This is a genomic window from Sulfitobacter sp. SH24 (assembly GCF_965641895.1).
GTDB classification, from domain to species: Bacteria; Pseudomonadota; Alphaproteobacteria; order Rhodobacterales; family Rhodobacteraceae; genus Sulfitobacter; species Sulfitobacter dubius.
The window spans coordinates 2,726,070-2,779,907 of sequence record NZ_OZ282575.1; the positions used below are offsets into that span (position 1 = coordinate 2,726,070).

Genomic DNA, 53,838 nt, shown 5'->3' on the forward strand with positions numbered 1-53,838 from the left:
GTTCAGACCGCCTATACCTTGGCGTGACGACCATGCAGATGCCCCTTGCACAACTTTCGGGGCTGCTCAGCTTTAGTAGACCAGCCATGCCGTTGGTGAGAAAGGGACAACAGCGATGTATCAAGCCGCCATCACCGGTACGGGCGTTTTCACGCCCCATCAAACCATCACCAATGCCGAACTGGTCGAAGCGTTTAACGCCTATGCGGACCTCTACAACGCCGAGAATGCCGAGGCGATTGAGGCTGGTAAAGTTGAGGCCAAAGCACATTCTTCGGAAGAGTTTATCGTCAAGGCCAGCGGGATCGAGCAGCGCTATGTGATGGACAAATCCGGCATTCTCGACCCCAATATCATGCACCCCCTCTTGCGGCAGCGCCGGGACGAGGAACCCTCGTTGATGGCTGAAATGGCCATTGATGCCGCGCAGAAGGCGCTTGCCGCTGCGGGCAAAACCGCCGCCGATGTAGATGCAGTAATCTGTGCCGCCTCTAATCTAGAGCGCGCCTATCCCGCCGTGGCGATCGAAATTCAGGACCTGCTTGGGGTCAAGGGCTTTGCTTTTGACATGAACGTTGCCTGCTCTTCGGCCACCTTCGGCATCCAAGCTGCGGCGGATATGATCCGCTCCGGCTCCATCCGCTCCGCCTTGGTAGTGAACCCTGAGATTTGCTCAGCCCACCTCGAATGGCGCGACCGGGATTGCCACTTCATCTTTGGCGATGTCGCCACTGCCACTTTGCTGGAACGCGCCGAGGATACCGATGGCCCCTGTTTCGATGTCATCTCAACCCGCTGCGCCACCGAGTATTCCAACAACATCCGCAACAACAACGGCTTCCTCCGTCGGTCCCGTCCCGATGGGCTGAGCGACAGGCGCGATATGCAGTTCATGCAGAATGGGCGCAAAGTGTTTAAGGAGGTGTTGCCCATGGTGGCTGATCATATCGGCGGGCATATGGCCGACAACGGGTTGGAATCCTCAGATTTGAAACGCATTTGGCTGCATCAAGCGAACAAATCGATGAACGACTTCATTGGCCGCAAGGTGCTGGGCCGGGAACCAGAAACGGGTGAGCAGCCCAACATTCTGCAGGACTACGCCAATACCTCCTCCGCCGGGTCAATCATCGCTTTTGCTAAGAATTCTGACGATCTGAAGGATGGCGACACCGGGCTAATCTGCTCTTTCGGCGCGGGCTACTCCGTGGGTTCCGTCATCGTCAAAAAGCGCGGTTAACGCGCCCAACCTAGCCCATGAGATCGGGCGGGGTTTCTGTCTTGATCCGCTGTCATGGGCGGCGTAACACCCTGCCCATGGCAAAGCTTTACTTCAATTACTCCACCATGAACGCTGGCAAATCCACGGTGCTGCTGCAGGCGGCACACAACTATGTGGAGCGCGGCATGGTGCCCTATCTGCTGACTGCGCAGTTCGACAACCGCGCGGGCGAAGGGCGCATCGCATCGCGCATCGGCATAGGCCAAGAGGCCGACACTTTCGGCCCCGGTGAGGACCTTCTGGCCAAGATCGAAAGCCGGTTAGAGCAAGGCCCCTGCGCCTGTATCTTCGTCGACGAGGCGCAGTTTCTGGAGGTTGAACAGGTCTGGCAACTGGCCCGCGCGGTGGATGATCTGGGCGTGCCGATCATGTGCTTTGGGCTGCGGGTCGATTTTCGCGGTGAGCTTTTCCCCGGCTCCGCCACCCTGCTGGCGCTGGCCGATGAGATGCGCGAAGTGCGCACCATCTGCCATTGCGGGAAAAAGGCCACGATGGTCGTGCGCCGCGATGCCGAAGGGCAGGCCATGCGCGACGGCGCGCAGGTGCAGATCGGCGGGAACGAGACCTATGTCTCGCTCTGCCGCAAACACTGGCGCGCCGCCGTGGGCGATGGCTAAACCCGGTTCGGCGGGGTGCTTCCGTCGACGAAGGCTTGTAGATTGGCCACCGCCATCAGCCCCATATCGACACGAACCTGATGCGCCGCCGTGCCGAGGTGCGGCAACAGCACAGCATTGTCGAGATCGCGCAGCGCCTGCGGCACTTGGGGCTCGAACTCATAGACATCCAGCCCCGCCCCGCCGATGCGCCCCGCTTGCAGAGCTTCGATCAAGGCGGCCTCCTGAACCACATCGCCGCGGGCGATGTTGATCAGATGGGCATTGGGCTGCATCGCGCCCAGAACGGTCTCATCGATCAAATGCCGTGTCTCGCCGCCGCCGGGGACGGCGACGACAAGCACATCAACAGCCTCGGCCAGCGCAGTCAGGCTTTCGACACGGGTGGCCGGGAAATCCAACTCCTTCGCGCTGCGGTTAAAATAACTGACCTGCATCTCGAATCCATAGTGACACCGCCGCGCGATGGCCTGCCCGATCCGGCCCATGCCGACGATGCCGACCCGCTTGCCGGTAAGGTGCAACCCCAGCATCTGAGTCGGGTGCCACCCTTCCCACGCGCCCGAGCGGACCAACCGCTCCCCTTCGGCGGCGCGGCGGGCGGACATCAGCATCAGCGTCATGGCGACATCCGCCGTGGCATCGGTGACGGCGCCGGGCGTGTTGGTCACCTCCACCCCCGCCGCGCGGGCCGCTGCCGCGTCGATGTGGTTATAGCCGACGCCGAAATTGGCGAGGATCTTGCAACGCGGCTCGGGCACATCGGCGAAAACCTCTGCTGAAAAGGCATCACCCAAAGTCGGCATCACCCCGTCATAGTCGCGCAGCGCGGCGCGCATTTCTTCGCCCGAAAGCGGCGCGGTTTCTTCGCGCACCGTCACTTCGCAGCCCTTTAAAGCTTCGGTGACTTCCTTGGGCAAAGGTCTGGCAATCAATATCTTTTTCAATGCATCCGCCCTCCTTCGGGCACGTTTTGATCTGGCGCCAACAGCACGATCTCACCGTCCTTATCCGGTAGGCCAAGCACCAGCACCTCGGACATGAAAGGCCCGATCTGGCGCGGCGGGAAATTGACCACGGCCACAACCTGCCGACCCACCAGCGCTTCAGGTGTGTAATGGGCGGTGATCTGAGCAGAAGTTTTGCGCTCGCCTATCTCACTGCCGAAATCGACCCAGAGTTTGATCGCCGGTTTGCGCGCTTCGGGAAAGGCCTCGGCCCGGGTGACCGTGCCAACGCGAATGTCAACTTTCATGAAATCGTCGAAAGTGATCTCAGCCATTTGCCAGCTCCCGCGATCTGTCTGCGGCGGCGGCCACGGCGCGTTTCAGCAAGGGCGGGAAGCCTTCAGCCTCATCCATCAAAACCTCAAGCGCCGCTTGGGTGGTGCCATTTGGGCTGGTCACATTGACGCGAAGCTGGCTCGGGTCTTCTTCGGCTTGCATCGCCAACGCCCCTGCCCCGGCCACGGTGGCCTTGGCCAATTGCATCGCCAACGCCTCGGGCAACCCTTGGGCCACCCCGGCGGCGGCCATACATTCGATCATGTGAAAGACATAGGCCGGGCCGGAACCGCTGACCCCAGTGACCGCGTCGATCTGCGCCTCTTCGGTAAGGCGGACGACTTCACCCACGGCGCTTAGGAGGGTCTCGGCCTCATCCAACGACCGGCTGCCCGCCTTGGCGTTGCCGACAATGGCGGTGATCCCTTGCGAAATGGCTGCAGGGGTGTTGGGCATGGCCCGCACAATCGGTGTATCGGCTCCGAGGACGCCTTCGAAATAGCCAATAGTGGTGCCCGCCGCGACGCTGACGAAAAGCGTCTCACCATTGCCCATCGCCTGAAGCGTCGGCAGCGCGTCCGCCATCATCTGGGGCTTAACTGCCACCAGCACCACCGCTAGCGCAGCAGGCAGATCGGCGTTCAGGTTCACGCCGGTGCCTTGCAGCCAATCGGAGGGCTTCGGGTCCACGACCCAAACCGAGCTTGCAGGCAGCCCCTTCGCCAGCCAGCCCTCCAACATGGCCGATCCCATTTTGCCGCAGCCCAGCAAAACTAGGCCATCACGTGCAACTCTGCCGTCTTTCATGGTCATCCCCCGAAGTTGTTCGGGGACTTTGTTACGCCCGGCCGTAAGCCTCTGCAATGGCGACATCCATCGCGGCCTTGGGGGTTTGATCGCCCCAGACCAGCAATTGCAACGCGGGATAGTAGCGTTCCGCACTCATGACGGCGGCACCGATCATCGTGTCGATCTGCTCTGGCCCCGCGACCTGACCGCCCGACAAGACCAACCCGTAACGGTAGACCATCAACTGCTGATCGGCCCAGAAGCTAAAGGCTCCAGCCCAGCATTGATCGTTGACGAGGTTTAACAATTCGTAAAGCTGAGGCAGTTTTTCGGCAGGCGGCTCCATCTCAAAGGTGCAAATTAGGCGCAGTGTTTCGTCATAGGCTGACCATGCCAACGTGATGGAATAGGTTCGCCACTGCCCCTCGACAGCCATGGCAATCTGATCATCCGCAACGCGGTCAAAATCCCAATCGTGATGGGCTGCGAGATTTTCAACGATATCAATGGGGTGAATGTCTTCTTCAAGGTAATGCTCGGACAGGGCCATTTCGCCACCTCTCAATCTGTTCCATGGGGAGGGCCGGGGCGCCACCAGCCATGGAAGCCTGCACAAATAGGCGTGTAGGTTTACCTCGCCTATACAATATATGGTGCTTCCAGCGGACCATTCTGGCAACCTTTTTCTTGGGGATAACCACAAATCATAGGGGATAACCGCAATAACTTGTGGGTAAGTCGCGGAAAACGTCTAGAATTTGGAAGGGTATGCTGCGCGCGGCCCAGATTTGGGTGTCTGGCTGGCGGAAGGATCACCGCCCCACGCAGGGGCAGCAGATCAATTTTTGGGGTGGTTGAGCGCTCAGCCCTTGGCTTCCAGCTTGTCGAGCCGGGTTTTAAGCACTTCGTTCTCTTCGCGGGCCTTCTGCGCCATGGCGCGCACAGCGTCAAATTCTTCACGGGTGACGAAATCGCGATCGGCCAACCACCGGTCAAGCATGCCTTTCATGGCAGTCTCGGCCTCGTCTTTAGCGCCTTGGGCCACGCCCATCGCGTTTGTCATCATCTGTGATACGTCGTCGAAAAACTTGTTACGGGTCTGCATGTCTGGCCTCCGGAGGTTTGTTAGCCTCTATATGGGGCGCGAAGCCCTTACTCGCAAGGTTGACTTCCCCGCGCGGCCTTGCTCAATCAGCGACATGATAGCCATGCTCCCCTTCCCCGATATCGCGCCGGAAATCTTTTCGGTTAACCTGTTTGGTGCCACCTTCGCGCTGCGGTGGTATGCGCTGGCCTATATCGTGGGCATTTTGCTGGGCTGGCGCGTGGCCACTGCGGCGGTCAAACGGCCGCAACTGTGGCGGAATGACATGCCCGTCATGAAGCCCGGTCAGGTCGAGGACCTGCTCTTTTGGGTCATCCTTGGCGTGATCCTCGGCGGGCGCTTGGGATATGTGCTGTTTTATCAACCAGCCTATTACCTGTCGAACCCCGCCGCGATCTTGCAGCTTTGGGAAGGCGGCATGTCTTTCCACGGCGGTGCGCTTGGGGTCATTCTGGCGGGGCTTTTTTATACATGGAAACACCGCATCCCCATAATTTCAACCGGGGATATGGTCTGCTTGGGGCTGGCACCGGGCCTGTTTCTGGGGCGGCTGGCGAATTTCATCAACGCCGAGCTTTGGGGGCGCCCGACCGACCTGCCTTGGGGCGTCGCCTTCCCCGGTGAGGCGGCGCAGTTCTGCCCCGACGTGGCGGGCATCTGCGCACGCCACCCCTCGCAACTTTACGAAGCATTGCTGGAAGGGTTGCTGCTAGGCGGTGTGCTGATCTGGATGGCATGGAAACGTGGCGCGCTGAAGATGCCCGGGCTGATCGGCGGCACCTTCCTTGCGGGCTATGGCGCGGCGCGCTTCGCGGTTGAGTTCCTGCGCCAACCGGATGCGCAATTCGTCACCCCCGGCAACCCGCTGGGGCTGGCGTGGCATATCGGCGGCTGGGGGCTGACCATGGGGCAAATCCTATCGCTGCCGATGATCGCCGTTGGTATCTTCGTGATTATCCGGGCGCGGCGGCAGGCATGAGCCTGAAGGATCATCTGCTGGCGCGGATCGCGCTGGAAGGGCCGATGAGGGTAGACGACTATATGCAGTCCTGCCTGCTGCACCCCGACTGGGGCTACTACACGACATGCGCACCCTTTGGCGCGCAGGGCGACTTTATAACCGCGCCTGAGATCAGCCAGATGTTTGGCGAGTTGATCGGCCTCTCCTTGGCGCAAAGCTGGCTGAATCAGGGTGCGCCTGCGCCCTTCACGCTGGCCGAACTTGGGCCGGGGCGCGGCACACTGATGGCCGATGTGCTGCGTGCCTGCGCGCAAGTCCCAGGGTTTCTGGCCGCCGCACAGGTAACATTGATTGAAGCCTCCCCCGCCTTGCGAGACGTGCAACGCGAGACATTGGTCGGCCATGAGGTCACGCACCTTGATACCGTGGCCGAACTGCCCGATGCGCCTCTCTTTCTTATCGCAAACGAATTCTTCGACGTGCTGCCAATCCGCCAATTCATCCGCCATGGCGCAGGCTGGGCAGAGCGGCGCATCGGGGCTACGGATGCTGAGCTTACATTTGGCCTTGCTCCGGTGGCGCCACAGCCAGCCCTCGCGCATCGGCTGGAGGATACCAAAGACGGTGATTTGGTCGAACTATGCGCCCCGGCAACGAAAGTCATGAATGAGGTCGGCCGCCGCATCGCAGGCCACGGCGGCGCGGGGCTGATCATCGATTATGGCGATTGGCGTGCGCTTGGCGACACGCTGCAAGCGTTAGAGAACCACGCCCCCGCCGAGCCGCTGGCCAACCCCGGCAAGGCAGACATTACCGCACATGTCGATTTCGAAGCGCTCGCGGGCGCATGTCCATGCCGCTATAGCCGCGTGGTGACCCAAGGAGTTTTCCTAGAGCGTTTGGGCATCACGGCCCGCGCGCAGAAATTAGCCGAACCGCTGAACGGAGAGGCGCTTAACAGCCACATTGCCGCACATCGACGGTTGACGCACCCGGCGGAAATGGGAAACCTGTTTAAAGTGATGGGGCTCTATCCGAAGGGGCAGACCCCGCCCCCTGGAACAGAAGCATGACACTCGAAATTCTCACCTCAGATGCGCTTGCCCCCCTGCGACATGGTTTTTTCACCCGACGCGGCGGTGCGTCATCTGGGGTCTTTGCCGGGTTGAATTGTGGTAGTGGCAGTTCTGACCAATCTGAGATCGTGCGCATCAACCGCGCCCGCGCCGCCGAAGCGATGGGTCTGCCTGCGGATCATCTGGTGGGGGTGCATCAGGTGCATTCCGCCAGCGTCGTTACGGTGACAGAACCTTATGATGATAAGCCCCGCGCTGATGCGTTGGTGACCAAGACGCCAGGCATCGCGCTCTCGATTCTGACCGCGGATTGCCAGCCAGTGCTCTTTGCCGATGCGCAAGCCGGTGTTGTCGGTGCGGCCCATGCTGGCTGGCGCGGCGCGCTTGATGGGATACTTGAGGCGACCGTTGACGCGATGGTCGATCTGGGTGCCAAGCGTGAAAAGATCACGGCCGTCATCGGCCCCTCCATTAGCCAACGCGCCTATGAGGTTGGGCCGGAGTTTCTAGACAGTTTCATGAACGCCGACCCCAAGTTCGCCCGCTATTTTGCGCAGGGCGAAGGCGACCGGCTGCATTTTGACCTGCCGGGCTTTGGCCTGAACCGTTTGCGCGCGGCAGGTGTCGGTCATGCAGAATGGACGCGGCACTGCACCTATGCCGATCCGGGGCGATTCTACTCATATCGTCGCACCACCCATGCAAAGGAAGCGGACTATGGCCGCTTGCTCGCGGCGATCACGCTCTGAACAGGGCGGGATTGGGGCAGAGCGCGTCAGTTTTACGCCCCATTAGCATCGAACCACTCGAAACAATCGCTGCATAACTGGCGAATTGTCGACGGGTATTTTTGTAAGCCGCTGAAATTGAATAGATTTCAAAATACGGCATGAGTGCCACACTGCCGCGCGCCCTATCTAAGATTTTCCGCAAGTTTCTCTTTCGCCGTCAAAAACCGGCCCGATTGCCCTGCGATAGTGAACTCAAGCAACGATGCCTGCGTGACCCGAGAGGAACAGAGCCATGAAAAAGAACCCGCGTTTCATCAAGTCCGTCGTCGAGACCGCCGCAAAGTCTGACACCGTCATGCCTTGGGCCCGGGGCGCGCGGCGTGCTGCCTTTATCGCCAAGCGCACAAGTGCCGAACCGGTTCGCAAAACCGCCTGATAGGTTTCTCCCCTGCATCGCCAGCGCCACGGCGCCCGGTGCGACTGATCGCCCCCTCGGTACGTTGATTCGTGCCGGGGGGCGTTTTCGTGTAAATGTGGCAAGCACGAACCGTGTTGGGAAACAGACTGTCGGTTTCAGCAGAAATTGGCGCAGAATGCCGCAGCAATGTTCTGGATACTTTGACAATGCATGGTGAACATGGCGCATTGATCTTAGGATCGCGTTAACTTGCACTGTGTTACGTCCGCGACATGGATGCGGGCAAAGCCAGGCGCGACGGACCGACAAGAGGTTTTGCATGACACCGACCGCCGCCAAAGACTCAGGCAACCCCACCGTCACAGCAACGCGCAACTACGAAGTTGCCGCACTGCGCGCCGATGGTTCGCTCTATATCGGTCAGGATAACGCGCCCGTCTTGCCCCTGTTCGAAGCCGCATTCGCAGCCTTTGCCCGGGGGACTTTGATTCAGACCGTGCATGGCGACATCGCCATCGAAGACCTTCAGCCCGGCGATATGATCAACACCTCTTCGGGTGAACCTGCGCAGTTGATTTGGATCGGGTCGAGTAATTTCGTCCCTGCTGACACCGGGCGGCGGTTGCCTCTTATCCGCATAATGCCCGACAGTTTCGGAGAAGGGCGGCCCAGTTCATTTCTCACCGTCGGCCCCGCAGCACGGGTGCTGCACACACCGCACCACCTTCGGGCGGAGGCGGGTGGTACTCGGCTTCTTGCGCCGGTACGCGCGTTCGTGGATGGGGTGAACGTGATCGAGGTAGCCCCCCCGACCCCGGTGCGCCTGTTCCATATCTGCCTGTCCCGCCATGCGGTGATCAAAGCGAGCGGTCTGGAGATGGAGACATTCCACCCCGGCGCGCAGGCGCTGCGAGACGCCCCGCACAGCCTGCGGGAACAGTTTCTATCAATGTTTCCGCAAATTGGTCATGGCACGGATTTCGGCCCGCTGGCCCATCCCCGTGCGCCCGGAAGGCCAGACGAAAGCACCATCGATTAAAGAGGCAGATGATTAAGAAGGCGGGATTAAGTTAAGGCGCCGTCGACAGCCGCGCTTCGAGCACGTCGAAGGGTACACCGGGATCATCCTTGGCACCACGGATCACGAGGCTGGTCTTAACGCTTTCCACATTGGGCGTGGTCAGCAATTGCCCGGTAAGGAAGCTTTGAAAGCTCGACAGGTCGGGGGCGACACATTTCAGGATGAAATCAACTTCGCCGTTAAGCATATGGCACTCGCGCACCAGCGGCCAACTGCGACATTTCTCTTCAAACGCGCTCAGATCGACCTCAGCCTGACTGGCAAGGCCGACCATGGCGAAAACCTGCACTTCAAACCCCAGTTCGCGCGCGTCAACATCGGCGTGATAGCCTTTGATATAGCCCTGCTCTTCCAACGTGCGGACCCGACGCAAACAGGGTGGCGCAGAGATGCCAACACGTTTGGCCAGTTCGACATTCGTCATCCGGCCATCCGATTGCAGTTCGGCCAAGATCATCCGGTCGATCGGATCTAGTCGTGTACCCGCCATATCATCCTCAGTGAATTTTCGATTCTTATAGCAGCCCACAGGCTGCACGCAATAAAGTTTCACACAAGCGCAATATTCTTTGCCGGGCACACCCGTCAGATCGGTCTCGCTGCTCATATAATCGTAATGTACGCAGACGACAGCAGGGGTTTAACGGCGCCCTCCCCATCGCTATATGAAGCGGGCAATATCAATGACAGCCCGGGGGCGCCAGATGGCCGATACACGTAAAACCAAGGTACTGATCATCGGCTCCGGCCCTGCGGGCTATACCGCTGGCGTCTACGCGAGCCGGGCCATGTTGGAGCCGATCCTCGTGCAAGGGATTGAGCCCGGCGGCCAGCTGACCACCACGACCGAGGTCGAAAACTGGCCGGGCGACAGCGAAGTTCAAGGCCCCGATCTGATGATCCGCATGCAGGAGCACGCCAAAGCGATGGGCACTGAGATCATCGGCGACATTATCACCGATCTTGACCTTTCCAGCCGCCCCTTTCACGCCAAAGGCGACAGCGGTACGACCTATGTGGCCGACGCGGTGATCCTTGCCACTGGCGCGCGGGCCAAATGGCTCGGGCTGGAGAGCGAGGAAAAGTTCAAAGGGTTCGGCGTCTCGGCCTGTGCCACTTGCGATGGGTTCTTCTATCGCGGCCAAGAGATTGTGGTTATCGGCGGCGGCAATACCGCCGTGGAAGAGGCGCTGTTCCTGACCAACTTTGCTTCTAAAGTGACCTTGATCCACCGTCGCGATGAACTGCGGGCCGAAAAGATTTTGATCGACCGCTTGATGAAGAACCCCAAGATCGAACCGCTGTGGTTCCACCAGCTCGACGAAGTTTATGGCACCGACAGCCCGCTGGGTGTCGAAGGTGTGAAGGTGAAACACGTCAAAACTGGCGAGATCACAGATATTCCCGCCAAAGGCGTCTTTGTGGCGATCGGTCATGCGCCGTCTAACGAGTTGGTTAAAGACACGCTTGAGACCCACATGGGCGGATATGTCGTGACCAAGCCCGACAGCACAGAAACCTCGATCCCCGGCGTCTTTGCCGCGGGCGATCTGACTGACCATAAATATCGTCAGGCTGTAACCAGCGCGGGCATGGGCTGCATGGCCGCCCTCGAAGCCGAGCGTTTCCTTGCCGAAGTGGGCGATGACGAAGGCAAAGATACCTCTCTTCCGCTTGGCTATGGGGCTGAGGTGAAGGAAGAGGTTTAACGCTTAAACCCGTGCGGCGGATATCATTCTGGATTCCGCCGCACGCTCCAAACCTGATGATGGCCAATCTCAATATTATGGGATTTTCGCCTTTAACGAACCATCAACGCCCGGTTCTGTAGACAATTATTGCACTTTAAAGCTATGGCAGACCAACTAAAGCCGCCTGCCACCTGATGAAAAGTGATAGATATAATGTCCAGTAATCTTGCTCCTATTCCAGAACTCTATGTCTCCTATGAGTCCGCACAAAAACTGAAGGTAGAAGCTGGCAATTTGGTCAGCCTTGACCTGACCCCGCGTCAAATTTGCGATCTTGAGCTGTTGATGAACGGCGGTTTCAACCCGCTCAAAGGCTTCCTGACCGAGGAAGATTACGATGGTGTCGTTGAAAACATGCGGCTGGCCGATGGCAGCCTCTGGCCGATGCCGATTAACCTCGATGTAGGCGATGCCTTTGCCGAAAGCCTCGAACTGGGTCAGGATATCGCCCTCCGCGACCAAGAGGGCGTGATCCTTGCGACCATGACCGTCACGGACCGCTGGACCCCTAACAAAGCACGCGAGGCCGAAAAGGTTTTCGGCGCCGATGACGATGCGCATCCGGCGGTGAACTACCTGCACAACCAAGCGGGCAACGTCTATCTTGGCGGCCCGGTGACCGGCATCCAGCAGCCTGTGCATTACGATTTCCGCGGCCGCCGCGACACCCCCAACGAGTTGCGCGCCTATTTCCGCAAGTTGGGCTGGCGCCGCGTCGTGGCCTTCCAAACCCGCAACCCGTTGCACCGCGCGCATCAGGAACTCACCTTCCGTGCCGCCCGTGAGGCACAGGCCAACCTGCTGATCCATCCCGTTGTCGGCATGACCAAACCCGGCGATGTCGATCACTTCACCCGCGTGCGCTGCTATGAAGCGGTGCTTGACAAATACCCTGCCGCCACCACCTCCATGTCGCTGCTGAACCTCGCCATGCGCATGGCCGGCCCGCGTGAGGCCGTTTGGCACGGGCTGATCCGCAAGAACCACGGCTGCACTCATTTCATCGTCGGCCGCGACCACGCTGGCCCCGGTAAGAACTCCAATGGCGAAGATTTCTATGGCCCCTATGACGCGCAGGACCTGTTCCGCGCGCATCAGGAGGAAATGGGCATCGAAATGGTCGATTTCAAACATATGGTCTGGGTGCAGGAACGCGCCCAATATGAGGCCATGGATGAGATTGAAGACAAAGATGACGTGACCATCCTGAACATCTCGGGTACCGAATTGCGCCGTCGTTTGCAGGAAGGTCTGGAAATCCCTGAGTGGTTCTCCTTCCCCGAAGTGGTCAAGGAACTGCGCCGCACCAAACCGCCGCGCAGCCAGCAGGGTTTCACCGTCTTCTTCACCGGCTTCTCCGGCTCTGGCAAATCCACAATTGCTAACGCATTGATGGTCAAGCTGATGGAGATGGGCGGCCGCCCTGTGACACTGCTGGATGGCGACATCGTCCGCAAAAACCTTTCATCTGAGCTGGGCTTCTCGAAAGAGCACCGCGATCTGAACATCCGCCGCATCGGCTATGTGGCATCTGAGATCACCAAGAATGGCGGCATCGCCATCTGCGCGCCGATCGCGCCCTATGCCGCCACCCGCCGCGCCGTGCGGGAAGATGTGGAAAGCTTTGGTGCCTTTGTCGAAGTGCATGTCGCGACCTCTATCGAGGAATGTGAACGCCGTGACCGCAAGGGGCTCTACAAACTGGCGCGTGAAGGCAAGATCAAAGAGTTCACCGGCATCTCCGATCCCTACGATGTACCGCAGAATGCCGAACTGGTGCTGGAGACCGAAAACGTCGACGTCGACAACTGCGCGCATCAGGTACTGCTCAAGCTTGAGAACATGGGGCTGATCACGGGATAAACCGCCCTGTCCTTTGAAACGACAACGCAGCCCTATGGGGCTGCGTTTTGCATTTCGGGGTCAGGTCATTTCAAAAATGAAAACTTGGCTTTTAAACAAATTACCCGTCCGGTGATAGGCCGCCATGACACCGCCAACCGATACGATAAAAGCATTCACTTGAGTCGAAATTAAATTTCATAAGCCCGCTCCCAGTAATAAAGGCCGCAGCGAACTGCGACCTTGCTTTGGGCTCTGACTATGGCCATGCCTTATGGCGTCAATGCACCATGACTGGCCGATAGTCATGTTCACGTGCCAAAGAGAACGCAAGCTTTTGATCGCCAACCAGCGCCAGCTGCTGCCCTTCGGCGTCGTGGACCGCATAAAGAAGCTCCAGCCCCTCTGCCTGATCGCGCACTTCGCGCGGCAGATCAGCGACAGCGATCGTTTTGACATAGACCATACGGTCATTCCCGTGGGTGATTGCGTTTTGCATGATATTACCCCTTCTTGATCTTGATGGTTTGAACCACTGTTTCAGGCTTGGCGCGGGTCAGGTCGACATGCAGCAGACCATTCTCCATAACGGCTTCGCCCACATCGACCCCATCGGCCAGTACGAACGAGCGCTGAAACTGTCGCGCAGCGATCCCACGGTGCAAGAACACCCGGTCTTCGCCATCGTCAGACTGACGCCCACGGATCACGAGCTGTCTATCCTCAACTGTTATCGACAGATCCTGTTCCGAAAAACCAGCCACGGCAAGTGTGATCCGATAGCTGTAGTCAGATGTTTGTTCGATATTGAACGGCGGATAACCTTCGTTTCCGGCCTTGGCGCTGCGTTCCAGCACCCGTTCCAATTGTTCAAACCCAAGCATATGCGGGTAAGAGGCAAGCGTTAATTTCGTCATGCGACACGTCCTTATCAGGTCAAGCGACAGTGTTTCACAGGCCCCGCAACCGGCAACCCGTTGCATTGAATATGGGGGGGCTTAAGCAGGGGCGCAAGGGCTATGCCAAATGATCTCAAGCGCTTATATTCAAGGTTCAGATGCCCAACGGAATCACCTACCCATGAATGCCCCTACAGATCTGTCGATGAAAACGGATGAAGTGCTGCGTGTTGAGCTTGAGGTCTTCCGACGGGAACATCGCGATCTGGATGACGCCATCCACGCTCTTGTTGAAAAAGGAACTGGCGATCAATTGACCCTGCAGCGGCTGAAAAAGCGCAAGCTGCGGCTCAAGGATCTTATCGCCCAGATCGAAGACCGCCTGACCCCCGACATTATCGCCTAACCCATTATCCCTATGGCCCACGGCAATCGCCGTTGCCACATGGGCCGGGATGGGTATAGTGCGCGCTCTGATCCACCAAGAGAAGGCCCTCAGCAATGACCACTCCCCCGGTTGGCATCATCATGGGGTCCCAGTCCGACTGGGCCACCATGCGCGAAGCAGCGACCCTGCTGGAAGAGCTTTACATCCCCTTTGAGGCGCGCATCGTGTCCGCCCATCGCACGCCGGACCGGCTGTGGGACTATGGCAAAACGGCAGTTGACCGGGGTTTGCAAGTGATCATCGCGGGCGCAGGCGGGGCGGCGCATTTGCCGGGCATGATGGCCTCAAAAACCCGCGTGCCGGTTATCGGCGTGCCGGTGCAGACCAAAGCGCTATCGGGGGTGGATTCGCTTTATTCCATCCTGCAAATGCCACGCGGCTTCCCGGTGGCAACCATGGCCATCGGATCGGCAGGTGCCGCCAATGCGGCCTTGATGGCGGCGGGCATCCTCGCCTTGCAGGACGCGGAACTGGCCAAGCGGTTGGACGATTGGCGCGACGCGCTGAGCGCCTCGATCCCCGAGGTGCCGCATGACTGAGCCACTGCAAACCGGCGCCACCATCGGCATTCTGGGCGGCGGCCAATTGGGCCGGATGCTCTCGGTCGCCGCAGCGCGGCTAGGCTTTCGGACCCATATCTTTGAGCCGGGTGCCAACCCGCCCGCTGCCGATGTGGCCCATGCGGTGACCACCGCAGGTTATGACGACCACAAAGCGCTGGAGGCTTTCGCCCGCGCCTGTGACATCGTGACCTTCGAGTTTGAGAACATCCCCACCGAGGCGCTGGACGTGGTTGAGGCAATCACCCCGATCCGCCCGGGCCGCGAAGCGCTGCGGATTTCGCAGGACCGACTGACCGAGAAAACCTTCCTCGGCGACCTCGGCCTGAAGGTGGCCCCCTTTGCCGATGTCACTGACGCTGCAACGTTGAAAGCCGCCGTGGCGCAGATCGGCACGCCCGCGATCCTCAAGACCCGCCGTTTCGGCTATGACGGCAAAGGCCAAGCACGGCTGAAAGACGATGCCGATCTTGACGCCGCATGGGCCGAAATGAACGGCGCGCCGTCCGTGCTCGAAGGGTTCGTTAACTTCAGCGTCGAAATCTCCGTTATCGCCGCGCGCAGCGCGACGGGCGAAGTGGCTTGTTTCGACCCCGGTGAGAACGTCCACCGGGATGGCATCCTGCACACGACCACCGTCCCCGCAAAGATCAGCAATGCACAGCGTACCGATGCGGTTCTGCTTGCCGGTCGGGTCTTGAACGCGCTTGATTATGTCGGCGTCATGGGGGTCGAATTGTTCGTCACCCCGCAGGGCCTGATCGTGAACGAGATCGCGCCGCGGGTGCATAACTCAGGCCATTGGACCCAGAACGGCTGCGCCATCGACCAGTTCGAGCAACACGTCCGCGCCGTGGCTGGGTGGCCTTTGGGTGACGGGGCGCGCCATTCGGATGTGGTGATGACCAACCTGATTGGCGACGATATGGATCAAGTGCCGGAGCTTGCCCGCGCGCGCGATACGGCGATCCACCTCTACGGAAAGGCCGAGGTTAAATCGGGCCGTAAAATGGGCCATGTCAACCGCATCACCCGCGACTGATCGATCAGGCGGCGAAACGCTCTGCGATCGCCCCTGACATATAGCTGACCCGCCCTGCCGCGAATGTCGCGGCGACGCGACCTGTGGCTTTGTCGAGGATCACAATATCGGCACGTTTGCCCGGCATTAGCGTGCCGCGATCTGTCAGCCCCAGCACCTGCGCGGGGCCAGAGGATACAAGTGCCCAAGCGCCTGCTAAATCCAAAAGCCCACTCTGCGCCAGCATAAGCGCCGCACGCCGCGGGGATGGGTAATGATAGTCTGAGGCCAGCGCATGGCACAGCCCCATACTGATCAAATCAAGCGCCGAAAGATTGCCGTTATGCGAGGCGCCGCGCACCACGTTCGGCGCGCCCATGATCACTGCATCCCCTGCCGCATGCGCCGCCTCTGCGGCTTCTTGCGTTTCGGGGAATTCGGCCAAGCTGACACCACGCGCACGCCATTCTGCCCGCTGCTCAGGCGTTTGATCGTCATGGCTACCCATGCGAATCCCACGCTGCGACAGTTCTGCGCAAAGCGCATCAAGCGCCGCCGGGACTTCTTCGCGCCGCGCGTGCATGTCCTGCATCTGTGCCAAATGCGTCTCGGGGCTGCGCCCCGCCTTGAGAGCCTGCCCAACCAGCCGCTTGGGCAGTTTGCCCTGCGCCAGCCGATCATGAGGAAGGTGATCGTTGAAAACGATATAGCCTACGCCCCATTCGGCCATCCGTTGTGGCAGATCCTGATAAAGATCGAGCATATGCGTCTCGAACCGCAGTTGCGGACGAACATCAGTGACCAGTTCGGGGGCCGTATCACGAATACCGTTGAAGACCTGATTGGCAAATTCAGACCCGCGCAGCCCGCCTTCCCAGCTTACGAACTGCGCCAACACAGCCGTGGTGATTCCGTTGGCCGCCAGTTCTGCCTCTGCTGATACCAGCCCTTCGGAGAGTTGTTTCATCGCCCCCCGCCGCGGTGCCAAATGCCGTTCAAACGCATCGCCATGCAGATCAACGATCCCCGGCAGCACTTGGAAACCGGTCAGGTCAACCTGCCGTCCCGCCGAGCGTTGGGTGATATGCCCTTCGGCGAATGAAAGCGGCGTGCGGCTCAACCCCTCGGCGTGCAGAACCTCGGCCCCGATCAGATCAAGGTTTGGCATTGTCATCCCCCAACCCCGGCAAGCATCCCCCATCAGGGCAGCCGATAGCTTCAAGAACCCCATCCATAAACGTCATAGAACGGTCGAAACTGCCCGTTCTTAGAAACGCCATGGTCTGCGCAATCACGCGCGGGTTGTTCATCATGAATGTATGGGTCACCGGCAGTACGATATGCTCTTTCATCCCCGCCACACGGGTCGAAGCGACAGAAACCTTACCATCATCCGGCCCCGGCAAAAGGCTTGAGAAATAGGGATTCAACGACTGTGATCCGGCGATCACTCCCAATTCGAACGGTACGGGCGGCAATTGGTTCGGTAAGGCTTCATCCCCCGTACCAATCTCGGCCCCGGCTGGGCCGTTAAGCCATTCAAATGCGGGATTTTCCACCAGCTCATCAACCACTTCACTGCCGTGGTTCGGCGGGCCTAGCATCACCACGCGCCGCACCCGATCGGCGCCCGCCTCTGCCACCCATTCGCGAAGCAAAATGCCCCCCATGGAATGCGTCACAAAGTCGATCCGCCCCGCGCCACAGGCGGCCACCGCACGCGGCAGGGTTTGCTTGGTCAGCTCGGCGATATTGGCCTCGGTCGAAGGGTAGCCGGGGCGCACCACACGGTAGCCCTCGGCGGCCAATGCAGCCTCCATCACGGCGAAAGACGCCTCGGTCCGGGCCAATCCGTGCAACAGCACCACACAACGACCGGCGATGGGTTCGGCGGCGACAGGTATCGGCAGCGCCGACCAAAAGGCGGCAATTATTAAGGAGAGACGTTTCATCATGCCCTTCAGATAGACTGATTGCCGGGACTGTGAAATGGTCTTGGCGCGTTACCTTACGAAAGTATGCCGATGCCCCGCCCCTGCCCCCGATTGGCTGCCCGCGCAATACTGCTGCACGAAGGCCGACTCCTGCTGGTGAACGCTTACGCCGACAACCGGCTCGGTCTGATGTGCGCCCCCGGTGGTGGAGTAGAGGCCGGTGCCTCCCTGCCCGACAATCTGCGGCGCGAGGTTTTTGAAGAGACCGGTTTGGATATCTCCGTAGGGGCTCCTTGTCTGGTGAATGAATTTCACGACCCCGAAGGCGATTTTCATCAAGTCGATATATATTTTCGCTGTCACCTACTCGGCCCAGCCGAAATCGCCCCCGACTGGCAGGATCGCGAGGCCATTGTCACCCGCCATCAATGGGTAACCCACGCCGAAATGGCGCAGATACCGCATAAGCCTGACAGCCTTGGTCCGGTTGCTTTCGCTCCCGCAGATGCGGCGATTACCTATGACCCGTTGGAGCCGATTTTGCGCTGAGCGCCCAAGCAATCCCGCCCAAGACCAACGCAGTCGCCAGAAGCAGGGTAAGACTGAGAGGTTCTCCCAAAAGCAGAGAGCCAGCAAGGATGGCGATAATCGGCACACTGAGTTGCGCAACTGCAGCCGTAGCGCCATCAAGCCGGGTCAACACCGCATACCACAAAGCGTAACCAAGGCCCGAAGTCACCCCGCCGCAGAGCGCAGCCATTAACATGCCAGTCGCGGTGAAATGCCCGCCTGCAAACGCAGGCAAAATAAGCATAAAAGGTAGGCAAAGAAGAAAGTTGGCCGAAGTCGCAGCCAAAGGATCGCCCGATGTGCGACCAATGATCGTATAGGCCGCCCACCCCATTCCGGCCAGCACCATAAGCCCGGCACCAATGATATCCGTTGAACTCTGCCCGTCCGGCCAGAGAACGATCACCAACCCAGCAAAGGCCGCTACCGCGCCTGTTATCTGCCGTTTTGTTGGTGTCGCACCAGCAAGCGCGGCGTATGTGAACATGGTGATCTGCACTACACCAAACAAAATAAGGGCACCCAATCCAGCATCCAGCGTCATGTAAGCAAGACTGAAACCGATCATATAGACAGCCAAGCTTAGCGCTCCGCCGATCCGGTTGCGCCGCAACAGCGGCAACCGTCCGCCCCGCAGCGCGACCAAGACCGCCAGTACGATGGCGCCCGCACCGACCCGGACAAGAGCAAATCCCGCGGGATCAATATGCCCCCAATCAATCGCCATTCTCGTTAGAATGGAATTGGCCGCAAAGGCGCACATGGTGAGGGCGGAGAGAAGGAAAAGCTGCATAGCCCTTCGCTTAGCCTCGATAGCAGTTTGCGCCAAGCCCGCAATTGCCCTGCTCTGACAATCTAGCGGGGTCGTGATCACTAGATTAATCGAATCAGACACTGATGCACCTAGCTTTATCCCGGATACTTCGGTGTCTTCGGTAGTCCACTCGGGCAGTTCCAATAGCGCTCGAATAGAACTGCAGTTCGTGTATCAAAAGGTAGAAAAGTTCCCCTGCACCTGACCTTGCATCCTGCGGCAGCTGGGCCATAGGCGGAACCGTTTATCGTGGAAAACCTGAGTTCCGACATCAAATAAGGTGCATATGCGGTCCGTCTATCATCCTGCGTAATACGTGCGTTATGCGATATCACGCAGCAAACGGCGCGCCTCTGGCGGGTATCTACTACGCAGTTGGCTCCATCTCTTAACCTGACTCTCACGCCCTGCCCGGCTTGTAATAACCTCCCACTGTTGGGCCACTCGGGTTAAGGCCACCTGCGGCGTCACGTCCCCGTGCAGAGCCCTGTCCAACCCTCTCCCCAATGTTTGGAAATACTCTGATTGCCCTTTGAGATAGAGATCAGGAATGGCCCCCTCAAGCGTAGCGCGCTGCACCTTTAAGAATGGCTCCGAATAGGCATCTTGCACCCCCGGATTGCTGTAGTGTTCTTCACGGTAAGGATCGAAAAATCCGTCCGTTTGCCGGACAGCGAGCGTCGACATAGCTGGTGTGACCGCAAAAAGAGAAAATAAGTAACCAAGCTCCTTCTGGGTCGACGCCGTGCTCACAACAAAGCTCCACCCCCAATTAAAATAGGGAGTCGGCAGCAATTCATTTCCTACTTTCCCGCCCGGCGTGGGGCCATGCACCATCCGCCCCCGCATCGGTGATTGTGGAGAATTCAGGTATTTCTGCGTGCCGCCCCAGCCAATGTTGCAATACACATCGCCCTTCGCATATCGCGACCAATTTTCGAACAACCCCAGACTGGACGTTTCGGGAACGAGACAATCTGTAATCGCAATCAGATCCTCCAAAGCCGTTATGCCCGCCTCCTCCGCGATTTGCGGTGTCATATCGGGCGAAAATGGCCAGTAACCTTTCGCATGAAGCCGAACCCACCATTCCCATGCGAGGTAGCCGGGTGTCCGAAACAACAACCCGCCATAGCGGCCAGACGCTGGCGCATGAAAAAACCGAATCTGCCGATCCAACTCCTCCCAAGTATCTGGCGTGGTAAGAGAATAACCAAAGCGATCTGCATAGCGTGCCCGCAAATCGAGATCATGCAGCATTTCGCGATGGTAAAACATTACATATGCGTCGCCGTCAGTTTGGAACCCATAAGTCTGACCATCAAATCTATCGCCCTCTTGATAGAGCATAGCATTGCGAAATCCCGTGGGCTCGTAACGCGCGGCATAATCGTCCAAGGGGTGGATCGCGCCCGCCGCAACAAGGTCAGCCAAGCCGAAAGTAGCAGGTAGGGCGACGTCATATTTCGCTTCACCCAATACGCTATTCAACATTAATTCGGCGTTAATCTGGTCAATATGCACCTCTTGCAAGGTAACTTTGACCCCGGTTTTGGCCGTGAAAGCTGCGGCAACCGGTCCAAGATTTGCACGCGACCCTTCCGGCAAAAGCACTGAAAGAGGGCGACTTCTATCCGCCAACTTACGCGCCTTTGCAGCCACCTGCACATCAATTGCCACGCTACCGAATGCTGGCGCAGCTACCATCGCCCCCAGTCCGGCTCCCAGACCCAAAGCCATCTTTCTCCTCGTGAGCCCGCTTCCACTTAGCACATCGTACCCCTCCAACTCACCGCTGGCTCCAATAACTATCTGCTGCTGTGGAATTGGTTTTAGGTCGGCAGCTATTAACATTGCATTAATCGCTGCCGACTATTCATTTGGCATGGTTACGACGCATCCTCTTTGGCGATTGCTCCAGCTTTTTGTCAGCCGAATTAGCACCCGACTAAGGCTGGGGCTCCTTCTGGTGGCCGCGATTATCGGCGCAGCAGGATTAGCCGCCACAGCGCAAATGCGGTCCGTGCTCACTAGCCAAGCTCATCTTAGCCAATCAGCTGTGCCGATGTTGGCTCTCTCACAACGCATCGAGCGTTCATTAAACGGAGCATTCCTCCTTGTGGAACAGCTAATCCAAGCAGATGCCGCGGTTTCTCCCGGTTCCCTTGAAAAAGAGCTGGCCATAAAGATTGATGAGGTCATCGACCGGCTGGATGACCTGAAGGATTTGGGAATAGCCCCGCCACTCGTGGTACGGTTCGAGGGACAATTACAAATGTTGCGGCGCACTACTGCCGCAACGCTTTTGAGCCATCGGGAGATGCGACTTGCCGATACCCAAATCGCAGCGACCCTTGATCGTGCAGAGCAAGTTCAGGAACAAAGCCATCTAATTATTGATGACCTTGCTTATCAACTTTCAACGGGGACCAATGCACTCTTGAGCGAAGTGGGTGTAAATGGTCCTCCGGCCAATAGCACCCTCGCGAAGCCTAGCTCAGGCTTTCCTGATATTATGCTAAATGCCCTTAATCTAAATGATGTCCGCCTGAGTCTTGACGCTCTTATCAACATTATCATCACCCAGGGCCTGCAAGACAAACCGCTTCTGCTCGACCGCGCAAAGCTCTTGGTAAACGAGCATCTGCAAGGTGCCATTACCCGTCTCCCTCACATTGCTGACGTGGACGCGCGGCAATCGTTGGCACGCCAAATCGCCGCGCTGCGCGACGACCTATACGACCCCCTGAATGGCTTTTTTGCACAAACAGCAGCACGTTTACGATTTCGTGATAGTTTCAGGACGTTGCAAGCAGAACATCTACCCATGATTGTCGAGCTATCTAACCTGTCTTCAGACCTAACGCAGAGCACTCTGCAATTTGTAGATCGCGCGACGGACAACCTAAGCACTACAATCCACCGGGTCATTTGGATTGTGTGTCTTACCGTGACCTTTGCCCTTATCGCCATCGTATTGATCAACGGATTGGTGATTGAGCGACAATTCAACCGTCGCATCCAAAAGTTAACCAATTCCGTCACAGCCATCGCTAAAGGTGACCTTGATCATCCGATTACCGTTCGCGGGCGCGATGAACTAGGTGAGATGGCCCGCGCTTTGCTAGTGTTCCGCCGTACGGCAGAGGAACTGCGCCGCTCCAACATTGAGCTCGAGAAGTTCGCCTATGTGGCCGCGCATGATTTGCGCTCTCCCCTGCGCGCGGTGCATGAATTAAGCCTCTGGGTGCTGGAGGACGATGAAAACGCCCTCAGCGAAGAAAGTCGCGAATATTTACTGATGGCTCAACAGCGTATTGATCGTCTGAATCGACTGCTGAACGATTTGTTGGACTATGCCCGTGCTGGCCAAGATTACCCTATTCCCGAGCCGGTCAATATTGGGCAACTGGTGGCCGACCAAGCACGCTTCATCGATACCAATGGTCGGTTCAAGATCACATTTAGCGGCATCGACCGGCCAATAGACGTGCAACTCTCGCCGTTGCAACAAATTCTCGGAAACCTCATCTCAAACGCGATCAAGCATCATGACCGTGGCCACGGGACAATTCATGTCAATGCCAAGGTCATCAGCGACCGCTTGGTCTTAACTGTGCAGGATGATGGGCCTGGAATTGAACTGCGCCATCAGAAAACAATATTTGAGTTGTTCCAAACCCTTAAATCCCGTGATGAAGTTGAAGGGAGCGGTCTTGGCCTTGCAATCGTAAGTAAGCTGGCAATCCATCAAAAAGGTAAAGTCAGCTTGATATCAAACCCGGACAAAGGCCGTGGTTCTGCCTTTGTTGTCGAACTGCCTCAGGCACCGCCATCGCAAAGTCCTGCTCCGCCTTTCGCGGCGGCGGCATGATGCAAGTTTCAAAGGACCGCTGGATGAAAACGACTGCCGCGAAATTTCTCATTGTTGATGACGACAAAGTCAGCGTGATGGCTATGCAACGGGCGATGCGCAAGCTGAAAATCGTGAACGAAACGGCGGTCTGCCACGACGGTCAACATGCGCTGGAGTTTCTGGCGGAGGAGATAAAACGGCATGGGCGATTGCCGCCCTATATCATCACGCTTGATCTCAACATGCCGCGTATGGGCGGGCTTGAATTCTTGGAAGTTGTCCGCGCCGATCCAGCCTTGGAACGAATGGTGGTTTTCGTCTTTACCACCTCCGATATGCCCACAGACGTTCAGTCAGCCTATAGCAAGAATGTCGCGGGCTATATTGTAAAAGAAAACCCGTCAGAGACCTTTGCAAACGCGCTCGACATGTTGAACGCCTACGCCCGGATTGTAGAACTGCCCTGTTAAGGGCGCTGATTATAACGCGGGGTCAGCAAATCCCTCGCCCTGAACGGAAAGAGGCGCGCCATTTCTGGCGCGCCTCCGGGTCTTGAGCCAATTGGGCTGGCTTACATCATGCCGCCCATGCCGCCCATGCCGCCCATGTCGGGCATGCCGCCGCCGGCACCTTCTTTGGACGGACGGTCAGCAACCATCGCCTCGGTGGTGATCAGCAGACCAGCGATGGACGCTGCGTCTTGCAGAGCTGTGCGGACAACTTTGGCAGGGTCGATAACGCCGAACTTGAACATGTCGCCATATTCTTCGGTCTGAGCGTTGAAGCCGAACTTCAGGTCGTCGCTTTCGCGGATTTTGCCGGCAACAACCGAACCGTCCACGCCAGCGTTCTCAGCGATCTGACGCAGCGGTGCTTCCAGTGCTTTGCGCACGATGGAGATACCGACGTTCTGATCGTTATTGTCACCTGTCAGGCCTTCGAGCTTTTTGCCCGCCTGAACCAGAGCAACACCGCCGCCTACAACGATACCTTCTTGAACAGCGGCACGTGTCGCGTTCAGAGCGTCGTCAACGCGGTCTTTGCGCTCTTTCACTTCGACTTCGGTCATGCCGCCGACGCGGATAACGGCAACACCGCCTGCCAGTTTGGCAACGCGCTCTTGCAGCTTCTCACGGTCGTAGTCGGAGGTGGTTTCTTCGATCTGGTTACGGATCTGCGCAACACGTGCTTCGATCTCGGCTTTCTCGCCAGCGCCGTCAACGACAGTGGTCTCGTCTTTGGTGATCGCAACTTTCTTGGCAGAACCCAGCATGTCCATGGTCACGGACTCAAGCTTCATGCCGAGGTCTTCGGAGATCACCTGACCACCGGTCAGAACCGCGAGGTCCTGCAGCATAGCTTTGCGACGGTCGCCGAAGCCCGGTGCCTTCACAGCAGCAATCTTCAGGCCGCCACGCAGTTTGTTCACGACGAGTGTCGCCAGGGCTTCGCCCTCAACGTCTTCGGCGATGATCAAAAGCGGTTTCTGGGACTGGATCACTTGCTCAAGCAACGGAACCATCGGCTGAAGGCTCGACAGTTTCTTCTCGTGCAGCAGGATGATCGCGTCTTCCAGCTCGACAGTCATCTTGTCGGAGTTGGTGACGAAATAGGGGCTCAGGTAGCCACGGTCGAACTGCATGCCTTCGACGACATCGGTCTCTGTTTCCAGACCTTTGTTCTCTTCGACGGTGATGACACCCTCGTTGCCGACTTTCTGCATCGCGTCTGCGATCTGACGGCCGATCTCTTTTTCGCCATTGGCGGAGATGGTGCCGACCTGTGCGACTTCGTCGCTGTCGGATACGTCACGGGCAGCGGCTTTGATCGCTTCGACGACCGTGGCAGTTGCCAGATCGATACCGCGCTTCAGGTCCATCGGGTTCATGCCAGCGGCAACCGATTTCATGCCTTCTTTGACGATGGCTTGGGCCAAAACAGTCGCGGTGGTGGTGCCGTCGCCTGCTTCGTCGTTGGTCCGGGAAGCAACTTCCTTGACCATCTGTGCGCCCATATTTTCGAACTTGTCTTCGAGTTCGATTTCCTTCGCCACGGATACACCGTCTTTGGTGATGCGCGGTGCGCCGAAGGATTTGTCCAGAACCACGTTCCGGCCTTTGGGGCCGAGTGTGACTTTCACCGCGTCGGCAAGGATGTTTACACCCTTGAGCATCCGGTTGCGGGCATCGGTGTCAAATTTGACGTCCTTAGCAGCCATGTTGTCTTCTCCTAAAATCTTGGATTGATGTGAGCGTCTTCAAAGGGTCGGCAAGCCGGGTGGCTTACGCGATGATCCCCATGATGTCGCTTTCTTTCATCATCAGCATTTCTTCGCCGTCGACGGTGACCTCTGTGCCGGACCATTTGCCGAACAGGATTTTGTCGCCGGGTGCGACGGCCATTTCGATCAACTCGCCGTTGTCTTTGCGTGCGCCGGTGCCCACGGCAACGACTTCACCTTCGGAAGGCTTTTCTTTGGCGGAATCAGGGATGATCAACCCGCCGGCGGTTTTCTCTTCGCTTTCTGTACGCTTTACCAGCACACGGTCATGAAGCGGTTTCAATGCCATCTTTGCAGCTCCTTAAGGCTCAAAGTTACTCTTCCAAGCCACCCCCTCCGGGCGAGGGGTGCAGCCGTTAGCACTCAACCCTTGTGAGTGATAACGAGGTATAGCTAAGCAGCAGTCTGCGTTCTGTCAACAACGGCTTCGAAAAATTTTGCAGGGTCGGGAACTGTTAACCAGCGCCCAAAACACGGCCCGCTGTGGCCACCGCTTCGGCCCCCGTTGGCGTTAGTCCGTATATGCCTTTGTCGACCTTTTCAAACCAACCGTAGTGGTCATCCCGCATCATGCGGGTTGCCGCCGAGACACCGGTTGCGCGGGCCACATGCGCGCCTTTGCTTGCGCCGGCTTCGAACAGATAGACCGCGAGTTTCAACGCGTCTTGACGGTAGGCGGTCACCAGCCCCGCGCGGGTTTGGCCGCCATCGTTCGGATCCCCCTGCCGCCGCGCGAATTCGCGCAAGAGCATCGCCGCCCGTTTGGCATTCTTGCGCGGCGCATAGGGGCCGGGATCACAATGCACCTCGACCAACCCATCCGACAGCCGCACGGTAATCAGCCCCAGCCCGAGCCGCCGCGCCAGCGTGACATTATCCTTCACCGCTTTGGCAAAGCGTTTGCCCGGCTGCCGCGCAACGGCGAGGTAGACATTATCCGACACCTTCAGCCGCGCCAGACACTGATGAAACAGCGCCAGCGAAAAGCCGAGCTTTAACTCCACCACCACCGGCGGCTCGGCCCCACGCACTGCTACCACATCCGCCGCGCCGACTTCGGCTTTGACCACATAGCCTTGATCTTCAAGGAAAGCCTTGATCGGCGGGTAAAGGTCGGTTTCGCGCAGGGTGCTCATGGCGCGCAACTTGCCCCATCGCGCGGCGCTATGCAAAGGGGCCGCGCGCCCCTAGACTGACGCGATGACCCGCGACGAATTCAACACCTTCTGCGCCGCCCTGCCCCAGACAACCCATGTTGTGCAATGCGGCAACGCAGATGTTTGGAAGGTCGGCGGCAAGGTCTTTGCCATCTGCGGCTGGGCCGAGGATGCGCCCGCTTTTACTTTCAAGGTGACTGAACTGGGGTTTGAGGTGCTCTCCGACAGCCCCGGCTTGCGGCCCGCCCCCTATCTGGCCTCACGCGGGTTGAAATGGATACAGCATTACGCCGAACCCGGCCTAAGCGAAGACAGCCTGCGTGATCACATACGTGCCTCCTATGACATGATCGCCGCCGCCCTTACAAAAAAGAAGCGCGCTGAAATGGGCCTCTAGACCCTCCACGCAATGCCGCAATGCGGCAGGCGCGCGTGACAAGCCTATTCAACCTGCTATAAGGCCCGCAAATCCACCGAATAGACAGGACCGCCCCGATGACAACTCTTGTTTTTGGCCATAAATCCCCCGACACCGACAGCACCGGCAGCCCGATCGTTTGGGCTTGGTATCTGAATGAAATCAAAGGCATTCCCGCTAAGCCGGTCCTGCTGGGCGAGCCGAACACCGAAGCGCTGTTCATGCTCGACAAATGGAACCTTGATAAGCCCGAAATCCTGACCGAGCTCGAGGCCGACACCAAGGTTGTCATCGTCGACACCAACAACCCCACTGAACTGCCCGACAACATCAATGACGCCGATATCACCGGCATCATCGACCACCACCGTCTGGTGGCCGGGCTGGAAACACGCGGACCGATTGAGATTAACATCCAGCCGCTCGCCTGCACCGCGACCATCATGTTCAAGATGATCGGCAAACACTGGGCGCAGGCCCCGCGCGGCGTAAAGGCAGCGGCCCTGTCCTGCATCCTGTCAGACACGCTGGAATTCCGCAGCCCGACAACCACGCAAGAAGACCGCGCAATCGCTGAAGACATCGCGCGGGACTTGGGCGTTGATATCAGCGACTATGCAACGGAAATGTTCGCCGCGAAATCCGACGTGTCGTCCTTCAGCGAGGCGGAACTGCTGCGCATGGACAGCAAGGAATTCGACCTCGACGGCACCAACCTGCGTGTGAGCGTGCTGGAAACCACCTCCCCCGCGCCGCTGTTGGAGCGCAAAGACGCACTGATGGCTGAGATGCCGAAAGTGGCCGAGGCCGACGGTGCCGCGCAGGTGCTCTTATTCATCGTCGACATCCTGAAAGAAGAGGCGACGCTCTTGGTGCCCAACGACATGGTCAAACATATCGCCGAGCAGAGCTTTGGCGCTGAGGTTTCGAGCGACACGGTCGTGCTGCCCGGCGTGATGAGCCGCAAAAAGCAGATCATCCCCAACCTTAAAATGTAAGCCAATCGGGCGGGCCAAGTGCCCGCCCTCATTTTTTAAAAGGCCGCCCATGACCCGCATTATTTCCGCCCTGCCCGACGTATCCGATCAATATGACGCGCTTTTCGTCGATCTTTGGGGCTGCGTGCATGACGGGCGCAAAGCGCTGCCCGATGCGGTGGCGGCCTTGCAGGCCTATCGCAAGACCGGCGGCAAGGTCGTGTTGGTCACCAACTCCCCCCGTCCGCGTTCGGGCGTTGAGAAGCAGTTGCAGCAGTTTGGCGTGCCGGAAGACGCATGGGACAGCATCGCCACATCGGGCGATTCCGCGCGCTCTGCCATGTTCCGGGGTGCGGTGGGCGAAAAGGTCTGGTTCATCGGCCACCCCGGCGAGCGCAAGTTTTTCGAGCCGCTAGCGATCCTCGAAAACCCGGTTAATGTAGAGACCGTTCCGTTGGCCGAAGCAGACGGCATCGTCTGCACCGGTCCCGTCGATGCCATGGCCGACCCCGAGATCATGCGCCCTGAGTTCGAGCAGGCCATCGCACGCGGTCTGAAACTGCTCTGCGCCAACCCCGATATCGTCGTGGACCGGGGCGAGGTGCGCGAATGGTGCGCCGGGGCACTGGCCGCGCTCTATACGGAAATGGGGGGCGAAAGCCTCTATTTCGGCAAACCGCACGGCCCGATCTATGACCTCGCCCGGCGTCGTCTTGCAGCGCTTGAGGTCGATATCCCCGACAGTCGCATCCTTGCCATCGGAGACGGTATTCTGACGGACGTCAAAGGCGCGATGGACGAAGGTATCGATTCGCTTTTCATCACCGGGGGACTGGCCGCAGCAGAAACCGCGACCACCCAGCAACCGGACGAAGACAAGCTACGCGCCTATCTCGACCGCGAGACCTCCTCCCCAACCTACGCAATCGGATTTCTCCGCTAACTCAGAAATGACTTGATTTTCTGCAGTTGCGAAGCAATAAAGTTGCAATAAGACGCACTTTGGCGTCACTTTGTTACCAAGGAGCCGTCATGTTGGACAATATGCCACGCGGGACGATCTGCATCGAAGACATTGAAATCGGGATGACTCGCCATCTGCGTAAGGTTGTGACCGATACCGATATCGAAATGTTCGCGCAGGTCTCGACCGATCATAATCCGGTGCATCTGGATGACGCCTATGCCCGTGACACGATCTTTGAAGGGCGCATCGCCCACGGCATGCTGACGGCGGGCCTAATCTCGGCGGTGATTGGCGAACAGCTTCCCGGTCACGGCACGATTTACCTCGGGCAATCGCTCAAGTTTCTCGGCCCCGTGCGCCCCGGCGACATGGTGCTAGCCGAAGTCACCGTGACCGACATGGATATCGCCAAACGTCGCGTGAAAATGGACTGCCGCTGTTCGGTCGATGGCAAACCGGTGCTCGCCGGTGAGGCCACGGTGCTTGCCCCCTCGGCCAAGCTGGACTGAGGGAACGGTTTCGCGGCCTGAGCATCTTGCCCTTGCGCCGCCGCGCAGCTAGGCAAGGCACATGCGGATCATCCGAGATTATCAATTCGTCGACCTGCCAGATCGCGGTGCAACCGCCGCGATTGGCAATTTCGATGGCGTTCACCTTGGCCACCGCTCGGTGATCGAACTGGCACAGAGTGCCGCCCCCGATGCGCCCCTTGGCGTCGTCACCTTCGAGCCGCATCCGCGCGAGTATTTCGCGCCCGATGCCCCGCCCTTTCGCCTGATGGGCCGCGAGGCCCGCGCGCATCGACTGGAAAAGATCGGCGTCAAACGGCTTTATGAGCTGGCCTTCAACAGCACGCTGGCGGGTCTCTCCCCCGAGGCCTTTGCCCGCGATGTGCTGCACGAGGGGCTGGGGCTGGCCCATGTGGTCGTCGGCGCCGACTTCTACTTTGGCAAAGGCCGCGCGGGCACGGCCGAGGATCTGGTGCGTTTCGGTCAGGAATACCGCTTTGGCGTCACCATCGCGCCGTTGATGGAGCACGATGAGCTGACAGTATCCTCGACCGCCATCCGCGAAGCCTTGAGCCGTGGTGAGACCCGCGAAGCCGCCGCCATGCTCGGCCATTGGCACCGGATCGACGGCCCCGTGATCTCAGGCGAACAGCGCGGGCGTGAGTTGGGCTTCCCCACCGCCAACATGTCTATCGACGGCCTGCACCCGCCCGCCTTTGGTGTATATGCCGTGTTGGTGGATGTGCTCGCGGGGCCGCATAAGGGCAGCTATCACGGTGCGGCCAGCATTGGCGTGCGGCCCATGTTCGGTGAGAACAAAGCCAACCTAGAAACATATCTCTTTGACTTCAAAGGTGATCTCTACGGCGCGCCGCTGTCTGTCGGGCTGGTCGAGCACCTGCGCGGCGAAGAAAAGTTTGACAGTCTCGACGCGCTGATCACCCAGATGGGGGCCGACTGCGACCGCGCCCGAACCATTCTGGCGGCGCTATGAGCGATCCGATCCCCCGCAAGGGCCTTGCCCCCCGTTTCTGGGAGAAGAAGCCGCTCAAAGAGATGTCGCAGACAGAATGGGAGGCGCTTTGCGACGGTTGCGGTAAATGCTGCCTGAACAAGCTAGAAGACGAGGACAGCGGCGAAGTGGCCCTGACCCGCGTCGCCTGCCGCCTGCTCGACGACAGCACCTGCCGCTGTGTGCATTACGAAAACCGGCACGAGTTCGTGCCCGACTGTATCGTGCTGCGCCCCGACAACCTCGATACCCACGCCTATTGGATGCCCCAGACCTGCGCTTACCGCCTGCTCTGGGAGGGCAAGCCCCTGCCCGAATGGCACCCCCTGCTGACCGGCACCCCCGACAGCGTCCATGACGCCGGGGTCAGCGTGCAATTTGATACCGTGTCCGAATTTGATACCCCATTCGAGGAATGGGAAGACCATATTATCGAGGAGCCTACCTGATGTTTTTCGCCTCTGACAACGCCGGCCCCGTCCACCCCAAGGTGATGGAGCGCGTGATCGCCGCTAATACGGACTACGCGATGCCCTACGGCAAAGACCCGATCATGGATGAGGTCCGCGCGCAGATTCGCGAACAGTTTGAGGCACCTGAGGCCGAGGTTTACCTCGTCGCCACCGGCACCGCGGCCAATGCGCTGGCGCTGGCCTGCTATACCCAGCCGTGGCAGACGATCTTCTGCTCCAAGGTCGCGCATATCGAAGAGGATGAGTGCAACGCGCCGGAGTTCTACGCAGGTGCGGCCAAACTGACACTGGTAGAGACCGACGACAAGATGACCCCCGACGCCCTGCGCCGCGCCATCGTCGCGCGGGCGGCGGGCGATGTGCACACGCCGCAACGCGGCCCGGTGTCGATCACGCAGGTGACGGAACGCGGCGGGGTGCATAGCCTTGAAGAATTACAGGCGCTGACGGCGGTGACTAAAGAATACGACCTGCCTGTGCATATGGACGGCGCGCGTTTTGCCAATGCGCTGGTGGCACTGGGCTGCACCCCGGCTGAGATGACATGGAAGTCGGGCGTCGATGTGGTCAGCTTTGGCGGCACCAAGAACGGCTGCATGGGAGTCGAAGCCGTGGTGTTCTTCGACCCCAAAAAGGCTTGGGAGTTCGAGTTGCGACGCAAGCGCGGGGCGCATCTGTTCTCCAAACACCGCTTTCTCTCGGCGCAGATGGCGGGCTATCTCGCGGACGGGGCTTGGCTGGAAACGGCCAAGGCGGCAAATGCCAATGCGGCCTATCTGGCCGAAGGTTTGCGCAAGGCCGGGGCAGAGTTTCTGCATGAGCCCGCGGCCAATATGATCTTCGCCCGCTTCCCCCGCGCCATTCACCGCAAGTTGCATGACGCAGGCGCGCGCTATTACCTTTGGGATGGCACGCTGGAGGGTGACGATGACGAGATGCTGGCCGCGCGGATGGTCTGCGACTGGTCGATCAGCCGCGACCAGATCGACCAGTTCCTAAGCCATTTCTAAGCAATCACGCCAACGGCACGTCGTTCAGGAAATCGCGTATCGCTTCGGCGACTTCGGCGGGGTGCGTGATCGGCACCATATGCCCTGCGCCGTCGACTGAAACCCGCCGCGCATCCGGCAGGCGGCGCATCAGCGACGCATTGATCGCATGCGCCGCCTTGGGCGACCGGCTTCCCTCTACCAGCAGTGCGGGCATCGACGCGCGGTCGAACATGCCCGGCGCCAGCAACCCGGCGCTGTCCTCTCCAAGGAAGGGCGAAGAGGCGGGGATGAAACCGATCCGATCCACCATATAGGCGCGGGTCGGTTCGGGAATATGGTCCCATTTCGTGCCATCGCCCCAAACCCGGTTGAACAGCCGCGCGGCGGTCTCCTTGTCGCCCTCGGCCAAGGCGGCCTCAAATGCCGCGTTCTGTTCATTGTATTCGGCCATCGCGTCAGGATCGTCCTGCTTGGCAGCGGCGAAATAGACTGGCTCAATCAGGGTAATGCTGCGCACCAACTCGGGGTGTTCGATCGCCAGTCGCAGCGCCACGGTCGCGCCAAAGGAATGGCCGATCAGGTCCATCGGCGCTTCAAGCAGGCTGAGCGCTATGTCGGTCGCCACGTCGTGAATATCGCCCTGCCCATCCCAATCGCCCGAGCGCCCGTGCATCGGCAGGTCGAAGGCCCGCAGGGTCAGCTCATCCGACAGCGCCGCCCCGATGCCCCGCCACGCACCGGAGTGCGCGAGCGAGCAATGAATCGCCAAGGCCGGGCGCGGGCCGTGACCGAAGCGGCGCGCGTTGATCTCTGGGATCACAGTTTGCCCCCGAGGTGCAGATCAAGGTCTTCCAAACGGTCCTGTCCCCAGAACCGCTGATCCCCAACGATATAGAAAGGCGCCCCAAAGACGCCTTGCGCGACGGCTTCCTCAAGGTTGGCGGCATAGGTTTCGGCCCCTTGCAGCAAGCCGCTGTTCGCCAGATCGGGGTCAAAACCTGCCTCTTCCAGACAGGCACGGACCACATCGTCATGGCCAATGTCCTTTTCCTCGGCCCAGACGGCGCGGGTGATGGCATGGGTCAGCTTGCCCAGATCTCCGCCCCCGGCATTCTGCGCGGCGATCACCGCATAGGCCGCAGGCGCGCCGTTGGTAGGCCAATGCGCGGGCTTGAGGTTGAAGGGCAGGCCCAGCTTGCGCGCCTGACGCGGCAGGTCTTGCGCGCGGTACTCATTGCGGCTGGGGTGACGCTCTGCCGGGGGCATGCCGCCCGTGCGCGGGAAGGCCGCGATAATGTCGAAAGGCTTGTACACGATCTCAGCACCGTGCTTTTCGGCGATCTCCTCAAGCCGATTCCCGGCGAGGTAGCAATAGGGTGACAGGGTCGCGAAAAAATAGTCGATCCGGGCCATTTGGCTCTCCTTCGGGGGCGGTGCAGCTTTGCCCGACCGTAAGCGCATGCTAAGCGGTGTCAACGTCACGAATCTGCAACCTACCGCTGCCCCGGAGCCCCTATGCCACGCACTTCAGAACCAAAACTGATCTCAGGCAATGCCAATATGCCCCTTGCCAAGGCCATCGCGCGGCGCATGTCGCTGCATCGCGGCGTTAACGTAGGGCTCGTCGATGCGCGAGTCGAACGGTTCAACGACGGCGAGATTTTCGTCGAAGTTTATGAGAACGTGCGCGGTGAGGATATGTTCATCATCCAGCCGACGTCGAACCCGGCGAACGACAACCTGATGGAGCTGATGATCATGGCCGACGCGCTGCGCCGGTCCTCGGCGGCGCGTGTGACGGCCGTTTTGCCCTACTTCGGCTATGCTCGTCAAGACCGCCGCACCAAGGCCCGGACGCCGATCACCGCCAAGATGGTCGCCAACATGCTGACCGGCAGCGGGATCGAACGTATCCTGACGATGGACCTGCACGCGGCGCAGATTCAGGGCTTCTTCGACATCCCGGTCGACAACCTCTATGCCTCGCCGATCTTCGCACTTGATATCAAGGACGCCTTTAAGGACCAGATGGACGATCTTATGGTCGTCAGCCCCGATGTAGGCGGCGTGGCCCGTGCGCGTGAACTGGCCAAGCGGATCAACTCGCCTTTGTCGATCGTCGACAAACGCCGAGAAAAGGCGGGCGAAGTGGCCGAGATGACCGTAATCGGCGACGTGAAAGGCAAAACCTGCCTGATCGTGGACGACATCTGCGACACCGCTGGCACGCTCTGCAAAGCCGCCGAAGTGCTGTTGGAGAACGGCGCCAAGGAAGTGCACTCCTACATCACACATGGTGTCATGTCCGGCCCGGCGGTTGAGCGTGTGGCCAATTCGGTCATGAAATCGCTTGTCATCACCGACAGCATCGCGCCGACCCCCGCGGTCAAGAAAGCACCGAACATCCGCATCGTGCCGACGGCACCAATGTTCGCCCAAGCGATCCTGAATATCTGGAACGGCACCTCGGTCTCTTCGCTGTTCGAGGCGGAAACGCTAGGCCCGATCTATGACGGGATGTATACGGCAAGCTAAGCTGCGAGCTGTGATCTAGGGCTGGCCCCAGCGGGGCCGCCCTCCCCGTGCTGGCCGCTTTCCCCGACCGAGCGACGCGTCTAGTCGACGACCCAGTCGTCATCCTCCCCCACCGCGCCAATCGCTGTCCATGCCAAACGCGCCCGTGCAACGCGGGTGTCGCCCCATGTGCGAAACACCATGTCAAAGCCGGCCTCGGTCACCGCTTCGGCGCCGATATCGGCGCGTGTGACGGTGCTGGCGTCGATGTCCCAAAGCGACATGTTCACCTGAACATGCGGCGGCTCCCGGAAGGGTTCTGAGAAGTTGATCCGGCGGCGGCGTTCGCGCTGCCCCTCGCCCGTCCACATCGATCCACCGTCCTCAAACTCAGAAAACAGCATGACATCGCCACTGTCCACGCCGATGGTATGGCTGCGAAGTCGTTTCATATCTCGGGCCTGCTTGCATTTAGGGTCACCGCGCAATGATGCCGCAGCAGGGGGAGGCATAAAAGCAAAAAGCCCCGCCGAGGCAGGGCTTTTCACTGATTTTCAAAGCATTACAGGCTGGGCTGTTTGCTCGACAATCCGATGTGATCGCCCACGGCAACCATATCGGCCAGAAGCTTGGCTGCATCATCCACGGGACCGGGCTCGTTTTCCCAGTTGTCCTTGGCGCGGGCGTAGACGGCATGCGCCTCTGCCACCATGCTGTCCATCTGCTCCTGCGTCATGTCGGCGCGTGCCACGGCACGTTCCGCCAGCACAGACACGCCGCCCTGACCGCCGATTTCGGCGAAACCGCCGGTCACGACATATTCGGACGTGCCCTCAGGCCCTTCCACGCGCAGAAGGCCCGGACGCAGGGTAGTGATGGTGGGTGCATGATCGGCCATGGCCGTCATGTCACCCTCAGTGCCCGGAATCTGCACGGCCGTCACCTGCATCGATGCCAGCCGCCGTTCCGGCGAAACGAGGTCGAATTGCATTGTGTCTGCCATTGTCAGCGCTCCTTAAGCGGCGTCTGCCGCCATTTTCTCGGCTTTCGCCTTCACGTCTTCGATGCCACCAACCATGTAGAAGGCACCTTCGGGCAGGTGATCGTATTCACCGGCAACCACGGCCTTGAAGGACGCGATGGTTTCTTCCAGCGGCACCTGAACACCGTCGGAGCCTGTAAACACTTTCGCCACGTCGAAGGGCTGGCTGAGGAAACGCTCGATCTTACGGGCGCGTGCCACGGTCAGTTTGTCTTCTTCGCTCAACTCGTCCATGCCGAGAATGGCGATGATGTCCTGAAGCGATTTGTAGCGCTGAAGCACCTGCTGAACATCTGTCGCCACCTTGTAGTGCTCATCGCCGATGATCAGCGGGTCAAGCAGACGCGAGGTGGAGCCAAGCGGGTCGACCGCCGGGTAGATGCCCTTTTCCGAGATCGAACGGTCAAGAACCGTTGTCGCGTCGAGGTGCGCAAAGGAGGTCGCAGGCGCCGGGTCGGTAAGGTCATCCGCAGGAACGTAAACGGCCTGAACGGAAGTAATCGAACCGGATTTGGTCGAAGCAATACGCTCCTGCATCACGCCCATGTCGGTCGCCAGTGTTGGCTGGTAGCCCACAGCCGAAGGAATACGGCCCAGCAGAGCGGACACTTCGGAACCGGCCTGCGTGAAGCGGAAGATGTTGTCGACGAAGAACAGAACGTCGGAACCGGATTCGTCGCGGAACTGCTCGGCCAGTGTCAGGCCGGTCAGGGCGATCCGCATCCGCGCACCGGGAGGTTCGTTCATCTGGCCGTAGACCAGCGCAATTTTCGAATCGACGAGGTTGTCAGGAACGATAACGCCGGATTCGATCATCTCGTGGTAAAGGTCGTTGCCCTCACGAGTACGCTCACCCACGCCCGCGAACACCGACAGACCGGAGTGCACTTTGGCGATGTTGTTGATCAGTTCCATGATGAGAACCGTCTTGCCAACGCCGGCACCGCCGAAGAGACCGATTTTACCACCCTTGGTGTAAGGCGCCAGAAGGTCGATAACCTTGATGCCTGTCACGAGGATTTGTGTCTCGGTCGACTGCTCAGCGAACTCAGGCGCTTCGCCGTGAATGGCGCGTGTCGCGTCAGAGTTTACCGGACCCTGTTCATCAACCGCATCGCCGGTGACGTTCATGATACGGCCCAGTGTGGCGTTGCCCACGGGCACGCGAATCTGGTCGCCTGTGTCTGTCACGGCCTGACCGCGCACCAGACCTTCGGTCGCGTCCATGGCGATGGCACGAACCGTGTTTTCGCCAAGGTGCTGCGCCACTTCGAGAACCAGCGTTTTGCCCTGGTTTTCGGTGTGGAGCGCGTTGAGAATCTCCGGCAGGTCGCCTTCGAATTGAACGTCAACGACAGCGCCGATGACCTGTGTGATTTTACCGACAGCATTTGCCATGTCGTTTCTCCGATTTGCTTACAGCGCTTCCGCGCCGGAAATGATTTCGATCAGCTCGTTGGTGATGACAGCCTGACGCGAGCGGTTGTACTGGATGGTCAGTTTGTCGATCATCTCGCCCGCGTTGCGTGTGGCGTTGTCCATCGCCGACATCCGCGCACCCTGCTCGGATGCGCCGTTCTCCAGCAGAGCCGAGAAGATCGCCGTGGCGACCCCGCGCGGCAGAAGGTCGGCCAAGACCGCCTCTTCGCTGGGTTCATAGTCGAACAATGTGGACGCACCGCTGTCTTCGCCGTCTTCGGCGTCGAATTTGGCGGGGATGATCTGCTGCGCCGTTGGCGTCTGCATGACCACGTTCACGAACTTCGCATAGAAGATCGTTGCCACGTCAAATTCGCCCGCGTCAAAGCGGTTCAGCACGTCCTGCGCGATCTTCTGCGCATCACCATAGCCGATCTTTTTGACTTCGCTGAGGTCAACATGACCGACCAGATGGTCGCCCAAGTCACGCCGCAGCGCATCACGGCCTTTCTTGCCAACGGTGAGGATTTTCACCTCTTTGCCCTGGGCCAGCAGTTCACGCGCATGGGCTTTCGCCTTCTTCGCGATGTTGCTGTTGAAGCCGCCGCACAGCCCGCGTTCGGCGGTCATGACCACCAGCAGATGCACTTTGTCTTCACCCGTGCCGCTGAGCAGCTTGGGCGCGCTGTCGGAACCGCCAACGCTGGCCGCGAGCCCTGCCATCACGGCATTGAACCGCTCCGTATAGGGACGCGAAGCCTCGGCAGCCTCCTGCGCGCGGCGAAGTTTCGCCGCGGCAACCATTTGCATGGCCTTGGTGATCTTGCGGGTCGATTTGACCGACGCGATCCTGTTCTTCAGGTCCTTGAGATTTGGCATTGCCTTATCTCCCGTTTAAGCGAAGTCGGCGGCGAAACCGTCAATGGCGGCTTTGATCTTCTCTTCCAACTCGCCTTTGACCTTGCGGTCATTGTTGGTGATGTCCTTGAGAAGGTCGTCGTGCTTGCTACGCAGATGCGCCAGCAGGCCTGCCTCGAAACGGCCAACCTCCGACACGTCCACCTTGTCGAGATAGCCGTGTGTACCGGCATAGATCACGCAGACGATTTCCGAGTTGGTCAGCGGCGCGTACTGCGGCTGCTTCATCAGTTCGGTCAAACGCGCACCACGGTTCAGCAGCTGCTGGGTCGCGGCATCAAGGTCGGAACCAAACTGAGCAAAGGCGGCCATTTCGCGGTACTGAGCCAGCGACAGTTTCACCGGACCAGCGACCGAGGACATCGCCTTGGTCTGAGCCGAGGAGCCAACGCGCGAAACCGACAGACCGGTGTTCACGGCAGGACGGATACCCTGATAGAACAGTTCGGTCTCAAGGAAGATCTGACCGTCGGTGATCGAGATCACGTTGGTCGGAATAAACGCGGATACGTCGCCACCTTGGGTCTCGATGATCGGCAGAGCTGTCAGCGAGCCGTTGCCAGCCTCGTCACCCAGCTTCGCAGAACGCTCAAGCAGGCGGGAGTGGAGATAGAAAACGTCGCCCGGGTAAGCTTCACGGCCCGGTGGGCGGCGCAGCAGCAGGGACATCTGACGGTAGGACACGGCTTGTTTGGAAAGGTCATCATAGATGATCAGGGCGTGGCGGCCGTTGTCGCGGAAATGCTCTGCCATCGCGGTCGCGGCGTAGGGTGCGAGGAACTGCATCGGTGCAGGCTCGGACGCGGTCGCGGCCACAACGATGGAGTAGTCGATCGCGCCGGTTTCTTCGAGCTTTTTCACCAGCTGAGCAACAGTCGAACGCTTCTGGCCGATGGCGACATACACGCAGTACATCTTCTTGCCTTCGTCGTCGCCAGCAGCAGCGTTAACCTGCGCTTGGTTCAGCATCGCGTCGAGGGCGACGGCGGTTTTACCGGTCTGACGGTCACCAATGATCAGCTCACGCTGGCCACGGCCGATCGGGATCATCGCGTCAACGGACTTGAGGCCGGTTGCCATCGGCTCATGCACCGATTTACGCGGGATGATGCCCGGCGCTTTGACGTCGGCGATGCCGCGCTTGGTGGCGCCAATGGGGCCTTTGCCGTCGATGGGGTTGCCCAGACCGTCAACAACGCGGCCCAGCAGTTCGTCACCAATTGGCACGTCCACGATGGAGTTGGTGCGCTTGACGGTGTCGCCTTCTTTGATGTCACGGTCGGAACCGAAGATAACAACACCAACGTTGTCGGCTTCGAGGTTCAGGGCCATGCCCTGAATGCCGCCGGGGAATTCGACCATTTCACCGGCCTGAACGTTGTCCAGACCATAGACGCGGGCGATACCGTCACCGACGGAGAGAACGCGACCCACTTCGGCCACTTCGGTTTCCTGACCGAAATCCTTGATCTGGTCTTTCAGGATCGCAGAAATCTCTGCTGCTTGGATACCCATTTATCCGACCTCTTTCATTACATTCTGGAGGGAATTGAGCTTGGAACGGATCGACGTATCGATCATTTTCGAGCCCACTTTGACGACAAGACCGCCGATGAGGCTTTCATCAACGGTCGCATGAAGTGATACTTTTTTGCCGGTGGAGGCATTGAGCGACTTGGTCAGCTTGTCCGACTGCGTCTTAGTCAGCGCCTTGGCCGTGGTGACGTCAGCGGTGATCTCGCCCTTGGCTTCGGCGATCGTTTCGCGCAGCGCTTTGACCAGCGCGGGCAGCACAAACAGACGACGCTTTTGCGCCATCAGCGCCAGCGTGCTCGCCATGGTCTTGGTCAGGCCCATTTTGTCGGCCAGCACTTTGATCGCCTGCGCCTGCTGTTCGCGCGTATAAAGCGGCGAAGTGATCAGGCGCTGAAAGTCATCGCTGTCGGTCAAGGCCGCTTCAAGCGCGGTAAGATCGCCCTCGATGGCATCGACCTGATTGGCCTCGCGGGCCAGATCATACACGGCTGTCGCATAACGTTCCGCGATGCCGGTGGAAATGGAAGCAGGTTCGGACACGTCCATCCTCTCGTTCAATAAGCGCCGGATATGCGAAGATGTCGCGTCACCAGCAGTTGGCGCGGCTTGAAGTTACCCAAGACGTCTAAATCAGGGGCGATGTAGCAGACAGGTTCACGCCCGGCAACACAGTATAGGCAGGTAATGTCCCGGGGCGCTGCAATATTGCAAGGGCTATGGCCCGACGCGGCCCTTTGCCGCAGAAAAATGCGGGCTTTATGGTCAAACCCGCGCAGCGTGGGCGAATCCTCGGGACCAAGCAGCACTTGCTTCAAGTCTGCAAGACTTAGACCGGCTTAGCCTGCGGCTCGCCGATCCCCTCTAGCACGCCAATGGCGCGTCGCGCGGGGCTGCGTTGCGGGCGACCGCGCGGCGGATAGACCAGTTTCGTTGCCTCCACCATGATTGCCCCTCCGCCCATCATGGTCGGCATCTGGCGACCGACCTTTTCGAACAAGGGCGCTGATTTCATCCAGATTCGCTGCTGTGAGGGGAATTGAAACAACGCACCAAGGTGACGCTCAGGCAGGAATTGATGCTTGCGCAGCTGCGTTTCCAACTGCCCCGGCGAATAGGGCCGCCCATAGCCGAATGGCGTGCGGTCCCGCCGTGCCCACATGCCCGCGCGGTTCGGCACGATGAACAGCGCCTTCCCCCCCGGCCCCAACACCCGCCAGCATTCGTCCAGCAGTTCACTGGGCCGTTCCGAGGTCTCAAGCCCATGCATCAACACCAGCTTATCCACCGCCCCCGTCTCTACCGGCCAAAGCGTCTCTTCGGTCAGGACCGAGGTGTTGGGCATCCCCGCAGGCCAAGGCATTACGCCCTGCGGGCCGGGCATCAGCACCATCACGCGCCGGGCGTCGGCCAGATAGGGCCGCAGCAGGGGTGCCGCAAAGCCAAAGCCCACGACGGTTTGCCCCTTCGCCTCGGGCCAAAGCTCCAACAACCGCCCGCGCAAGGATTTCTGCGCCGCACGTCCCAACGCACTGCGATAATAGAAATTGCGCAGATCCTGTACATCAAGATGCATTGCAGCCCGCCTTGGTGAGTGTCACTCTTGCCCAACCATAACAACACAGCGAGGTAAGACGCCATGGCCTTTGATCTGGTCACGATTCCATGTCTGTCAGACAATTACGCCTTCCTGCTGCGCGACCATGACAGCGGCGCCGTGGCGCTGGTCGATGTACCCGAAGCTGCCCCGATTATGGCAGAGCTTGATCGCCGTGGCTGGACGCTGAGCCAAGTCTGGTTGACCCACCACCATCCCGACCATGTCCAAGGGCTGGCCGAACTGCTGACCCGCTTCCCCGCGCAGGTGATTGGCGCCAAGGCCGATGCCCACCGCCTCCCCTCGCTTGACCGCGAAGTGGTGGAGGGCGACAGAATTGAATTGGGCGCGCTGACGGCCCAAGTGCTCGACGTGTCGGGCCACACCGTGGGTCATATCGCCTTGCACGTGCCAAAAGCCAAAGTGGCCTTTACCGCCGACAGCCTCATGGCGCTTGGCTGTGGCCGTCTGTTCGAAGGCACGCCCGCGCAGATGTGGGACAGTCTACAAAAGCTGGCCGCCCTGCCCGGCGACACGACGATCTGCTCCGGCCACGAATACACCGCCGCCAACGCAAAATTCGCGCTGACCGTTGATCCGCAGAACCCGGCGCTTATATCAAGGGCCAAGGACATCGACAGCGCCCGCGCCAAGGGGCAGCCGACCGTCCCCTCGCCGCTTTCACTGGAACTAGAAACCAATCCCTTCCTGCGCCCTGCCGACCCGGCCATTCGCGCGACATTGGGGATGCCAGACGCCACCGACACGGAAGTGTTCACTGAAATCCGCAAGCGAAAAGACCAGTTCTGATTGCCTGCAATCATGGCCCAAAGTCCCCGGTCACGCGAAATGTGACCGATTCGGACCAGAATCTTCTTGAAGATGGGCGATGATCAACCAAACTCTAATACTATGAGGCCATGGTCGGACCGGGCTCTGAGACATCTCAGCACCTCACCGACCCCGATCGAAAAGGAGCACGCCCGTGCCTTCATTCTCGACTACACTTGAGCAGGCAATCCACGCGGCCCTCGCGCTGGCCAATGCCCGCCGCCATGAATTCGCCACGCTGGAACACCTGCTGTTGGCGCTGCTTGATGAACCTGACGCGGTTCAGGTGATGAAAGCCTGTTCGGTCGACGTCTCAGATCTGCGCGACACGCTGGTTGAGTTTGTCGATGATGACCTTAGCAATCTGGTCACCGACATCGATGGTTCTGAGGCCGTGCCGACTGCCGCATTCCAACGCGTGATCCAACGCGCCGCAATCCACGTGCAATCTTCGGGCCGGACCGAAGTGACCGGGGCCAATGTGCTGGTCGCGATATTTGCCGAACGGGAAAGCAACGCCGCCTACTTCCTGCAAGAGCAGGACATGACCCGCTATGACGCGGTGAACTTCATTGCCCATGGCGTCGCCAAAGATCCGGCTTACGGCGAAGCACGCCCCGTGAGCGGCGCACCAGAGCATGAAGAAGAGGCCCAAGGCGTCACCGACGGTGACAAGAAAGAATCCGCGCTGGCCAAATACTGCGTGGACCTCAACGCCAAATCGCGCGAAGGCGATATCGACCCGCTGATCGGCCGCGAGAGCGAAGTTGAACGCTGCATTCAAGTGCTCTGCCGTCGGCGCAAGAACAACCCGCTGCTGGTGGGTGATCCGGGCGTTGGGAAAACCGCCATTGCCGAAGGTTTGGCACGTAAGATCGTTGCAGGTGAAACACCAGAGGTTCTGGAAAACACCACGATCTACTCCCTCGATATGGGCGCGTTGCTGGCCGGCACCCGCTATCGCGGTGACTTTGAGGAGCGTCTCAAAGCGGTCGTGACTGAGCTGGAAGAGCATAAAGACGCGGTGCTGTTCATCGACGAGATCCACACCGTGATCGGTGCCGGGGCCACCTCGGGCGGCGCGATGGATGCCTCCAACCTGCTGAAGCCTGCGCTTCAGGGTGGCAAACTGCGCACCATGGGCTCCACGACTTATAAGGAGTTCCGCCAGCACTTTGAGAAGGACCGCGCGCTGAGCCGCCGTTTCCAGAAGATCGACGTGAGCGAGCCTTCGGTTGAAGACGCCACCAAGATCCTTAAGGGTCTGAAGCCTTACTTTGAGGAGCATCACAGCGTCAAATACACGGCCGATGCGATCAAAACTTCGGTGGAATTGGCACATCGCTACATCAATGATCGCAAGCTGCCTGACAGTGCGATCGACGTGATCGACGAAGCTGGTGCCGCCCAGCATCTCGTGGCCGCCTCCAAGCGGCGCAAGACCATCGGCACCAAAGAGGTCGAAGCTGTCGTTGCCAAGATCGCCCGCATTCCGCCAAAGAACGTCAGCAAAGACGATGTGGTGGTGCTGAAGGATCTGGAAAGCTCGCTCAAGCGGGTGGTCTTTGGTCAGGACGACGCAATCGTCGCGCTGTCGTCGGCGATCAAACTCTCGCGGGCTGGCCTGCGCGAGCCGGACAAACCCATCGGCAACTACCTCTTCGCCGGGCCAACCGGTGTGGGTAAAACCGAGGTCGCCAAGCAACTGGCTGATACGCTCGGCGTGGAACTCCTGCGTTTCGACATGTCGGAGTATATGGAGAAACACGCCGTCTCTCGTCTGATCGGCGCTCCTCCGGGCTATGTCGGTTTTGACCAGGGTGGCATGCTGACCGATGGCGTGGACCAGCATCCGCACTGCGTGCTGCTGCTCGACGAGATGGAGAAGGCGCATCCGGATGTCTACAACATCCTGTTGCAGGTGATGGACCACGGCAAGCTGACAGATCACAACGGTCGCACAGTGGATTTCCGCAATGTGGTGCTGATCATGACCTCCAACGCTGGTGCTTCCGAACAGGCGAAAGAGGCCGTGGGCTTTGGCCGCGAACGTCGCACCGGTGAAGATACCGCCGCGATCGAGCGGACCTTCACGCCGGAGTTCCGCAACCGTCTCGACGCTGTCATCAGTTTTGCGCCGCTGCCGAAATCGGTGATCCTGCGGGTGGTCGAAAAGTTCGTGCTGCAACTCGAAGCGCAACTGATGGACCGCAACGTGACCATCGAACTCAGCAAAAAGGCCGCCGAATGGCTCGCCGACAAGGGCTACGACGACAAGATGGGCGCCCGCCCCCTGGGCCGCGTGATCCAAGAGCACATCAAAAAGCCGCTGGCCGAGGAACTGCTCTTTGGCAAACTGGCCAAAGGCGGTGTGGTTAAGGTTGGCGTCAAGGACGACGCGCTGACGCTCAAGGTCTTGGGCACCGAAAGCAAGCGCCTGTCAGGTGATCGGCCCCCGCTGCTCACCGCGGAATGATCACACGGGCCGCGCTGGCCCTGATCCTCTCCTCCGCCAGCCCTGCGCTGGCGGAGGATGTGCGACTAGCCTTCCCGGTGGATTGCACCCTCGGGCAGGATTGCCACATCCAACAATATATGGACCAAGACCCAAGCGCGGCAGCGCGCGATTACCGCTGTTCGGGGCTGACCTATGACGGCCACAAGGGCACCGATTTCGCCCTGCCCGACCGCGCGGCGATGGCGGCAGGTGTCACCGTTCGCGCAGCGGCGGCTGGCATGGTCAAAGGGCTGCGAGACGGCATGACCGATGGCGCGCCACTCTCGGAAGTCCAAGGGCGCGAATGTGGCAACGGCGTGGTGATCGACCTTGGCCGCGGATGGGAAACACAGTACTGCCACCTGAAACGCGGCTCGCTGCGCGTAACGGAAGGGCAGGAGGTCGCTGTCGGCGACGCTCTCGGGCTGGTCGGCCAGTCCGGCAAAGCGGCCTTTCCGCATCTACACCTGTCGCTGCGCCATCACGGCAATCCGGTTGATCCATTCGCCCCCGAAGGCAAGGGTTGCGAGGAAGAACCAGCTAAGTCGCTCTGGGAAGACACCCCGCTCTACCGCCCCGGCGGGCTGATCGCGCTCGGCTTTGCAGGCCGCATTCCCAGCTATGATGAAATCAAGGCAGGCGATGCACATCACGACACTCTGCCCGAGGATGCGCCTGCCTTGGTCATCTACGGTTACAGCTATGGCACCCAAAAGAACGACGTGCTGCGCCTCAGCCTTGCGGGGCCAAGCGGCACCGTGATCGAAAGGGATGTGGTGCTAGAGAAACCGCAGGCGCAGTCGTTTCGTGCCATCGGCAAACGCGCCGCCGCCGGAACATGGCCCGCCGGGCGCTATCGCGGCACGATGACCCTGCTGCGCGATGGCCGTGTGATTGACGAAAAGACCGGCGCGTTGACGGTGCAATAGACCGGCTTCCCCCCGCTCACTTCTCGGTAAACTTGAGCTCAATCCGCCGGTTCTGCGCCCGCGCGGCTTCGGTATTGCCCTCGGCCACGGGTTGGTACTGGCCAAAGCCATTGGCAGCCAAACGATCCGGCGCGATGCCGAGGAAATTGACCATATATTTGACGACCGACAGCGCGCGGGCTTGGCTCAGCTCCCAGTTGTCGGCAAATTCCCCAAAGCCGGAAAGCGGCACATTGTCGGTATGACCGTCGACCCGGATCACCCAGTCAATCTCGGCAGGGATGTCGCCGACAACACTGCGCAAGATACCCGCTACTTTGGCGATCTCGGCTTGGCCGTCTTGGCTCAACACTGCACTGCCCGGTGCAAAAAGAACCTCGGAGGAGAAGACAAAGCGGTCGCCCTCAATCCGCACGCCTTCTTGGTTGCCCAAAAGGTTGCGCAGACGACCAAAGAATTCCGACCGATACTGCGCCAGATCCTTGCTTTCCTCTTCCAAACGCTTGCGCTCTGCTGCTTCCAATTCGGCGCGGCGGCGCTCTTCGGCTGCGACCCGCGCCAGTGCGGTGTTCAACTCTGAGCCCAGCGATTGCAGTTCCACCGATTTCGCCGCATCCCGCGCCACGGCATCATCCAAAAGCGCCTGTAGATTGCCCAGTTGCGCGCGCAATTCCGCGACCTGCTGGTTCAGCAATTCCGTATGACGCTGCGCCTCGGCGCTCACGGCTTTTTCCTCGGCCAGAGTCTGTTCGGCCTGCGCCAACAGTGCCGCGCGGCGTTCAGCGGCGGTGGTTTTGTCTTCTGCCAGTGTCTCGGCGGCGAGCTTTGCTGCCAGCGCCTGCGCCAGTCTTTCGCGCAAGTCAGCTTGATCGCCACTCAGCGCATTGCCTTCTTCTTCAAGCACTTGCACGCGGCCTAATGCCTCGGAAAGCCGTGCGTTCAAGTCCTGTTCGGTGACCTCCGCCTGCGCCAATCGCGCCCGCAGGTCTTCTTCGGTGCCCATGGCCGCATCAACCTGCGCCTCGAGCGCCGCGCGCTCGGCTTCGAATTCTGCGCCGCTCTGCTCAAGGGTCTCCAGCCGTAACAGGGCAGCGGCTAGTTCTGTATCAAGATCACTGCGCGCCGCGCGGGCAGCGGCCAGCAAGGTCAGGGTATCTTCCGCTTCTTTGCGCTGCGCCTCAAGCGCGAGGGTCATGGCGGTCAGTTCCGCATCTGCATTCTCCAACCGTTCACGCAGCGCCTGCGCCGCCGCAGCCTCTGCCAGCCGGGCGGCTTCCTCGGCGCTCAGGGCTTCTTCCGCCTCGGCCACCTGCGTATTCAACGTGGCAACTTCGGCCTCTACCTCAGCATTCTGCGCGCGCAGATCGGCGACCAACGTATCCAACGCTTCGCGTTTCGCCGCAGCCAGACGGGCTGTTTCGGCCTGCGCGTCAATGTCATCACGGGCGGTACTGAGCGCGAGGTTCAGCGCCTTTTGCTCATCCAGCAACTCAGCTTCGCGGTCTTCCAAAGTACCGATACGAGCCTGATCCGTCGCCTGCGAAGCCAACAGCGCCGCAACGCGGGCTTCGAACCCGGTGATCTGCGCCTCTGCGGCCCTAAGGGCCGCGTCCTGTTCTTCACGCTGTGTCGTTAGCCCGGCAATCACGGCCTCTTGCCGCGACACTTCATCCTGTGCGTCATTCAGCGAGGCGTTGAGCGCACCCAGCCGCGCCTCCAACCGCGCGGTGGTGCGCTCCTCCACTCCAAGTGCTTGGGCAAGGGCCGCGACCTCTCCGGCCAATTCGTTCAATTCGCTTTCTTGGCCACTGATGCGTTCAGTTAGGACGAATTGCACGACCATAAAGATCGTCAGTACGAACATCAGAACCAGCAAAAGTCCGGTCATCGCGTCGACGAAACCCGGCCAGATAGAGCCCTGAAACCGCGTGCCTGACCGCCGGGAAAGTGTCATTACTGGTCCCCGCCACCGGGAGTTTCACCGGCACGCAAGCGGCGCGCCTCCGGTACACGTTGGCCCGAAAGCGCCTTGGCCAGCAGTGAAATATCCTTGCGAAGCTCGGCCATGGTTTCCTGCCGCCCGGCAGAGATTTCTTCCAAGATACGCAGCATCTGGACGTCGATAGAGCGCAGCCGCATCCGACTTTCCGCGTCGATCCCCTCGCCCGCAATCTGCCCCTCAAGAACTGAGACGAGACGCTCTTGCCCTTCGGCCACCCGCGTCAGCGCCGGGCCTGTGGGATCTTCACGTTCCATCCGCGTGGTCATCCGGTCCACGGCATCGGCAAGCTTGCCCAGCTTGTCATCCACCATGGTGCGACTGATATCGGATTGGGTGAACATCTGCTGCATCTCTCCCATCTGTTCGACCATCTGATCCATCACGCTGGCCATGATGTTCTGGTCGCTCACATCGTCGCCCGAGGTCAGCCCGACCCGCGTGATGGAACTCAGCCAATCTTCCAGCTCTTGATAAAACCGGTTCTGCCCGTGGCCCGCGAAAAGCTCCAAAAGCCCGACGACGAGTGAGCCCGCAAGCCCCAGAAGCGACGAGCCGAAGGCCACGCCCATGCCGCCCAACTGCGCCTCAAGCCCGGTCATCAGGCGGCCAAAGACATCAACCCCTGCCTCCCCCTCACCGGGGGCGAGCGAACGGATCGTGTCGACCACCGCAGGCACCGTCGTGGCAAGCCCGTAGAAGGTGCCGAGAAGACCGAGGAAAATCAGCATGTTGACGATGTAGCGCGTGATCTCGCGCACTTCGTCGATACGCGAGGCAACGGAATCGAGGATCGAACGGGTTGAGGCCGTGCTGACCTGCATCCGCGCGCCACGCTGGCGCAGAAGTGACGCCAAGGGGGCCAAAAGCTGCGGCGGCTGCGCATCGGGTTCGGAATTGTCGGCGGCGAAGTCCTCGATCCAGCGGACAGAGCCGATCAGCTGCGTCACCTGATAGAAACAGGCCAGCACACCGACGACGAAAACAAAGATGATGACCCCATTAAGCCATGGGTTCGCGGCGAAGATCGGCAGCACGCTGGGCAGGGCCAAAAATGCCCCTACGCCGGTCAATGCCAATACGATCAGCATCAGTGAAATCTGACGCACCGGTTGTGAAAACTGCGGTTTTGCCTTGCGGTCTGGCTGTGCCATGCGGCCTTTCCTGACCCTCTATTCTGCTCTTGGCGCAGCTTACACTGAAACTGCGCGGAGTTGCCAAGTTTTTATGAGGCCAAAGCCCTTACACGATCATGCAACCACTCCAACGCGGGGTCATGCAAGCCCACTTCAGAAAGATGCACGGCTGTGTTGATTAAATACTCTGTATTTGGCCCGCGCCCGCCTATGGCGCGGGCAATGATCTGGGCCTGTTCTTCAAGGGGCAAGCCGCCGCAATATTGGTCATGCGCCGCGTCGATCACATAGGTCACCGCTTCCACGTCGCGGCCATCGGTCAGATGCACAGTGAGGTTTTTCTCGACATAGGCCGAGGAAATTAGCTCACGTTCCCGCAGATACTCCAGCGTCTGCGCCTCGTGACCCTCTGCCACGCGCATCGCCATGCCTTCGCAGGCCGAGCGGACGGATTCGTCCAGCGCCAGCACCAGCCCCGGCTGTTCGACCGTGCCGCGGTGGTGGATCGAGCGCATGCAGAACGATCGGGCATAGCCCGGCAGCGTGGCGATCACGCTTTCCGCCACCTCGAAACCGGGGTTCCACAAAAGGCTGCCATAGCCGAATACCCACATTGTCATGCTGCTGGTCCTTTCTATTGGCCTTCGGTAAACCGCATCTGAAGCACGATTTGAAGGGCTATCAAGATGCGTAAACTGGTTTGGTTGCTGATTCTGCTCGTGGCGCTTTGCAGCGCGTGGTGGGCCGCCGCCACGACGCAGATGCAAAGCACAGTGAACGCGCTGCTCGACAGTCGTCGTGCCGCGGGTTGGGATGTGACGCTCAAAGATATCGGCAAGGCAGGTTTTCCGCTGACTCTGCAAAACCGGCTGAGCGGTCTTTCAGTGGCTGAACCGAACCAGAGCATTGCATTTGAAGCGCCGCAGCTTGATCTTTCTGCCCCTGTCTGGTGGCCCGGTGACCTGTCGGCACGGGCCCCCGTGGCCCAAGCAGCTTTCCCAGCCGGTGCGCTTCCCTTGGTTTTGAACATGCGCAATATGCAGGCGGATCTAGACCTGCATCCCGGCCTATCACTGCAACTTGAGCAGATGGAGGCCCGCAGCACGTATCTGGAGGTCAATGGTCCCGACGGGCTTTTGCTAGAGGCCGAAGAATCGCGTCTGCGGGTCACACAATCCTCCGACGCGGCGAATGAGTATAACATCGCGGTGCTGCCGGGCAGGATCACCCCCGGCCCGCTGCTCCGCAGGGTGTTGGGCGAGGCAATTGCCCAACCCGGCGGCCAGCCAATCCTGTCAGCGCGGATGGCCGTCACCTTTGCCCGCGCGCTGGACCGCCATAGCGCGGTGGCGGGCACCCTGCCGCAGATCGACGCGCTGACGGTTGAGAATGTCGATGCCGCATGGGGCGACGTGGCACTGGGCGCCGAAGGCGCGCTGACCTTTGACGCGCAGGGCATTCCCGACGGGGTTTTGAGCCTGCGGGTCACGAATTGGTCCAAACTGCTTGATGCGGGCGAACGTGGGGGCTTCCTGCCGCCCTCCATGCGCGGTCAGGTTAATACCATGTTGCGGTTGCTTGAGGCACGCGGCGGCACGCCGGGCGGGCTGGATCTTGATCTGGTCTTTGCCGAAGGGCAGATGGTCCTTGCGGGCATTCCGCTTGGCCCGGCACCGCGATTGATCCAGCCGTAAGCGGGCCTCAACGGCAATAACTGCCGCTGCGATACCGCGCCGTGTCGAAATGAAAATGATCTTGGTGGAAACGGTCAGATTCGGGGCCAAGGACGGTGCCAAACGGGCCACATGCGCCCCGGTGCATCCGCCGCAATGCCTTACTGCTGCGCCGTGCCCGCCAGCCCTTATGCACAGTAATCGTGCTGCCATCCGCCAGTTCAAACCCGGAGATATCAATCGCGCGGCCCTTGCCGTGTTCTGAGATCTTGCCGCCCTTCCGGTTGTTGCGCGTGCGGCAGGCGTAATGCGCAGCGACCCGTAACTCTTCGAGCCCGCCGCCCTGCCCCGCCAAGGCAGGCACCGCCGATTGCCGCACCCATGTATCGAGCGCCTTGGCCGTAGTGCAATCCATCACCGCGGCATTGCTAAGCTTGATGCCAGAGACCGAGCGCACCTTGACTGCGTTCTCGATCCCGCAACCACTGATCTTGCCCGGCACCCGGCCCACCGGCGCGCCTTGGATCGCCAGATCCCCGCAAACCGCACCCTTCGCCAGCATCTGCTGCCGGGCGCGGGCGGCTTTCTCAACCTTGCGGCTGCGGAGGGAGGGACGGAGAGAGGATTTGATCCCCCGGCCCCCTTCGGCGGCAGCCCGGGCAGCGGGGTCACGTTTGGGCTGTTCGATCGCACCCGAGGGCACCACGATAACTGGCAGCGTAGTGCCATTGTCTCGCGGGACCGGGCGTTGCGAACTGTCCGGCCCCGCGGCCAGGGCCATCTGCCCCAGCACGATCAGCGGCAGGACAGCCCAGCCCTTCATGACTTGCGTGCGCCCCGGCCAAAGTCTGGCGCGTCGGTGTCTTGCCCCGCCTCGATAATGCCGCGCCGGATCGCGCGGGTTCGGGTGAAATAGGCGTGCAGATGATCGCCGTCACCGGTGCGAATGGCGCGTTGCAGGGCGAAAAGCTCTTCGGTGAAGCGGCCAAGGATTTCCAGCGTGGCGTCCTTGTTGGTCAGGAACACATCGCGCCACATGGTCGGATCGCTCGCCGCGATGCGGGTGAAGTCCCGGAAACCGGCGGCGGAATATTTGATGACTTCGCTGTCGGTCACCCGGCGCAGATCGTCGGCCACGCCCACCATCGTATAGGCGATGAGGTGCGGCGCGTGGGAGGTGACGGCCAGCACCAGATCGTGATGCTCGGCGTCCATCTCCTCGACATTCGCCCCCGCCCCTTCCCAAAGCGCACGCAGCCGGGCGATGGCGTCCTTGTCTGTCCCCTCGACTGGGACCAGCAGACACCAACGGTTGTCGAAAAGCTCGGCAAAGCCGCTGCGCGGGCCGGAATGCTCGGTCCCTGCCAGCGGGTGCGCGGGGATGAAATGCACGCCTTCGGGCAGATGCGGTCCCACTTGCGCGATCACGTCTGCCTTGACCGAACCCACATCCGTCACCGTGGCACCGGGGGCCAGATGCGGCGCGATTTCGGCGGCGACGGCTCCCATCACGCCCACCGGTACGCAGAGCACCACCAGATCGGCCCCCTTGACGGCTTCGGCGGCGCTGTCGCAGACGCGGTCGCAGAGGCCGATCTCGCGCGCCGTTGCGCGGGTCTCGTCGCTGCGGGCATAGCCAGTGACTTCGCCCGCCAGCCCGCCGCGTTTCATTGCCCAGAAAAGCGATGAGGCGATCAGCCCCAGCCCGATCAGGGCGACCCTGTCATAGACCTGAGCCATCAGCTGCCCCCCTTGAACTGCCGCACCGCATGGACGACGCGGCGGCAGGCACTCTCATCCCCGACGGTGATGCGCAGACATTGCGGCAAGTTGTAACCAGCCACCCGGCGCACGATCAGACCTTGAGACTTGAGGTAGTCGTCACAGGCCTCGGCCTCGGCCTGATTGGCGAAACGGGCCAGCACGAAATTGGCGAGCGAGACATCCGAGGGCACGCCGATCTCTGCCAGCGCATCGGCGAGCCATGTGCGCCAGCGGGCGTTCTCGGCCCGGCAGTGGTCGGTATATGCCCGATCTCGCATCGCCGCTTCGGCGGCGTTAAGTGCGGCCTGCGAGAGGTTGAAAGGCCCCCGCACGCGGTTCAGCACGTCGATCACATGGGCAGGTCCATAGCCCCAGCCGATGCGCAGACCGCCCAGCCCGTAGAGTTTGGAAAAGGTGCGCGTCATCACCACGTTATCGCGCCGGTCCACCAGTGCGGCCCCGCCGTCGTAGCCCTCGACATATTCGGCATAGGCCCCGTCGAGCACCAGAAGCGCCTGCGGCGGCAGCCCCTCGGCCAGCCGTTCGATCTCGGCCAGACCGATCATCGTGCCGGTGGGGTTGTTGGGGTTGGCGATGAACACCAACCGCGTCGTATCGGTACAGGCGGCGAGGATCGCATCGACATCGGTCACCCGCTCACGCTCGGGCACCTCGACGGGCGTGGCCCCGGCGGCGAGCGCAGAGATGCGGTACATGGCAAAGCCGTGTTCGGTGTGCACCACCTCGGTCCCCGGTCCGGCATAGGCTTGGCAAAGGAAGGCGATGATCTCATCCGAGCCCGCGCCGCAGATGATCCGCCCCGCATCAAGGCCCAACACCTCGGCGATGGAGGCGCGCAGCGCGCTATGATCGGAAGACGGATAGCGATGCAGGTCATAGGCCGCGCGGCGATAGGCTTCGACGGCGGCAGGGCTTGGCCCCAGCGGGTTTTCGTTCGAGCTGAGTTTGACCACATTATCAAGGCCCGCGACATGCGCCGCACCCCCTTGATAAAGGTCAATCTCCATAATGCCCGGTTGCGGTGCGATCTGTGTCATCTCGCTCTTTTCCTCACGCTACTGCCGCCCTTCTATCGGGGCCGCAGCGGTGATGCCAGAATCATTCTGCATCCGCGCGTCCGCCGGACAGCCTGTTGCATCGCTGCGCCCCGGCCCAGCCCCGCGCAAAGAAAAAGGCCGCGCGGTTTGCACCACGCGGCCTTTCGTTTGTCGACTGGCGAAGAAACTTAGTTCTTCGCGTAGAATTCCACGACGAGGTTCGGCTCCATCACAACCGGGTATGGCACGTCGCCAAGGCTCGGTGTGCGCACGAAGGTTGCTGTCAGTTTGGAGTGATCCGTCTCAAGGTAGTCAGGCACGTCACGCTCGGGCAACTGAACCGCTTCCAGAACGGAAGCCAACTGCTTGGAACGGTCACGCACTTCGATCACGTCACCCTCTTTCACGCGGTAGGAGGGGATGTTCACTTTCTTGCCGTTCACACGAACGTGGCCGTGGTTCACGAACTGGCGCGCAGCGAAAACGGTCGCAACGAACTTGGCGCGGTACACAACGGCGTCCAGACGACGTTCCAGCAGACCGATCAGGTTTTCACCTGTATCGCCTTTAACACGCTCGGCTTCGCCGTAGATGCGGCGGAATTGCTTTTCGGTCAGGTCGCCGTAGTAGCCCTTGAGCTTCTGCTTGGCACGCAGCTGGATGCCGAAATCGGAAATCTTGCCCTTACGACGCTGGCCGTGCTGGCCGGGGCCGTATTCACGACGGTTCACCGGGGACTTCGGACGGCCCCAGATGTTTTCGCCCATGCGGCGGTCTAGTTTGTGCTTGGCAGCTGTGCGTTTGGTCACGGCTGTTCTCCTTTATAAGGCCCCGAGGGGCGGTAAAGGGCGTTGTCCTTTGGCCGAAGCCCGACAGGGTTCCCCTTGCGGGGTCCACCAACACCAATGAAGGGGCGCTTATACGGTGCCATCGCCGGGAGTCAACGGGGGATTTCAGCAGGGGCAATACGCCCCGCCCTAACGCGCCATCGCGGCACAGGGGTCGTGGCGGTGGCAGGTCAGGATGTGATCATTCACCAGCCCGCAGGCCTCCATCCACGCATAGGTAATCGTCGGCCCACAGAACTTGAAACCGGCTTTCTTC

59 protein-coding genes (1 of these 59 cut by a window edge) are annotated in these 53,838 nt (G+C 60.0%); 27 read left to right on the forward strand and 32 right to left on the reverse strand.

The features are described 5' to 3' along the window. The first annotated feature begins 115 nt into the window (after positions 1–115). Both ACSQ16_RS15995 and ACSQ16_RS16000 read left to right on the forward strand, forming a co-directional pair. Positions 116–1,240 carry a beta-ketoacyl-ACP synthase III gene (locus ACSQ16_RS15995; protein WP_435988569.1) on the forward strand — a complete coding sequence of 375 codons (1,125 nt, stop codon included), beginning with the start codon at positions 116–118 and terminating at the stop codon, positions 1,238–1,240. A gap of 77 nt (positions 1,241–1,317) precedes the next feature. Next, a complete protein-coding gene (locus tag ACSQ16_RS16000) occupies positions 1,318–1,899 on the forward strand; it encodes a thymidine kinase (protein WP_093926978.1) in 582 nt (193 codons plus the stop codon). Here ACSQ16_RS16000 and ACSQ16_RS16005 read toward each other — a convergent pair. The 5 genes from ACSQ16_RS16005 to ACSQ16_RS16025 form a co-directional block, all read right to left on the reverse strand. Then, a complete protein-coding gene (locus ACSQ16_RS16005; RefSeq protein WP_243262378.1) occupies positions 1,896–2,846 on the reverse strand; it encodes a 2-hydroxyacid dehydrogenase in 951 nt (316 codons plus the stop codon). The two genes, ACSQ16_RS16000 and ACSQ16_RS16005, sit on opposite strands and share 4 nt — an antisense overlap. Then, positions 2,843–3,181 carry a tRNA-binding protein gene (locus tag ACSQ16_RS16010; RefSeq protein WP_243262376.1) on the reverse strand — a complete coding sequence of 113 codons (339 nt, stop codon included), beginning with the start codon at positions 3,179–3,181 and terminating at the stop codon, positions 2,843–2,845. Before ACSQ16_RS16010 ends, ACSQ16_RS16005 begins: the two co-directional genes overlap by 4 nt. Next, complete coding sequence (gene proC, locus ACSQ16_RS16015; RefSeq protein ID WP_243262375.1) at positions 3,174–3,989, reverse strand: pyrroline-5-carboxylate reductase; 816 nt, start codon at positions 3,987–3,989, stop codon at positions 3,174–3,176. Before proC ends, ACSQ16_RS16010 begins: the two co-directional genes overlap by 8 nt. Positions 3,990–4,020: 31 nt before the next feature. Continuing rightward, positions 4,021–4,521: a YbjN domain-containing protein gene (locus tag ACSQ16_RS16020; RefSeq protein ID WP_093926982.1), complete on the reverse strand. Its 501-nt coding sequence runs from the start codon at positions 4,519–4,521 to the stop codon at positions 4,021–4,023. Positions 4,522–4,833: 312 nt separating this feature from the next. Beyond that, complete coding sequence (locus ACSQ16_RS16025) at positions 4,834–5,076, reverse strand: accessory factor UbiK family protein (protein WP_093926983.1); 243 nt, start codon at positions 5,074–5,076, stop codon at positions 4,834–4,836. A gap of 94 nt (positions 5,077–5,170) precedes the next feature. Here ACSQ16_RS16025 and lgt point away from each other — a divergent pair, with 94 nt between their 5' ends. The 5 genes from lgt to ACSQ16_RS16050 all read left to right on the forward strand — a co-directional run bounded on the left by lgt (position 5,171) and on the right by ACSQ16_RS16050 (position 9,301). Next, entirely contained in the window at positions 5,171–6,055 is an 885-nt protein-coding gene (lgt, locus tag ACSQ16_RS16030) for a prolipoprotein diacylglyceryl transferase (RefSeq protein WP_243262374.1), read from the forward strand. Next, positions 6,052–7,110: a class I SAM-dependent methyltransferase gene (locus tag ACSQ16_RS16035; RefSeq protein WP_243262373.1), complete on the forward strand. Its 1,059-nt coding sequence runs from the start codon at positions 6,052–6,054 to the stop codon at positions 7,108–7,110. Before lgt ends, ACSQ16_RS16035 begins: the two co-directional genes overlap by 4 nt. Then, entirely contained in the window at positions 7,107–7,862 is a 756-nt protein-coding gene (gene pgeF, locus ACSQ16_RS16040) for a peptidoglycan editing factor PgeF (protein ID WP_243262372.1), read from the forward strand. The genes ACSQ16_RS16035 and pgeF overlap by 4 nt, the downstream gene beginning before the upstream one ends. A gap of 274 nt (positions 7,863–8,136) precedes the next feature. Further along, the gene (locus tag ACSQ16_RS16045) at positions 8,137–8,280 is read left to right on the forward strand and encodes a hypothetical protein (RefSeq protein WP_243262371.1); all 144 of its coding nucleotides are present in this window, start codon (positions 8,137–8,139) and stop codon (positions 8,278–8,280) included. 301 nt (positions 8,281–8,581) lie between these two features. Beyond that, positions 8,582–9,301 (forward strand): Hint domain-containing protein, encoded by a 720-nt coding sequence (locus tag ACSQ16_RS16050; RefSeq protein WP_243262370.1) that lies wholly within the window; start codon positions 8,582–8,584, stop codon positions 9,299–9,301. 31 nt (positions 9,302–9,332) lie between these two features. Here ACSQ16_RS16050 and ACSQ16_RS16055 read toward each other — a convergent pair whose 3' ends face one another. Beyond that, the gene (locus tag ACSQ16_RS16055; protein ID WP_093927269.1) at positions 9,333–9,833 is read right to left on the reverse strand and encodes an Lrp/AsnC family transcriptional regulator; all 501 of its coding nucleotides are present in this window, start codon (positions 9,831–9,833) and stop codon (positions 9,333–9,335) included. Between the two features lie 214 nt (positions 9,834–10,047). On the opposite strand from ACSQ16_RS16055, the gene trxB reads away from it, so the two are divergent. Together trxB and ACSQ16_RS16065 are read left to right on the forward strand one after the other, a co-directional pair. Beyond that, complete coding sequence (gene trxB / locus ACSQ16_RS16060) at positions 10,048–11,052, forward strand: thioredoxin-disulfide reductase (protein WP_093926987.1); 1,005 nt, start codon at positions 10,048–10,050, stop codon at positions 11,050–11,052. Positions 11,053–11,247: 195 nt separating this feature from the next. Then, complete coding sequence (locus tag ACSQ16_RS16065; RefSeq protein ID WP_243262369.1) at positions 11,248–12,957, forward strand: bifunctional sulfate adenylyltransferase/adenylylsulfate kinase; 1,710 nt, start codon at positions 11,248–11,250, stop codon at positions 12,955–12,957. A 259-nt stretch (positions 12,958–13,216) separates the two neighbouring features. Here ACSQ16_RS16065 and ACSQ16_RS16070 read toward each other — a convergent pair whose 3' ends face one another. Continuing rightward, complete coding sequence (locus ACSQ16_RS16070; protein WP_093926988.1) at positions 13,217–13,435, reverse strand: DUF1150 family protein; 219 nt, start codon at positions 13,433–13,435, stop codon at positions 13,217–13,219. Between the two features lie 4 nt (positions 13,436–13,439). After that, a complete protein-coding gene (locus ACSQ16_RS16075; protein ID WP_067267324.1) occupies positions 13,440–13,853 on the reverse strand; it encodes an Hsp20 family protein in 414 nt (137 codons plus the stop codon). 163 nt (positions 13,854–14,016) lie between these two features. Between ACSQ16_RS16075 and ACSQ16_RS16080 the strand changes: the two genes are divergently transcribed. From ACSQ16_RS16080 to ACSQ16_RS16090, 3 genes are all read left to right on the forward strand, one after another. After that, positions 14,017–14,241 carry a YdcH family protein gene (locus ACSQ16_RS16080; protein ID WP_007119020.1) on the forward strand — a complete coding sequence of 75 codons (225 nt, stop codon included), beginning with the start codon at positions 14,017–14,019 and terminating at the stop codon, positions 14,239–14,241. Positions 14,242–14,336: 95 nt separating this feature from the next. After that, positions 14,337–14,822 (forward strand): 5-(carboxyamino)imidazole ribonucleotide mutase, encoded by a 486-nt coding sequence (gene purE, locus ACSQ16_RS16085; protein WP_243262368.1) that lies wholly within the window; start codon positions 14,337–14,339, stop codon positions 14,820–14,822. Next, on the forward strand, positions 14,815–15,885 hold the full coding sequence (locus ACSQ16_RS16090; protein ID WP_243262367.1) for a 5-(carboxyamino)imidazole ribonucleotide synthase: 1,071 nt from the start codon (positions 14,815–14,817) through the stop codon (positions 15,883–15,885). The genes purE and ACSQ16_RS16090 overlap by 8 nt, the downstream gene beginning before the upstream one ends. Positions 15,886–15,889: 4 nt before the next feature. Here the strand turns inward: ACSQ16_RS16090 and ACSQ16_RS16095 are convergent, their stop codons facing one another. After that, a complete protein-coding gene (locus ACSQ16_RS16095) occupies positions 15,890–17,038 on the reverse strand; it encodes an alpha-D-ribose 1-methylphosphonate 5-triphosphate diphosphatase (protein WP_243262366.1) in 1,149 nt (382 codons plus the stop codon). Beyond that, complete coding sequence (locus tag ACSQ16_RS16100; RefSeq protein ID WP_093926991.1) at positions 17,019–17,819, reverse strand: alpha/beta fold hydrolase; 801 nt, start codon at positions 17,817–17,819, stop codon at positions 17,019–17,021. The genes ACSQ16_RS16095 and ACSQ16_RS16100 overlap by 20 nt, the downstream gene beginning before the upstream one ends. Positions 17,820–17,882: 63 nt before the next feature. On the opposite strand from ACSQ16_RS16100, the gene ACSQ16_RS16105 reads away from it, so the two are divergent. Continuing rightward, entirely contained in the window at positions 17,883–18,347 is a 465-nt protein-coding gene (locus tag ACSQ16_RS16105; RefSeq protein ID WP_093926992.1) for an NUDIX domain-containing protein, read from the forward strand. On the opposite strand, the gene ACSQ16_RS16110 is transcribed toward ACSQ16_RS16105, so the two are convergent. Further along, a complete protein-coding gene (locus tag ACSQ16_RS16110) occupies positions 18,313–19,161 on the reverse strand; it encodes a DMT family transporter (protein ID WP_243262365.1) in 849 nt (282 codons plus the stop codon). The genes ACSQ16_RS16105 and ACSQ16_RS16110 overlap by 35 nt on opposite strands. Positions 19,162–19,503: 342 nt before the next feature. Beyond that, entirely contained in the window at positions 19,504–20,922 is a 1,419-nt protein-coding gene (locus ACSQ16_RS16115) for an extracellular solute-binding protein (RefSeq protein WP_243262363.1), read from the reverse strand. Positions 20,923–21,151: 229 nt separating this feature from the next. Here ACSQ16_RS16115 and ACSQ16_RS16120 point away from each other — a divergent pair, with 229 nt between their 5' ends. Both ACSQ16_RS16120 and ACSQ16_RS16125 read left to right on the forward strand, forming a co-directional pair. After that, entirely contained in the window at positions 21,152–23,056 is a 1,905-nt protein-coding gene (locus tag ACSQ16_RS16120) for a sensor histidine kinase (RefSeq protein ID WP_243262361.1), read from the forward strand. Positions 23,057–23,079: 23 nt separating this feature from the next. Then, the gene (locus ACSQ16_RS16125; RefSeq protein WP_093926995.1) at positions 23,080–23,508 is read left to right on the forward strand and encodes a response regulator; all 429 of its coding nucleotides are present in this window, start codon (positions 23,080–23,082) and stop codon (positions 23,506–23,508) included. A 101-nt stretch (positions 23,509–23,609) separates the two neighbouring features. Here the strand turns inward: ACSQ16_RS16125 and groL are convergent, their stop codons facing one another. The 3 genes from groL to ACSQ16_RS16140 all read right to left on the reverse strand — a co-directional run bounded on the left by groL (position 23,610) and on the right by ACSQ16_RS16140 (position 26,455). After that, complete coding sequence (gene groL, locus ACSQ16_RS16130; protein WP_093926996.1) at positions 23,610–25,256, reverse strand: chaperonin GroEL; 1,647 nt, start codon at positions 25,254–25,256, stop codon at positions 23,610–23,612. A gap of 64 nt (positions 25,257–25,320) precedes the next feature. Further along, a complete protein-coding gene (gene groES, locus ACSQ16_RS16135; RefSeq protein ID WP_067267338.1) occupies positions 25,321–25,608 on the reverse strand; it encodes a co-chaperone GroES in 288 nt (95 codons plus the stop codon). Between the two features lie 166 nt (positions 25,609–25,774). After that, positions 25,775–26,455, reverse strand: a complete 681-nt coding sequence (locus tag ACSQ16_RS16140) for a DUF2161 domain-containing phosphodiesterase (RefSeq protein ID WP_243262359.1) — start codon at positions 26,453–26,455, stop codon at positions 25,775–25,777. A 64-nt stretch (positions 26,456–26,519) separates the two neighbouring features. On the opposite strand from ACSQ16_RS16140, the gene ACSQ16_RS16145 reads away from it, so the two are divergent. From ACSQ16_RS16145 to ACSQ16_RS16175, 7 genes are all read left to right on the forward strand, one after another. Beyond that, on the forward strand, positions 26,520–26,873 hold the full coding sequence (locus ACSQ16_RS16145) for an MmcQ/YjbR family DNA-binding protein (RefSeq protein WP_243262358.1): 354 nt from the start codon (positions 26,520–26,522) through the stop codon (positions 26,871–26,873). 98 nt (positions 26,874–26,971) lie between these two features. After that, positions 26,972–27,892, forward strand: a complete 921-nt coding sequence (locus ACSQ16_RS16150) for a manganese-dependent inorganic pyrophosphatase (protein WP_243262357.1) — start codon at positions 26,972–26,974, stop codon at positions 27,890–27,892. Positions 27,893–27,941: 49 nt separating this feature from the next. Continuing rightward, entirely contained in the window at positions 27,942–28,814 is an 873-nt protein-coding gene (locus ACSQ16_RS16155) for a TIGR01459 family HAD-type hydrolase (RefSeq protein WP_243262355.1), read from the forward strand. Positions 28,815–28,903: 89 nt separating this feature from the next. Next, the gene (locus tag ACSQ16_RS16160) at positions 28,904–29,347 is read left to right on the forward strand and encodes a MaoC family dehydratase (RefSeq protein WP_243262354.1); all 444 of its coding nucleotides are present in this window, start codon (positions 28,904–28,906) and stop codon (positions 29,345–29,347) included. A 61-nt stretch (positions 29,348–29,408) separates the two neighbouring features. Beyond that, the gene (locus ACSQ16_RS16165; RefSeq protein ID WP_243262353.1) at positions 29,409–30,341 is read left to right on the forward strand and encodes a bifunctional riboflavin kinase/FAD synthetase; all 933 of its coding nucleotides are present in this window, start codon (positions 29,409–29,411) and stop codon (positions 30,339–30,341) included. After that, positions 30,338–30,808, forward strand: coding sequence for a YcgN family cysteine cluster protein (locus ACSQ16_RS16170; RefSeq protein ID WP_243262352.1), 471 nt, complete (start codon positions 30,338–30,340; stop codon positions 30,806–30,808). The genes ACSQ16_RS16165 and ACSQ16_RS16170 overlap by 4 nt, the downstream gene beginning before the upstream one ends. Next, positions 30,808–31,842 carry a threonine aldolase family protein gene (locus tag ACSQ16_RS16175; protein WP_243262351.1) on the forward strand — a complete coding sequence of 345 codons (1,035 nt, stop codon included), beginning with the start codon at positions 30,808–30,810 and terminating at the stop codon, positions 31,840–31,842. Before ACSQ16_RS16170 ends, ACSQ16_RS16175 begins: the two co-directional genes overlap by 1 nt. Positions 31,843–31,846: 4 nt before the next feature. On the opposite strand, the gene ACSQ16_RS16180 is transcribed toward ACSQ16_RS16175, so the two are convergent. Together ACSQ16_RS16180 and ACSQ16_RS16185 are read right to left on the reverse strand one after the other, a co-directional pair. After that, positions 31,847–32,644, reverse strand: a complete 798-nt coding sequence (locus ACSQ16_RS16180) for an alpha/beta fold hydrolase (RefSeq protein WP_243262350.1) — start codon at positions 32,642–32,644, stop codon at positions 31,847–31,849. Then, positions 32,641–33,237, reverse strand: a complete 597-nt coding sequence (locus tag ACSQ16_RS16185; protein ID WP_093927005.1) for a 2-hydroxychromene-2-carboxylate isomerase — start codon at positions 33,235–33,237, stop codon at positions 32,641–32,643. Before ACSQ16_RS16185 ends, ACSQ16_RS16180 begins: the two co-directional genes overlap by 4 nt. Positions 33,238–33,339: 102 nt before the next feature. Between ACSQ16_RS16185 and ACSQ16_RS16190 the strand changes: the two genes are divergently transcribed. Then, complete coding sequence (locus ACSQ16_RS16190) at positions 33,340–34,359, forward strand: ribose-phosphate pyrophosphokinase (protein ID WP_243262349.1); 1,020 nt, start codon at positions 33,340–33,342, stop codon at positions 34,357–34,359. An 80-nt stretch (positions 34,360–34,439) separates the two neighbouring features. Here ACSQ16_RS16190 and ACSQ16_RS16195 read toward each other — a convergent pair whose 3' ends face one another. From ACSQ16_RS16195 to ACSQ16_RS16225, 7 genes are all read right to left on the reverse strand, one after another. Continuing rightward, on the reverse strand, positions 34,440–34,790 hold the full coding sequence (locus ACSQ16_RS16195) for an H-type lectin domain-containing protein (protein ID WP_243262348.1): 351 nt from the start codon (positions 34,788–34,790) through the stop codon (positions 34,440–34,442). Positions 34,791–34,900: 110 nt separating this feature from the next. Next, positions 34,901–35,341, reverse strand: coding sequence for a F0F1 ATP synthase subunit epsilon (locus tag ACSQ16_RS16200; protein WP_093927008.1), 441 nt, complete (start codon positions 35,339–35,341; stop codon positions 34,901–34,903). A 12-nt stretch (positions 35,342–35,353) separates the two neighbouring features. Further along, the gene (gene atpD / locus ACSQ16_RS16205; RefSeq protein WP_067629563.1) at positions 35,354–36,778 is read right to left on the reverse strand and encodes a F0F1 ATP synthase subunit beta; all 1,425 of its coding nucleotides are present in this window, start codon (positions 36,776–36,778) and stop codon (positions 35,354–35,356) included. A gap of 18 nt (positions 36,779–36,796) precedes the next feature. After that, complete coding sequence (locus ACSQ16_RS16210; protein ID WP_243262347.1) at positions 36,797–37,678, reverse strand: F0F1 ATP synthase subunit gamma; 882 nt, start codon at positions 37,676–37,678, stop codon at positions 36,797–36,799. A 15-nt stretch (positions 37,679–37,693) separates the two neighbouring features. After that, positions 37,694–39,232 carry a F0F1 ATP synthase subunit alpha gene (atpA, locus tag ACSQ16_RS16215; protein ID WP_067629561.1) on the reverse strand — a complete coding sequence of 513 codons (1,539 nt, stop codon included), beginning with the start codon at positions 39,230–39,232 and terminating at the stop codon, positions 37,694–37,696. After that, positions 39,233–39,793, reverse strand: coding sequence for a F0F1 ATP synthase subunit delta (locus ACSQ16_RS16220; RefSeq protein WP_067629603.1), 561 nt, complete (start codon positions 39,791–39,793; stop codon positions 39,233–39,235). A gap of 286 nt (positions 39,794–40,079) precedes the next feature. Further along, positions 40,080–40,826 carry a methyltransferase domain-containing protein gene (locus tag ACSQ16_RS16225; RefSeq protein WP_243262346.1) on the reverse strand — a complete coding sequence of 249 codons (747 nt, stop codon included), beginning with the start codon at positions 40,824–40,826 and terminating at the stop codon, positions 40,080–40,082. A 63-nt stretch (positions 40,827–40,889) separates the two neighbouring features. Here ACSQ16_RS16225 and gloB point away from each other — a divergent pair, with 63 nt between their 5' ends. From gloB to ACSQ16_RS16240, 3 genes are all read left to right on the forward strand, one after another. Continuing rightward, positions 40,890–41,657 carry a hydroxyacylglutathione hydrolase gene (gene gloB, locus ACSQ16_RS16230; protein WP_243262345.1) on the forward strand — a complete coding sequence of 256 codons (768 nt, stop codon included), beginning with the start codon at positions 40,890–40,892 and terminating at the stop codon, positions 41,655–41,657. 175 nt (positions 41,658–41,832) lie between these two features. Next, positions 41,833–44,154, forward strand: coding sequence for an ATP-dependent Clp protease ATP-binding subunit ClpA (gene clpA / locus ACSQ16_RS16235; RefSeq protein ID WP_243262344.1), 2,322 nt, complete (start codon positions 41,833–41,835; stop codon positions 44,152–44,154). Further along, complete coding sequence (locus tag ACSQ16_RS16240; RefSeq protein WP_243262343.1) at positions 44,151–45,104, forward strand: M23 family metallopeptidase; 954 nt, start codon at positions 44,151–44,153, stop codon at positions 45,102–45,104. The genes clpA and ACSQ16_RS16240 overlap by 4 nt, the downstream gene beginning before the upstream one ends. Before the next feature lie 16 nt (positions 45,105–45,120). Here ACSQ16_RS16240 and ACSQ16_RS16245 read toward each other — a convergent pair whose 3' ends face one another. From ACSQ16_RS16245 to ACSQ16_RS16255, 3 genes are all read right to left on the reverse strand, one after another. Next, on the reverse strand, positions 45,121–47,058 hold the full coding sequence (locus ACSQ16_RS16245; protein ID WP_435988570.1) for a peptidoglycan -binding protein: 1,938 nt from the start codon (positions 47,056–47,058) through the stop codon (positions 45,121–45,123). Further along, positions 47,058–48,257 (reverse strand): biopolymer transporter ExbB, encoded by a 1,200-nt coding sequence (locus ACSQ16_RS16250; RefSeq protein WP_093927017.1) that lies wholly within the window; start codon positions 48,255–48,257, stop codon positions 47,058–47,060. The genes ACSQ16_RS16245 and ACSQ16_RS16250 overlap by 1 nt, the downstream gene beginning before the upstream one ends. Before the next feature lie 71 nt (positions 48,258–48,328). Beyond that, complete coding sequence (locus tag ACSQ16_RS16255; protein WP_243262341.1) at positions 48,329–48,859, reverse strand: gamma-glutamylcyclotransferase; 531 nt, start codon at positions 48,857–48,859, stop codon at positions 48,329–48,331. A gap of 66 nt (positions 48,860–48,925) precedes the next feature. On the opposite strand from ACSQ16_RS16255, the gene ACSQ16_RS16260 reads away from it, so the two are divergent. Next, positions 48,926–49,933, forward strand: a complete 1,008-nt coding sequence (locus ACSQ16_RS16260) for a DUF2125 domain-containing protein (RefSeq protein ID WP_243262339.1) — start codon at positions 48,926–48,928, stop codon at positions 49,931–49,933. A 7-nt stretch (positions 49,934–49,940) separates the two neighbouring features. Here the strand turns inward: ACSQ16_RS16260 and ACSQ16_RS16265 are convergent, their stop codons facing one another. The 5 genes from ACSQ16_RS16265 to ACSQ16_RS16285 all read right to left on the reverse strand — a co-directional run. Beyond that, entirely contained in the window at positions 49,941–50,735 is a 795-nt protein-coding gene (locus ACSQ16_RS16265) for an extensin-like domain-containing protein (RefSeq protein WP_435988571.1), read from the reverse strand. Continuing rightward, positions 50,732–51,652 carry a prephenate/arogenate dehydrogenase family protein gene (locus tag ACSQ16_RS16270; protein ID WP_093927021.1) on the reverse strand — a complete coding sequence of 307 codons (921 nt, stop codon included), beginning with the start codon at positions 51,650–51,652 and terminating at the stop codon, positions 50,732–50,734. The genes ACSQ16_RS16265 and ACSQ16_RS16270 overlap by 4 nt, the downstream gene beginning before the upstream one ends. Next, on the reverse strand, positions 51,652–52,734 hold the full coding sequence (hisC, locus tag ACSQ16_RS16275) for a histidinol-phosphate transaminase (protein ID WP_243262336.1): 1,083 nt from the start codon (positions 52,732–52,734) through the stop codon (positions 51,652–51,654). The genes ACSQ16_RS16270 and hisC overlap by 1 nt, the downstream gene beginning before the upstream one ends. A 188-nt stretch (positions 52,735–52,922) precedes the next feature. Beyond that, positions 52,923–53,543 carry a 30S ribosomal protein S4 gene (gene rpsD, locus ACSQ16_RS16280; RefSeq protein WP_243262335.1) on the reverse strand — a complete coding sequence of 207 codons (621 nt, stop codon included), beginning with the start codon at positions 53,541–53,543 and terminating at the stop codon, positions 52,923–52,925. A 168-nt stretch (positions 53,544–53,711) separates the two neighbouring features. After that, positions 53,712–53,838: the 3' portion of a DNA-3-methyladenine glycosylase I gene (locus tag ACSQ16_RS16285; RefSeq protein WP_243262334.1), read on the reverse strand. Its footprint extends 443 nt past the window's final position; only the last 127 of its 570 coding nucleotides appear in the window; its start codon lies beyond the right edge, outside the window; its stop codon occupies positions 53,712–53,714.

What these genes read in the sequence shown, in the direction of transcription:
- ACSQ16_RS15995 (WP_435988569.1), top strand. Translation starts at nt 116, where the DNA reads ATGTATCAAGCCGCCATCACCGGTACGGGCGTTTTCACGCCCCATCAA.
- ACSQ16_RS16000 (WP_093926978.1), top strand. Translation starts at nt 1,318, where the DNA reads ATGGCAAAGCTTTACTTCAATTACTCCACCATGAACGCTGGCAAATCC.
- ACSQ16_RS16010 (WP_243262376.1), bottom strand. Translation starts at nt 3,181, where the DNA reads ATGGCTGAGATCACTTTCGACGATTTCATGAAAGTTGACATTCGCGTT.
- proC (WP_243262375.1), bottom strand. Translation starts at nt 3,989, where the DNA reads ATGAAAGACGGCAGAGTTGCACGTGATGGCCTAGTTTTGCTGGGCTGC.
- ACSQ16_RS16020 (WP_093926982.1), bottom strand. Translation starts at nt 4,521, where the DNA reads ATGGCCCTGTCCGAGCATTACCTTGAAGAAGACATTCACCCCATTGAT.
- ACSQ16_RS16025 (WP_093926983.1), bottom strand. Translation starts at nt 5,076, where the DNA reads ATGCAGACCCGTAACAAGTTTTTCGACGACGTATCACAGATGATGACA.
- lgt (WP_243262374.1), top strand. Translation starts at nt 5,171, where the DNA reads ATGATAGCCATGCTCCCCTTCCCCGATATCGCGCCGGAAATCTTTTCG.
- ACSQ16_RS16035 (WP_243262373.1), top strand. Translation starts at nt 6,052, where the DNA reads ATGAGCCTGAAGGATCATCTGCTGGCGCGGATCGCGCTGGAAGGGCCG.
- pgeF (WP_243262372.1), top strand. Translation starts at nt 7,107, where the DNA reads ATGACACTCGAAATTCTCACCTCAGATGCGCTTGCCCCCCTGCGACAT.
- ACSQ16_RS16045 (WP_243262371.1), top strand. Translation starts at nt 8,137, where the DNA reads ATGAAAAAGAACCCGCGTTTCATCAAGTCCGTCGTCGAGACCGCCGCA.
- ACSQ16_RS16050 (WP_243262370.1), top strand. Translation starts at nt 8,582, where the DNA reads ATGACACCGACCGCCGCCAAAGACTCAGGCAACCCCACCGTCACAGCA.
- ACSQ16_RS16055 (WP_093927269.1), bottom strand. Translation starts at nt 9,833, where the DNA reads ATGGCGGGTACACGACTAGATCCGATCGACCGGATGATCTTGGCCGAA.
- trxB (WP_093926987.1), top strand. Translation starts at nt 10,048, where the DNA reads ATGGCCGATACACGTAAAACCAAGGTACTGATCATCGGCTCCGGCCCT.
- ACSQ16_RS16065 (WP_243262369.1), top strand. Translation starts at nt 11,248, where the DNA reads ATGTCCAGTAATCTTGCTCCTATTCCAGAACTCTATGTCTCCTATGAG.
- ACSQ16_RS16070 (WP_093926988.1), bottom strand. Translation starts at nt 13,435, where the DNA reads ATGCAAAACGCAATCACCCACGGGAATGACCGTATGGTCTATGTCAAA.
- ACSQ16_RS16075 (WP_067267324.1), bottom strand. Translation starts at nt 13,853, where the DNA reads ATGACGAAATTAACGCTTGCCTCTTACCCGCATATGCTTGGGTTTGAA.
- ACSQ16_RS16080 (WP_007119020.1), top strand. Translation starts at nt 14,017, where the DNA reads ATGAATGCCCCTACAGATCTGTCGATGAAAACGGATGAAGTGCTGCGT.
- purE (WP_243262368.1), top strand. Translation starts at nt 14,337, where the DNA reads ATGACCACTCCCCCGGTTGGCATCATCATGGGGTCCCAGTCCGACTGG.
- ACSQ16_RS16090 (WP_243262367.1), top strand. Translation starts at nt 14,815, where the DNA reads ATGACTGAGCCACTGCAAACCGGCGCCACCATCGGCATTCTGGGCGGC.
- ACSQ16_RS16095 (WP_243262366.1), bottom strand. Translation starts at nt 17,038, where the DNA reads ATGACAATGCCAAACCTTGATCTGATCGGGGCCGAGGTTCTGCACGCC.
- ACSQ16_RS16100 (WP_093926991.1), bottom strand. Translation starts at nt 17,819, where the DNA reads ATGATGAAACGTCTCTCCTTAATAATTGCCGCCTTTTGGTCGGCGCTG.
- ACSQ16_RS16105 (WP_093926992.1), top strand. Translation starts at nt 17,883, where the DNA reads ATGCCGATGCCCCGCCCCTGCCCCCGATTGGCTGCCCGCGCAATACTG.
- ACSQ16_RS16110 (WP_243262365.1), bottom strand. Translation starts at nt 19,161, where the DNA reads ATGCAGCTTTTCCTTCTCTCCGCCCTCACCATGTGCGCCTTTGCGGCC.
- ACSQ16_RS16115 (WP_243262363.1), bottom strand. Translation starts at nt 20,922, where the DNA reads ATGGCTTTGGGTCTGGGAGCCGGACTGGGGGCGATGGTAGCTGCGCCA.
- ACSQ16_RS16125 (WP_093926995.1), top strand. Translation starts at nt 23,080, where the DNA reads ATGAAAACGACTGCCGCGAAATTTCTCATTGTTGATGACGACAAAGTC.
- groL (WP_093926996.1), bottom strand. Translation starts at nt 25,256, where the DNA reads ATGGCTGCTAAGGACGTCAAATTTGACACCGATGCCCGCAACCGGATG.
- groES (WP_067267338.1), bottom strand. Translation starts at nt 25,608, where the DNA reads ATGGCATTGAAACCGCTTCATGACCGTGTGCTGGTAAAGCGTACAGAA.
- ACSQ16_RS16140 (WP_243262359.1), bottom strand. Translation starts at nt 26,455, where the DNA reads ATGAGCACCCTGCGCGAAACCGACCTTTACCCGCCGATCAAGGCTTTC.
- ACSQ16_RS16145 (WP_243262358.1), top strand. Translation starts at nt 26,520, where the DNA reads ATGACCCGCGACGAATTCAACACCTTCTGCGCCGCCCTGCCCCAGACA.
- ACSQ16_RS16150 (WP_243262357.1), top strand. Translation starts at nt 26,972, where the DNA reads ATGACAACTCTTGTTTTTGGCCATAAATCCCCCGACACCGACAGCACC.
- ACSQ16_RS16155 (WP_243262355.1), top strand. Translation starts at nt 27,942, where the DNA reads ATGACCCGCATTATTTCCGCCCTGCCCGACGTATCCGATCAATATGAC.
- ACSQ16_RS16160 (WP_243262354.1), top strand. Translation starts at nt 28,904, where the DNA reads ATGTTGGACAATATGCCACGCGGGACGATCTGCATCGAAGACATTGAA.
- ACSQ16_RS16165 (WP_243262353.1), top strand. Translation starts at nt 29,409, where the DNA reads ATGCGGATCATCCGAGATTATCAATTCGTCGACCTGCCAGATCGCGGT.
- ACSQ16_RS16170 (WP_243262352.1), top strand. Translation starts at nt 30,338, where the DNA reads ATGAGCGATCCGATCCCCCGCAAGGGCCTTGCCCCCCGTTTCTGGGAG.
- ACSQ16_RS16175 (WP_243262351.1), top strand. Translation starts at nt 30,808, where the DNA reads ATGTTTTTCGCCTCTGACAACGCCGGCCCCGTCCACCCCAAGGTGATG.
- ACSQ16_RS16185 (WP_093927005.1), bottom strand. Translation starts at nt 33,237, where the DNA reads ATGGCCCGGATCGACTATTTTTTCGCGACCCTGTCACCCTATTGCTAC.
- ACSQ16_RS16190 (WP_243262349.1), top strand. Translation starts at nt 33,340, where the DNA reads ATGCCACGCACTTCAGAACCAAAACTGATCTCAGGCAATGCCAATATG.
- ACSQ16_RS16195 (WP_243262348.1), bottom strand. Translation starts at nt 34,790, where the DNA reads ATGAAACGACTTCGCAGCCATACCATCGGCGTGGACAGTGGCGATGTC.
- ACSQ16_RS16200 (WP_093927008.1), bottom strand. Translation starts at nt 35,341, where the DNA reads ATGGCAGACACAATGCAATTCGACCTCGTTTCGCCGGAACGGCGGCTG.
- atpD (WP_067629563.1), bottom strand. Translation starts at nt 36,778, where the DNA reads ATGGCAAATGCTGTCGGTAAAATCACACAGGTCATCGGCGCTGTCGTT.
- ACSQ16_RS16210 (WP_243262347.1), bottom strand. Translation starts at nt 37,678, where the DNA reads ATGCCAAATCTCAAGGACCTGAAGAACAGGATCGCGTCGGTCAAATCG.
- atpA (WP_067629561.1), bottom strand. Translation starts at nt 39,232, where the DNA reads ATGGGTATCCAAGCAGCAGAGATTTCTGCGATCCTGAAAGACCAGATC.
- ACSQ16_RS16225 (WP_243262346.1), bottom strand. Translation starts at nt 40,826, where the DNA reads ATGCATCTTGATGTACAGGATCTGCGCAATTTCTATTATCGCAGTGCG.
- gloB (WP_243262345.1), top strand. Translation starts at nt 40,890, where the DNA reads ATGGCCTTTGATCTGGTCACGATTCCATGTCTGTCAGACAATTACGCC.
- ACSQ16_RS16240 (WP_243262343.1), top strand. Translation starts at nt 44,151, where the DNA reads ATGATCACACGGGCCGCGCTGGCCCTGATCCTCTCCTCCGCCAGCCCT.
- ACSQ16_RS16245 (WP_435988570.1), bottom strand. Translation starts at nt 47,058, where the DNA reads ATGACACTTTCCCGGCGGTCAGGCACGCGGTTTCAGGGCTCTATCTGG.
- ACSQ16_RS16250 (WP_093927017.1), bottom strand. Translation starts at nt 48,257, where the DNA reads ATGGCACAGCCAGACCGCAAGGCAAAACCGCAGTTTTCACAACCGGTG.
- ACSQ16_RS16255 (WP_243262341.1), bottom strand. Translation starts at nt 48,859, where the DNA reads ATGACAATGTGGGTATTCGGCTATGGCAGCCTTTTGTGGAACCCCGGT.
- ACSQ16_RS16260 (WP_243262339.1), top strand. Translation starts at nt 48,926, where the DNA reads ATGCGTAAACTGGTTTGGTTGCTGATTCTGCTCGTGGCGCTTTGCAGC.
- ACSQ16_RS16265 (WP_435988571.1), bottom strand. Translation starts at nt 50,735, where the DNA reads ATGAAGGGCTGGGCTGTCCTGCCGCTGATCGTGCTGGGGCAGATGGCC.
- ACSQ16_RS16270 (WP_093927021.1), bottom strand. Translation starts at nt 51,652, where the DNA reads ATGGCTCAGGTCTATGACAGGGTCGCCCTGATCGGGCTGGGGCTGATC.
- hisC (WP_243262336.1), bottom strand. Translation starts at nt 52,734, where the DNA reads ATGACACAGATCGCACCGCAACCGGGCATTATGGAGATTGACCTTTAT.